Annotated in this window: 46 protein-coding genes, 2 tRNA genes and 1 pseudogene (1 of these 49 running past the window's edge); 33 read left to right on the forward strand and 16 right to left on the reverse strand. The window is 63.0% G+C overall.

Annotated features, from left to right (window positions below; all coding sequences use genetic code 11):
• Positions 1-276: pseudogene (locus tag AWB67_RS18345) on the forward strand (dihydroxy-acid dehydratase domain-containing protein); the annotation flags it as partial.
• Between the two features lie 79 nt (positions 277-355).
• On the opposite strand, the gene sap1 reads toward AWB67_RS18345, so the two are convergent.
• Entirely contained in the window at positions 356-697 is a 342-nt protein-coding gene (gene sap1 / locus AWB67_RS18350) for a surface attachment protein Sap1 (RefSeq protein WP_087657685.1), read from the reverse strand.
• Between the two features lie 394 nt (positions 698-1,091).
• Here sap1 and AWB67_RS18355 point away from each other — a divergent pair, with 394 nt between their 5' ends.
• Positions 1,092-1,721 (forward strand): LysE family translocator, encoded by a 630-nt coding sequence (locus AWB67_RS18355; protein ID WP_087657686.1) that lies wholly within the window; start codon positions 1,092-1,094, stop codon positions 1,719-1,721.
• Positions 1,718-2,188 (forward strand): SgcJ/EcaC family oxidoreductase, encoded by a 471-nt coding sequence (locus AWB67_RS18360; RefSeq protein WP_087657687.1) that lies wholly within the window; start codon positions 1,718-1,720, stop codon positions 2,186-2,188. The genes AWB67_RS18355 and AWB67_RS18360 overlap by 4 nt, the downstream gene beginning before the upstream one ends.
• Positions 2,189-2,209: 21 nt before the next feature.
• On the opposite strand, the gene mnmE is transcribed toward AWB67_RS18360, so the two are convergent.
• Complete coding sequence (gene mnmE / locus AWB67_RS18365; RefSeq protein ID WP_087657688.1) at positions 2,210-3,601, reverse strand: tRNA uridine-5-carboxymethylaminomethyl(34) synthesis GTPase MnmE; 1,392 nt, start codon at positions 3,599-3,601, stop codon at positions 2,210-2,212.
• 309 nt (positions 3,602-3,910) lie between these two features.
• On the opposite strand from mnmE, the gene AWB67_RS18370 reads away from it, so the two are divergent.
• Together AWB67_RS18370 and AWB67_RS39575 are read left to right on the forward strand one after the other, a co-directional pair.
• On the forward strand, positions 3,911-4,327 hold the full coding sequence (locus tag AWB67_RS18370) for a transcriptional regulator (protein WP_087657689.1): 417 nt from the start codon (positions 3,911-3,913) through the stop codon (positions 4,325-4,327).
• A gap of 195 nt (positions 4,328-4,522) precedes the next feature.
• Entirely contained in the window at positions 4,523-5,005 is a 483-nt protein-coding gene (locus tag AWB67_RS39575) for a hypothetical protein (RefSeq protein ID WP_125477618.1), read from the forward strand.
• Between the two features lie 36 nt (positions 5,006-5,041).
• Here AWB67_RS39575 and yidC read toward each other — a convergent pair whose 3' ends face one another.
• The 4 genes from yidC to rpmH form a co-directional block, all read right to left on the reverse strand.
• Entirely contained in the window at positions 5,042-6,715 is a 1,674-nt protein-coding gene (yidC, locus tag AWB67_RS18380; RefSeq protein WP_087657691.1) for a membrane protein insertase YidC, read from the reverse strand.
• Positions 6,716-6,744: 29 nt separating this feature from the next.
• Entirely contained in the window at positions 6,745-7,041 is a 297-nt protein-coding gene (gene yidD, locus AWB67_RS18385; RefSeq protein ID WP_235025218.1) for a membrane protein insertion efficiency factor YidD, read from the reverse strand.
• 62 nt (positions 7,042-7,103) lie between these two features.
• Entirely contained in the window at positions 7,104-7,619 is a 516-nt protein-coding gene (gene rnpA / locus AWB67_RS18390) for a ribonuclease P protein component (RefSeq protein ID WP_087657692.1), read from the reverse strand.
• A 56-nt stretch (positions 7,620-7,675) separates the two neighbouring features.
• Complete coding sequence (gene rpmH, locus AWB67_RS18395) at positions 7,676-7,810, reverse strand: 50S ribosomal protein L34 (RefSeq protein WP_006998755.1); 135 nt, start codon at positions 7,808-7,810, stop codon at positions 7,676-7,678.
• 395 nt (positions 7,811-8,205) lie between these two features.
• Between rpmH and dnaA the strand changes: the two genes are divergently transcribed.
• The 3 genes from dnaA to gyrB all read left to right on the forward strand — a co-directional run bounded on the left by dnaA (position 8,206) and on the right by gyrB (position 13,717).
• Positions 8,206-9,771 carry a chromosomal replication initiator protein DnaA gene (dnaA, locus tag AWB67_RS18400; protein ID WP_087657693.1) on the forward strand — a complete coding sequence of 522 codons (1,566 nt, stop codon included), beginning with the start codon at positions 8,206-8,208 and terminating at the stop codon, positions 9,769-9,771.
• 258 nt (positions 9,772-10,029) lie between these two features.
• Positions 10,030-11,133 carry a DNA polymerase III subunit beta gene (dnaN, locus tag AWB67_RS18405; protein WP_087657694.1) on the forward strand — a complete coding sequence of 368 codons (1,104 nt, stop codon included), beginning with the start codon at positions 10,030-10,032 and terminating at the stop codon, positions 11,131-11,133.
• A gap of 112 nt (positions 11,134-11,245) precedes the next feature.
• Positions 11,246-13,717, forward strand: a complete 2,472-nt coding sequence (gene gyrB, locus AWB67_RS18410; RefSeq protein WP_087657695.1) for a DNA topoisomerase (ATP-hydrolyzing) subunit B — start codon at positions 11,246-11,248, stop codon at positions 13,715-13,717.
• 89 nt (positions 13,718-13,806) lie between these two features.
• Here gyrB and AWB67_RS18415 read toward each other — a convergent pair whose 3' ends face one another.
• Positions 13,807-14,952 carry a porin gene (locus AWB67_RS18415; protein ID WP_087657696.1) on the reverse strand — a complete coding sequence of 382 codons (1,146 nt, stop codon included), beginning with the start codon at positions 14,950-14,952 and terminating at the stop codon, positions 13,807-13,809.
• Between the two features lie 255 nt (positions 14,953-15,207).
• Between AWB67_RS18415 and aldA the strand changes: the two genes are divergently transcribed.
• The 4 genes from aldA (at position 15,208) to AWB67_RS18435 (ending at position 20,953) form a co-directional block, all read left to right on the forward strand.
• On the forward strand, positions 15,208-16,632 hold the full coding sequence (gene aldA / locus AWB67_RS18420) for an aldehyde dehydrogenase (protein ID WP_087657772.1): 1,425 nt from the start codon (positions 15,208-15,210) through the stop codon (positions 16,630-16,632).
• A gap of 91 nt (positions 16,633-16,723) precedes the next feature.
• Complete coding sequence (locus tag AWB67_RS18425) at positions 16,724-18,034, forward strand: MFS transporter (protein WP_087657697.1); 1,311 nt, start codon at positions 16,724-16,726, stop codon at positions 18,032-18,034.
• 14 nt (positions 18,035-18,048) lie between these two features.
• Positions 18,049-19,266, forward strand: coding sequence for a mandelate racemase/muconate lactonizing enzyme family protein (locus AWB67_RS18430; RefSeq protein WP_087657698.1), 1,218 nt, complete (start codon positions 18,049-18,051; stop codon positions 19,264-19,266).
• A 31-nt stretch (positions 19,267-19,297) separates the two neighbouring features.
• Entirely contained in the window at positions 19,298-20,953 is a 1,656-nt protein-coding gene (locus tag AWB67_RS18435) for a GMC family oxidoreductase (protein WP_087657773.1), read from the forward strand.
• A gap of 14 nt (positions 20,954-20,967) precedes the next feature.
• Here the strand turns inward: AWB67_RS18435 and AWB67_RS18440 are convergent, their stop codons facing one another.
• The gene (locus tag AWB67_RS18440) at positions 20,968-21,909 is read right to left on the reverse strand and encodes a LysR substrate-binding domain-containing protein (protein ID WP_087657699.1); all 942 of its coding nucleotides are present in this window, start codon (positions 21,907-21,909) and stop codon (positions 20,968-20,970) included.
• A gap of 197 nt (positions 21,910-22,106) precedes the next feature.
• Between AWB67_RS18440 and AWB67_RS18445 the strand changes: the two genes are divergently transcribed.
• The gene (locus AWB67_RS18445) at positions 22,107-23,393 is read left to right on the forward strand and encodes a tetratricopeptide repeat protein (RefSeq protein ID WP_200822256.1); all 1,287 of its coding nucleotides are present in this window, start codon (positions 22,107-22,109) and stop codon (positions 23,391-23,393) included.
• A gap of 222 nt (positions 23,394-23,615) precedes the next feature.
• Here the strand turns inward: AWB67_RS18445 and AWB67_RS18450 are convergent, their stop codons facing one another.
• A complete protein-coding gene (locus AWB67_RS18450; protein ID WP_087657700.1) occupies positions 23,616-24,494 on the reverse strand; it encodes an AraC family transcriptional regulator in 879 nt (292 codons plus the stop codon).
• 183 nt (positions 24,495-24,677) lie between these two features.
• Here AWB67_RS18450 and AWB67_RS18455 point away from each other — a divergent pair, with 183 nt between their 5' ends.
• The 3 genes from AWB67_RS18455 to AWB67_RS18465 all read left to right on the forward strand — a co-directional run bounded on the left by AWB67_RS18455 (position 24,678) and on the right by AWB67_RS18465 (position 28,127).
• Complete coding sequence (locus AWB67_RS18455) at positions 24,678-24,869, forward strand: hypothetical protein (RefSeq protein WP_087657701.1); 192 nt, start codon at positions 24,678-24,680, stop codon at positions 24,867-24,869.
• A gap of 7 nt (positions 24,870-24,876) precedes the next feature.
• A complete protein-coding gene (gene dbpA, locus AWB67_RS18460) occupies positions 24,877-26,259 on the forward strand; it encodes an ATP-dependent RNA helicase DbpA (RefSeq protein WP_087657702.1) in 1,383 nt (460 codons plus the stop codon).
• Positions 26,260-26,363: 104 nt separating this feature from the next.
• Complete coding sequence (locus tag AWB67_RS18465) at positions 26,364-28,127, forward strand: tetratricopeptide repeat-containing glycosyltransferase family protein (RefSeq protein ID WP_087657703.1); 1,764 nt, start codon at positions 26,364-26,366, stop codon at positions 28,125-28,127.
• A gap of 283 nt (positions 28,128-28,410) precedes the next feature.
• Here AWB67_RS18465 and AWB67_RS18470 read toward each other — a convergent pair whose 3' ends face one another.
• On the reverse strand, positions 28,411-29,775 hold the full coding sequence (locus AWB67_RS18470; RefSeq protein WP_087657774.1) for an MFS transporter: 1,365 nt from the start codon (positions 29,773-29,775) through the stop codon (positions 28,411-28,413).
• Positions 29,776-30,153: 378 nt separating this feature from the next.
• Entirely contained in the window at positions 30,154-31,089 is a 936-nt protein-coding gene (locus AWB67_RS18475; RefSeq protein WP_087657704.1) for a 2-hydroxyacid dehydrogenase, read from the reverse strand.
• Positions 31,090-31,250: 161 nt separating this feature from the next.
• On the opposite strand from AWB67_RS18475, the gene AWB67_RS18480 reads away from it, so the two are divergent.
• Positions 31,251-33,326, forward strand: coding sequence for a putative bifunctional diguanylate cyclase/phosphodiesterase (locus AWB67_RS18480; RefSeq protein WP_087657775.1), 2,076 nt, complete (start codon positions 31,251-31,253; stop codon positions 33,324-33,326).
• A gap of 237 nt (positions 33,327-33,563) precedes the next feature.
• Positions 33,564-36,125, forward strand: a complete 2,562-nt coding sequence (locus AWB67_RS18485; RefSeq protein ID WP_087657705.1) for a P-loop NTPase fold protein — start codon at positions 33,564-33,566, stop codon at positions 36,123-36,125.
• Between the two features lie 87 nt (positions 36,126-36,212).
• Here AWB67_RS18485 and AWB67_RS18490 read toward each other — a convergent pair.
• Positions 36,213-36,288, reverse strand: a tRNA-Lys gene (locus tag AWB67_RS18490).
• A 201-nt stretch (positions 36,289-36,489) separates the two neighbouring features.
• Here AWB67_RS18490 and AWB67_RS18495 point away from each other — a divergent pair.
• Genes AWB67_RS18495 through AWB67_RS18505 form a run of 3 tightly spaced genes read left to right on the forward strand, consistent with a single transcriptional unit; the run spans position 36,490 to position 38,266 of the window.
• A complete protein-coding gene (locus AWB67_RS18495; RefSeq protein ID WP_087657706.1) occupies positions 36,490-36,894 on the forward strand; it encodes a PaaI family thioesterase in 405 nt (134 codons plus the stop codon).
• 15 nt (positions 36,895-36,909) lie between these two features.
• A complete protein-coding gene (locus AWB67_RS18500; RefSeq protein WP_087657707.1) occupies positions 36,910-37,776 on the forward strand; it encodes a patatin-like phospholipase family protein in 867 nt (288 codons plus the stop codon).
• Positions 37,777-37,789: 13 nt separating this feature from the next.
• On the forward strand, positions 37,790-38,266 hold the full coding sequence (locus tag AWB67_RS18505) for an OsmC family protein (RefSeq protein ID WP_087657708.1): 477 nt from the start codon (positions 37,790-37,792) through the stop codon (positions 38,264-38,266).
• Here AWB67_RS18505 and AWB67_RS18510 read toward each other — a convergent pair.
• Positions 38,263-39,279, reverse strand: a complete 1,017-nt coding sequence (locus tag AWB67_RS18510; protein WP_087657709.1) for a D-2-hydroxyacid dehydrogenase family protein — start codon at positions 39,277-39,279, stop codon at positions 38,263-38,265. The genes AWB67_RS18505 and AWB67_RS18510 overlap by 4 nt on opposite strands.
• Positions 39,280-39,775: 496 nt before the next feature.
• On the opposite strand from AWB67_RS18510, the gene AWB67_RS18515 reads away from it, so the two are divergent.
• Together AWB67_RS18515 and gvmR are read left to right on the forward strand one after the other, a co-directional pair.
• The gene (locus tag AWB67_RS18515) at positions 39,776-41,641 is read left to right on the forward strand and encodes a phosphoenolpyruvate carboxykinase (GTP) (protein WP_087657710.1); all 1,866 of its coding nucleotides are present in this window, start codon (positions 39,776-39,778) and stop codon (positions 41,639-41,641) included.
• A gap of 322 nt (positions 41,642-41,963) precedes the next feature.
• The gene (gene gvmR, locus AWB67_RS18520) at positions 41,964-43,058 is read left to right on the forward strand and encodes a transcriptional regulator GvmR (RefSeq protein ID WP_087657711.1); all 1,095 of its coding nucleotides are present in this window, start codon (positions 41,964-41,966) and stop codon (positions 43,056-43,058) included.
• A gap of 76 nt (positions 43,059-43,134) precedes the next feature.
• Here gvmR and AWB67_RS18525 read toward each other — a convergent pair whose 3' ends face one another.
• The 3 genes from AWB67_RS18525 to dprA form a co-directional block, all read right to left on the reverse strand.
• Positions 43,135-45,780, reverse strand: coding sequence for a DNA topoisomerase III (locus tag AWB67_RS18525; protein WP_087657712.1), 2,646 nt, complete (start codon positions 45,778-45,780; stop codon positions 43,135-43,137).
• 162 nt (positions 45,781-45,942) lie between these two features.
• Entirely contained in the window at positions 45,943-46,320 is a 378-nt protein-coding gene (locus AWB67_RS18530; RefSeq protein WP_087657713.1) for a thioredoxin family protein, read from the reverse strand.
• Between the two features lie 73 nt (positions 46,321-46,393).
• Positions 46,394-47,971 carry a DNA-processing protein DprA gene (gene dprA, locus AWB67_RS18535; RefSeq protein WP_235025215.1) on the reverse strand — a complete coding sequence of 526 codons (1,578 nt, stop codon included), beginning with the start codon at positions 47,969-47,971 and terminating at the stop codon, positions 46,394-46,396.
• 209 nt (positions 47,972-48,180) lie between these two features.
• Between dprA and def the strand changes: the two genes are divergently transcribed.
• The 10 genes from def to queC form a co-directional block, all read left to right on the forward strand.
• Complete coding sequence (gene def, locus AWB67_RS18540) at positions 48,181-48,684, forward strand: peptide deformylase (protein WP_087657776.1); 504 nt, start codon at positions 48,181-48,183, stop codon at positions 48,682-48,684.
• Positions 48,685-48,731: 47 nt separating this feature from the next.
• Positions 48,732-49,709, forward strand: a complete 978-nt coding sequence (gene fmt / locus AWB67_RS18545; RefSeq protein WP_087657714.1) for a methionyl-tRNA formyltransferase — start codon at positions 48,732-48,734, stop codon at positions 49,707-49,709.
• 71 nt (positions 49,710-49,780) lie between these two features.
• Positions 49,781-50,413 (forward strand): LysE family translocator, encoded by a 633-nt coding sequence (locus AWB67_RS18550; protein ID WP_087657715.1) that lies wholly within the window; start codon positions 49,781-49,783, stop codon positions 50,411-50,413.
• Positions 50,414-50,531: 118 nt separating this feature from the next.
• Positions 50,532-51,389 (forward strand): zinc metalloprotease HtpX, encoded by an 858-nt coding sequence (gene htpX, locus AWB67_RS18555; protein WP_087657716.1) that lies wholly within the window; start codon positions 50,532-50,534, stop codon positions 51,387-51,389.
• 133 nt (positions 51,390-51,522) lie between these two features.
• Positions 51,523-52,938: a 16S rRNA (cytosine(967)-C(5))-methyltransferase RsmB gene (gene rsmB, locus AWB67_RS18560; protein WP_087657717.1), complete on the forward strand. Its 1,416-nt coding sequence runs from the start codon at positions 51,523-51,525 to the stop codon at positions 52,936-52,938.
• Positions 52,935-53,531, forward strand: coding sequence for a DUF4390 domain-containing protein (locus tag AWB67_RS18565; RefSeq protein WP_087657718.1), 597 nt, complete (start codon positions 52,935-52,937; stop codon positions 53,529-53,531). Before rsmB ends, AWB67_RS18565 begins: the two co-directional genes overlap by 4 nt.
• Positions 53,532-53,553: 22 nt before the next feature.
• Positions 53,554-55,947 (forward strand): sensor histidine kinase, encoded by a 2,394-nt coding sequence (locus tag AWB67_RS18570; protein WP_087657719.1) that lies wholly within the window; start codon positions 53,554-53,556, stop codon positions 55,945-55,947.
• Positions 55,948-56,664, forward strand: a complete 717-nt coding sequence (gene esaR, locus AWB67_RS18575; protein ID WP_087657720.1) for a response regulator transcription factor EsaR — start codon at positions 55,948-55,950, stop codon at positions 56,662-56,664.
• 90 nt (positions 56,665-56,754) lie between these two features.
• A tRNA-Phe gene (locus AWB67_RS18580) sits at positions 56,755-56,830 on the forward strand.
• A 370-nt stretch (positions 56,831-57,200) separates the two neighbouring features.
• Positions 57,201-57,671, forward strand: partial view of a 7-cyano-7-deazaguanine synthase QueC gene (queC, locus tag AWB67_RS18585; RefSeq protein ID WP_087657721.1) — the 5' portion only. 264 nt of this gene lie beyond the right edge of the window; the window shows 471 of its 735 coding nt (coding positions 1-471); it begins with the start codon at positions 57,201-57,203; its stop codon lies beyond the right edge, outside the window.

Consider the following 57,671-nt stretch of genomic DNA (forward strand, 5'->3'; position numbering starts at 1 on the left):
GTGCTGCACGTCTCGCCGGAAGCGGCGGCGGGCGGACCGCTCGCGTTCGTGCAGACCGGCGACATGATCGAACTCGATGTGGAGGCGCGGCGGCTGCATCTCGAAGTATCTGACGACGAGCTTGAGCGGCGGCGCACGCTTTGGCAAAAGCCGGAAAGCCCGAAGCGAGGCTATTACAAGCTTTATGTCGAACATGTATTACAGGCCGATCAGGGCGCGGACCTGGATTTTCTGGTGGGATCGAGCGGCGCGCCAGTGCCGCGTGATTCGCATTGAAGCGGAGTTTCCGAGCGAAGGCGTTTAACCGATGCGATTAAAAACCGCATCGGTTTTTTTATCGTGGCTTTGAAATGCGTTATTGATCGATGAAGCGATCCGCGGTCCACATTCCCTTCGTGTCGCTATTCGACGCATTCACGAATTCGACATCGTGGCCAACCACGCGCAATACTCTGAAATGCGAATCGACCGGCGTCGAAATGCACTCGAAGCCTTCGAAGAATTGTTGCATCTTCTGCTGCTCGCCCGCTTGCGCGTGCTGATCGGCGGAATCGAAGGTGTTTTTGGAGAGGCAGCCGTAGGAATTGGGCCTAAACTTGAAAGTCTGCTGGGGCTGGACCACGCTATCCGCGTGAGCCGCCGAAATCGCGGCTAACAAACCGACCATCGCAATGACAGCACTGGCGCGCTTCTTCATTTATTTGCCTCCAAGCGGATTTTGTCTCGGGGAATTAGCTATATGTTTAATAGGGCTAATCCGCAGCGTTTATCCTAGACCAGATATTGCAAGTTACAAGCACATCTTGTGTGCGCTCGCAACACGACAGATTGTCGCAGGTGGGTTTTAAATAGTTTGCGAGGAAAAGCGCAGGCTTAATCCATAAGCTTTTGGACCTTATGAACGCTGTACAGAGAAAATGACGCGACGCAACTAAACTTGTTTGAAAACGACCGAATTGGCGGATTTTCTATTCAGAAGACGTGCCATCTAAACGTTTTGCATCGCGCAGACAACGGTCAGGAAACATGCCAAGGGCTTGCCAGCGTCGCGTCTTCGTGGATAAATCGGCTGATAAACCTCGGAGACAACGATGACCCTCGCTCAATGGCTGCCTTTCGCGATCGCTTCGGCGATCCTCGTCGCGATTCCCGGACCGACCGTATTGCTCGTCGTGTCCTATGCACTCGGCCACGGCCGTAAATATGCCCTCGCAACGACTGTCGGCGTGGCGCTCGGCGACCTCACCGCGATGACCGCGTCGATGCTGGGCCTGGGCGTGCTGCTCGCGGCATCGGCGGAGCTGTTCACGGTGCTCAAGTGGGCGGGCGCGGCGTATCTCGTGTATCTGGGCGTCAGGCTGTGGCGCGCGCCGGTCGTGGTCGATACCGGCGAGTTGAAGCCGCCTGCCGAGCTGCGCACGAGCCGGATCCTTGCGCACGCTTACGCCGTGACGACGCTCAATCCGAAGAGCATGATCTTCTTTGTCGCCTTCGTGCCGCAGTTCATCGATCCGCACGTGGCGAGCGTCTCGCAGATTGCAATTTTCGAGGCAACGTTCGTCGGCATCGCGGCGGCGAATTCGCTGGCTTATGCGCTATTGGCATCGGGGGCGAGGCGGGCGATCCGGAGGACGTCGGTGCAGCGGGCCGTCAACCGCACCGGCGGCGCGCTCTTGATGGGCGCGGGTATTTTTGCGGCGGCATGGAAGAAGGCGACATGAACGGACTCGACGATTGGACCTCGGCGGCGCGAAACGTGTATTTCGCGCTGCTGGACGACTGGAACCGGCAGGACGCGCGCGCGATGGCCTCGCGTTTCGCGGAGCGCGGCAGCATGGTGGGCTTCGACGGAAGCGCCATCGACGGAAGAACGGCGATCGAAGCGCATCTCGCGCCGATTTTCTCGCAACACCCGACGCCGCTGTTTGTAGCGAAGGTGCGCGAGGTGCGGCGAATGGCTAGCGGGCAAGTCCTGTTGCTACGCGGCGTCGCGGGGATGTGGCCGCGCGGGGCGGAGGATTTGAATCCGGAACTCAATGCCGTGCAGACGATGCTGGTCTCGCTGTGCGATGGGGTGTATCGGATCGAGATGTTTCAGAACACCCCGGCGGCGTTGCATGGGCGTGCGGAGGAGGGGGAGAGGCTGACGGTGGAGTTGAGAGGGGTGGGGAAGCCGGTGGGGGCGTGAGGGCGATCAACGGCGCGATTTTCACTTCCCGATACAAAACCGGCTGAAAATCACGCCAAGCAGATCATCCGACGTGAATTCACCCGTGATCGAATTCAGCGAATCCTGCGCGAGCCGCAGCTCTTCGGCGAAAAGATCGAGCGCCTGCGAGTTTTGCTCCGCGTGATCGGCGGCGGCGGCGAGATGTTCCGCCGCCGTTCGCAACGCGATCAAATGTCTTTCGCGTGCCAGGTACACGCTCTCCGCACCCGCCTGCCACCCCGCGATTTTCAGCAATTCATCGCGCAACAACGCGATCCCATCCCCCGTTTTCGCGGACAGCCGCACCTCGCGCGCGCCGCCTGCATCAGCCTGCGTCACCGACGCCTCCACCCCCGCCAAATCCGCTTTGTTCGACACGCGCACGACCGGCACGCCCGCCGGAAAGCGCGCGGCGATCGTCACGTCCTCGGGCGTCACGCCGACGCGCGCGTCGAGCAGATGCAGTACGACATCCGCGCGCGCGATCTCGCCCCACGTCCGCTCGATACCGATCCGCTCGACCTCGTCCTCCGTATCGCGCAAGCCCGCGGTATCGATCACGTGCAGCGGAATGCCCTCGATCTGAATCGTCTGCGTCACCTTGTCGCGGGTTGTGCCGGCGATCGGCGTGACGATCGCGAGCTCGGCCCCCGCGAGCGCGTTCAGCAAGGACGACTTCCCGACGTTCGGCTGTCCCGCGAGCACCACCGACAGCCCCTCGCGCAACAGCGCCCCCTGCCGCGCGTCGGCGAGCACCATCGCCAGACGCTCGCGGATGCGCGCGAGCTTGCCGCGCGCGTCGGCCGCTTCGAGGAAGTCAATCTCCTCCTCCGGGAAATCGAGCGTCGCCTCGACCAGCATCCGGAGCGTGATCACATCCTCGACGAGCGCGTGGATTTCGCGCGAAAACGCGCCGTCGAGCGAGCGGCCCGCCGAGCGCGCGGCCGCTTCCGTGCTCGCTTCGATCAAATCGGCGACGGCCTCGGCTTGCGCGAGATCGAGCTTGTCGTTGAGAAACGCGCGGCGCGTGAATTCGCCAGGCTCGGCGAGCCGCAAGCCGAATTCGCGGCCGATTTCGATCGCTCGCTGCAACACGAGTTGCAGGACGATCGGCCCGCCGTGGCCCTGCAGTTCGAGCACATGTTCGCCGGTGTAGGAGTGCGGCGCCGGGAAGTACAGCGCGATGCCCCGATCGAGCGCGTCGCCGTTGGCCGCGATGAAGGGCACGTAGCTCGCGTGGCGCGGCTTCAGGAGCTGGCCGCAGAGCGCATGCATCGCGTGGGCGGCCGCCGCCTCGCCCGCGCGCCCGAACGACAGCCGCACCACGCCGATCCCGCCGCGCCCCGGCGCGGTGGCAATGGCGAGGATCGGATCGGTATCGTGGTTCGACATGGAGCGGCTTTTCGGGATGGGTTCGAGGTGCCGGCATTGTAGCGCGGTGGCTTTTTCAGCTCGGACGAAAGGTGCTTTAGGACTGTTCTTGGTTTATCTTATTTGAGATAGGCTGTGGGTTGTCGATTCAGATTCATTAGTAGGCAACGAGACGGCTTGCGTAACAATCCGTGGGTATCCGAAGCGCACGGCTTGATATTCGAAATCTTCTGATCAATTTCTCATGTGCGATAAATTAAACACGGTCGTTGCCAAATCTATCGTAGATGGTTGACTAGCCGTCAGCGTTTGACTCGCACAATCGCGACCATGCCAACCGTTCAAGAAAAGGCCGATTTCTCGGATCGCCTGAAATTCTCCATGACCCGCGCTCCCGAGAAGATGCGGGGCGCGACTGATCTCGCGTTGCACTTCAACCTTCGCTATCACGGCGAGCCCGTGTCGCCCCAGACGACGCACAAGTGGCTCACCGCGCGCTCGATTCCAACCGTCGATAAATTGCAGACTTTGGCCGAGTGGTTCAAGGTCGATCAGCATTGGTTGCACTACGGGCCGCCACCGAGCGGCAATCCGCAGGCCGTGCCGAAACCGCTTGCCAGGGATGAGCAATATCCGGCTTCGGAAGAGATGATCGAACTCGCTTCGAAGATCGAAGCGTTGTCGCCACATCATCGGTATCTCGTTGAGCAGTTGATCGAACAGTTTTATGGGACGGGGAAGCGGTGATCTGTCGCGTTCGCGCGGCATTTGCCTGCGTAGCTCGATTCACGAGAATTTTCCCTTAAACGAGATAGTGTTTCTGATGCTTTGCCGCAAGTCATGCACTTGCGGCATTTTTTTGAGATTCGGCGGAAACGGCTGAAGTAGTTTGCCCAAGGCCATTTCGCCAGTCGCTCGGCCTTTCGTTCCAGAATGCGCAGCATGAACTCAAAAATCAAATATTCCGGCTTTAAAGACCGCTTGATCGACGCGATCAGGGCGCGCGCGCCAAGCATAAATGCCATACGTGCTCAGGCACGCAAAGCGAGGCTGAATATGGAGTCGCCCGCAGATTTTGCGACTGGTTTCAATGACGGCTATACGGGCGAGCCACTTTCGCCGAGGACTGCGGGAAATTGGCTCAAAGGAAGATCACTTCCGTCGAAGGCTTATCGCGAGCACTTGGAATGGTGGCTTCACGAGCGCTGGTATTTTCTGGAGCATGGGGTCAAGCCGGGCGAAATCGCAACGCGACATACAGAGGCGAGGCAGCCGCAACCTGCTTACATCGAGCTACCCGCATCGCTCAAAATCGATCCCGCTTTTGAAATGCTCCCGATAGAAGCGAAGGAGCCGATCAAAGGCTTCGTTCGCGAAATCAACAAGCTGATCGATGGCTTGGTAAATAAAAAACGCCCGGAATAAATCCGGGCGTTTGTCAGAGCATCAAAGAAGAGCCAATCAAGCCGCCTTCTTCTTGGCTCCCATCATCCTGGTGATGTAATACTGCTGCGCGATCGACAGCACGTTATTCACCACGTAATACAGCACGAGCCCAGACGGGAAGAAGAAGAACATGACCGAGAACGCGAGCGGCATGAACATCATCATCTTTGCCTGAACCGGATCCGGCGGCGTCGGATTCAGCTTCGTCTGCAGGAACATCGATACAGCCATCAGCACCGGCAAAATGAAATACGGGTCTTGCTGCGACAAGTCGTGAATCCAGCCGATCCACGGCGCGCCGCGCATTTCCACCGACGACAGCAGCACCCAATAAAGCGAAATAAACACTGGAATCTGAACCACGACCGGCAGACACCCGCCAAACGGATTCACTTTCTCGGTTTTATAAAGCTCCATCAGCGCCGCATTCATTTTTTGCGGATCGCTCTTGAAGCGTTCGCGCAATTGCTGCATGCGCGGCGTGATTGCCTTCATGCGCGCCATCGATTTATAGCTCGCCGCCGACAGCGGGAAAAATACCGCTTTGATCAACAGCGTCAGCAAAACAATCGACCAGCCCCAATTGCCGACATAGCTATGAATCTTCTCGAGCAGCCAGAAAAGCGGCTTGGCGATGATCGTCACCATGCCGTAGTCCTTCACGAGTTCGAGCCCCGGCGCGACGCCTTCGAGCATGCGCTCTTCCTCGGGACCGGCAAAAAGACGCGCCTTCACGTCGACGCTCTGTCCCGGCGCGATCGTCTGCACCGGCTGCTGCACGCCCACGCGATACAGCAGCGGATCGATCTTCTGCACGTAGATATCGCGCTTCACGCCCTGCTGCGGAATCCACGCCGACGCGAAGTAATGCTGCACCATCGCGATCCAGCCGTTGTCGGCGGACGGCTCGAAGGTCGCCTTGTTCTTGTCGATATCGCTGAAATCGATCTTCTGGAAGTGCTTCTGATCGGTGTAGACAGCCGGCCCGATGAACGTGTGCGAGAAGCGCGGCGTTTCCACCGGCGTGTTGTCGCGCACGAGTTCCATATAGAGCTTCGGCGTGACCGGCGCCGCGCCGACGTTCTCGATCTTCGTATCGACGTTGATCACGTAGCTGCCGCGCGTGAACGTGTAGGTCTTCACGACCTTCACGCCACCCTTCACCGGCGACTCGAACGCGATCGACAACGTCTTGGCATCGCCCGAGAGCGACGTCTGGCCGGGAACCGGCGTGAACAGGTCGTTGTGGTTCGGGAAATCGCCGCCGAGCAGGCCCGTGCGCGCGAGATACGTGTGCGCCGGGGTATGGTCGAAGAGCGTGATGTAAAGGTCGGGCTGTTTGCCGTCCCCTTCCTTCACGAGCGAGAGCTTCGACAGCGTGCCGCCGCGCGTATCGATTTCGCCGGCGTAGACGTCCGTCGAGAACTTGACCAGTTGCGCGGCCGCCGTGGCGGGCGGCGTCGCCGCGCCGGGCGCGACGGTCGCCGTGGCGCCGCTGGTGGCGGCGGGCAAATCAGCGGGTTGCGTGCCCGGCGTCGAACTTCCCGGGGCGGCAGTGCCGGCCGTCTTGGTCGGGACGGCGTTCGGGAAGAACATCGACGGGCGCCCGTGGTCTCGTTGCCAGTTGTCGAACAACATGACAGCCGACATGAAGAAGATGACCCATAGGACGGTACGTTTGATATCCATGCGTGTCTCAGTGTCGATCGAAAGGCGCTTTAGCGCCGTTTGGTAGTGAATTCTTCTGGAACGGATTCGTGAGCCGGCCGGGGGACTGGCTCGGAATCGTGTCGTGAAGCAGGCGACGGCGGGACCAGGTCGATGCCGCCAGCCGAAAACGGATGACAGCGGCACAGACGTTTCGCTGCGAGATACGTGCCGTGCGCGGCGCCATGATACTGGATTGCTTCGCGCGCGTAGTCGGAACAGGAAGGGAAAAAGCGGCAGCGGTTGCCGAGCAGAGGGCTCACAGCAAGCTTGTAAAAGCGCAACAAAGCGATCAGTGCCGTTTGCATAAGCTTTTTTGCGCCTCGGTCTCGATCCGGTCCACAGAGACGAACCGGATACCGCATGCGCATCATGGCCCGGAGGACCTGGGTGAATCGTCTGCGTTCGGCGGTGCAGCGCTTGCCGTGCTCGTTGCATCCGCCGGTGCCACCTCTGCCGCCACGCGGCGCGCCGCTTCGCGCACCGCCCGGTCGAGCATCATATCGATTTCGTCGCGACACAGGGTCCTGAGCGGCGGCGATTTCGCGCTCGGCATCGCCTTGCGGTCGATCTTCGCGTGCAGCCTGAGCAGGATATCCCACCCGCCGAGCTCCGCGCGACGCAACCGGAAAGCCTCGCGCGCGAGCCGCTTAATCAGATTGCGCGTGACCGCGCGCGGCGCCTGCTTCTTGCCGATGACGAGTCCGAGACGCGCGTCGTTGCCGGTCGGCTTGCCGTACAGGACGAAGTGCGGGGAGCGTCGCCAGGGGCGCAAACGAAAAACGGATGAGTATTCATCCGTTTTCAGTAGCCTTGCGGCCTTGGGGAACGCGGCCTGCGCTCGCAACTGAATGGTGTCCTGTGAGGAGCCTTCGATGCTGCGCATATCGGGTTCGCACGCATGCGGGCGTGTGCCTGAGCGTGCCGTCAACAAAAGCGACCTTAAACTGCCAGGCGCTTGCGGCCCTTCGCGCGACGTGCGTTGATTACTTTGCGGCCGCCAGCCGTCTTCATACGGACGCGGAAGCCATGGGTGCGCTTGCGGCGCGTCACGGAAGGTTGGTAAGTACGTTTCATGGTGCTCTCACTTGGGTGTTAATCGACCGCGCGGGCATCCGCAGAAAGCGCAATGGCCGGAGGTTCAGGAATTCGGTTTTCGCGGAACCCGCTATTTAAACCCTTTTCCTCTTGACCGTCAATAGCTTACGAGGCATGCCGAGGGTCCGCACGGCCGCTTCGCGAGACATCCGCGCGTTGATTTGACCCTGTGGATAACTCGCGCGGCGTCCGGGTTTGGCGTTAGAATCTCGCCTTAATCCCAAGAATCTGCCCGCTGCTTCGGCCCGCGTTCCGCCCGCAAACCCATGCGGCGTAAGCCTCCGGAGCATAAATGCTTGGCCGTGCCGAACCTTGTTGCGAAATTGTGACAGGGGCGGTGTCAGGCTGCGGCGCAACCATAACGACTGCACCCGATGAACGATTTCTGGCAACACTGTTCCGCATTGCTGGAGCGCGAACTCACGCCGCAGCAGTACGTCACGTGGATCAAGCCGTTGGCCCCGGTCGACTTCGACGCCGATGCGAGCACCTTGCGCATCGCCGCGCCCAACCGCTTCAAGCTGGACTGGGTGAAGAGCCAGTTTTCAGGCCGCATCTCCGATCTGGCGCGCGAATTCTGGCACGCGCCCGTCGACGTCCAGTTCGTCCTCGATCCTAAAGCGACCGCGCGCAATGCGTTGGGTGCATCGTCGGCGTCTTCCATGCCGCGCGCGGCCCAGCCGCAAGCGCAGTCGCCGCGCCCGAGCATGCCGAACGGCGCGCCGATGAACCACGCGAACGCGAGCGCACACATCAACGCGCTCGCCGCCGAGGCCGCGCAGCACGCGCAAGCCACGCACGACGATCACGCCGACCTCGATCTCCCGAGCCTCGACGCCAACGAAGCCGCCGTCGCGCGCCGGACGTGGCGTCCGGGCGGCAATGCGGCGGCCTCGGGTGAAAACGATTCCGCCTACGAGCGCTCGAAGCTCAACCCGGTCCTCACGTTCGACAACTTCGTGACCGGCAAGGCGAACCAGCTCGCGCGCGCGGCGGCGATCCAGGTCGCCGACAACCCCGGCATCTCGTACAACCCGCTCTTTCTGTACGGCGGCGTCGGGCTGGGCAAGACGCATTTGATCCACGCGATCGGCAATCAGTTGCTGATGGACAAGGCCGGCGCGCGCATCCGCTACATCCACGCGGAGCAGTACGTGTCGGACGTGGTGAAGGCTTACCAGAGAAAGGCGTTCGACGATTTCAAGCGCTACTACCACTCGCTCGACCTGCTGCTGATCGACGATATCCAGTTCTTCTCCGGCAAGTCTCGCACGCAGGAAGAGTTCTTCTACGCGTTCGAGGCGCTCGTCGCGAACAAGGCGCAGGTGATCATCACGAGCGACACGTATCCGAAGGAAATCTCGGGTATCGACGACCGTCTGATTTCGCGCTTCGATTCCGGCCTCACGGTCGCGATCGAGCCGCCCGAACTGGAAATGCGCGTCGCGATCCTGATGCGCAAGGCGCAGTCGGAAGGCGTGAGTCTCTCGGAAGACGTGGCGTTTTTCGTCGCGAAGCATTTGCGCTCGAACGTGCGCGAACTTGAAGGCGCGCTGCGCAAGATCCTCGCGTATTCGAAGTTCCACGGCCGCGAGATCTCGATCGAGCTGACGAAAGAAGCGTTGAAAGACCTGCTGACGGTGCAAAACCGCCAGATTTCGGTGGAAAACATCCAGAAAACGGTCGCCGACTTCTACAACATCAAGGTCGCCGACATGTATTCGAAGAAGCGTCCGGCGAATATTGCGCGGCCGCGGCAGATCGCGATGTACCTGGCGAAGGAACTCACGCAGAAAAGCCTGCCGGAAATCGGCGAACTATTCGGTGGACGCGACCACACGACCGTGCTGCACGCCGTGCGCAAGATTTCCGCCGAACGCGGCACGGATGCCCAGTTGAACCATGAGTTGCACGTCCTCGAACAGACGCTCAAAGGCTGATGGCGGGATAAAGAAAACGCGCCTCCAAAATGCGCCGTCAGGCCTCTGTTTATTGACGAAAATGCCCCCATTTCTAGGGAGCGGTTCCGTTTTCAGGCACAATACGGGTTTGACCGCCCGCAGGCCTTGGGCGGCATTCTGGCGCAATGCTTTCGCGCGAATCCGGCGGGGGGCCGGCAACGCGTGTTACGAGGCTGTCCGAAGGCAAAAACGGTGGCACGACCGTCGGGCAGGCCGTCACATCAACGAAGGAACTCTATGCAACTGGTCAAGACCGAACGAGATAATCTTCTAAGGCCGCTGCAAACCGTCAGCGGTATCGTCGAACGCCGTCATACGTTGCCGATCCTCGCCAATTTGCTGATCACCAAGAATGGCGCCGACGTGTCGTTCCTCTCGACCGACCTCGAGCTTCAGATCACCACGCATGCCGATTTCGGCGTAGGCAGCGATCAGGTCGCCACCACCGTTGCCGCGCGCAAGCTGCTCGACATCCTGCGCGCCATGCCGCCGGGCGAAGTCGCGCTCGATCTCTCCGACAAGCGTCTCACCGTGCGTTCCGGCAAGAGCCGCTTTGCGCTGCAAACGCTCGCCGCCGACGAATTCCCGACCGTCAACCAGTCTACCGACTTCGGCGCGAGCCTGTCCGTTCCGCAAAAGACCTTCCGGCAACTGCTCGGCATGGTCCATTTCGCGATGGCGCAGCAGGACATCCGCTATTACCTGAACGGCATGCTGCTCGTCGTCGACGGCGACCAGCTGATGGCGGTCGCAACGGACGGCCACCGTCTTGCGTTCTCGTCGATGAAGATCGAGGGCGCGTTCCCCCGCCAGGAAGTAATCATCCCGCGCAAGACGATCCTGGAATTGCAGCGCCTGCTGGAAGACATCGACGACAACCTCAAAATCGACATCGCCCCGACGCAGGTGAAGTTCACCTTCGGCCAGGTCGAACTGGTGTCGAAGCTCGTGGAAGGCAAGTTCCCCGACTTCCAGCGCGTGATTCCGAAGTCGCACAAGAATACGTTCCTGATCGGCCGCGAGGAATTGCAGCGCTCGCTGCAGCGCGCGGCGATTCTCACGTCCGACAAGTTCAAGGGCGTGCGCTGCCTCATCGAACCGGGTCAGCTGAAGATCATGTCGACGAACGCCGACCAGGAAGAAGCGCAAGAAGAACTGGAAATCGCCTATCAGGGCGACAGCGTCGATATCGGGTTCAACGTCACGTATCTGCTCGACGTGCTCGCGAACCTGAAGATCGACAACCTTCAAGTCAGCCTCGGCGACGCCAATTCCAGCGCGCTGATCACGATTCCCGAGAACGAGGAATTCAAGTACGTGGTGATGCCAATGCGCATCTGACGCGTTCCATACCGAAAACATTCCAAGGGGCGGCGCGCCCCTTTGGCGTTTTTAAGGTGATTCGAAAAGTCTCGAGCGGCAACTCAGCAGTGACGCAGAACCGGAAAAATTCATGACTGAAAACATCAATTCGCAACCCGACAACAGCTATGGCGCATCGTCCATCCAGATCCTCGAAGGTCTGGAGGCCGTGCGCAAGCGCCCGGGCATGTATATCGGCGATACGTCGGATGGCACCGGTTTGCATCACCTCGTTTTCGAAGTGCTGGACAACTCCATCGACGAAGCGCTCGCAGGCTATTGCGACGACATCCACGTCACGATCCACGCCGACAACTCCATCTCCGTCACCGATAACGGCCGCGGCGTGCCCACGGGCCTCAAGCGCGACGACAAGCACGACCCGAAGCGCAGCGCCGCCGAAATCGTTATGACGGAGCTGCACGCGGGCGGCAAGTTCGACCAGAACAGCTACAAGGTGTCGGGCGGGCTGCACGGCGTGGGCGTGTCGTGCGTGAACGGGCTTTCCGAATGGTTGCGCCTGACCGTGCGCCGCGATGGCAAGAAGCACTTCATGGAATTTCGTCGCGGTGTGGTGCAGAACCGCGAGATCATCGAGGAAAACGGCGTGCAGTATTCGCCGATGCCTGTCACCGGCGATACGGAAAATCGCGGCACCGAAGTGCATTTCATGGCCGACGTGACGATCTTTGGCAATGTCGAGTTCCACTACGACATTCTCGCGAAGCGCATGCGCGAACTGTCGTTCCTGAATAACGGCGTGAGGATTCGCCTGACCGACCAGCGCACCGGCAAGGAAGACGATTTCGCGTTCATCGGCGGCGTGAAGGGCTTCGTAGACTACATCAACAAGACCAAGCAGGTCCTGCACCCCACCGTGTTCCACGCGGTCGGCGAGAAGGACAACGTGACCGTCGAAGTGGCGATGCAGTGGAATGACAGCTACAACGAAAACGTGCTGTGCTTCACGAACAACATTCCGCAGCGCGACGGCGGCACGCACCTGACCGGCCTGCGCGCGGCCATGACGCGGGTGATGAACAAGTACATCACCGATCACGAGATCGCGAAGAAGGCGAAGGTCGAGACGACCGGCGACGACATGCGCGAAGGCTTGTCGTGCGTGCTTTCGGTGAAGGTGCCGGAGCCGAAGTTCAGCTCGCAGACGAAGGACAAGCTGGTGTCGTCGGAAGTGCGTGCACCGGTGGAAGAGGTGGTCGCGAAGGCGCTTGAGGACTTCCTGCTCGAAACGCCGAACGACGCGAAGATCATCACCGGCAAGATCATCGACGCCGCGCGCGCTCGCGACGCCGCGCGCAAGGCGCGCGAGATGACGCGCCGCAAGGGCATTCTCGATGGCGGCGGCTTGCCCGGCAAGCTCGCCGATTGCCAGGAGAAGGACCCGGCGAAGTCGGAGATCTATATCGTCGAGGGCGACTCGGCGGGCGGGTCGGCGAAGCAGGGGCGCGACCGGAAGTTTCAGGCCATCCTGCCGCTGCGCGGCAAGGTGCTGAACGTGGAACGCGCGCGCTTCGACAAGCTGATTTCGTCTGAGCAGATCGTGACGCTGATCACGGCGCTCGGCACCGGCTTCGGCAAGGACGATTACAACATCGAGAAGCTTCGCTATCACCGCATCATCATCATGACCGACGCGGACGTCGACGGCGCGCACATCCGCACGCTGCTGCTGACGTTCTTCTATCGGCAGATGCCGGAGATCGTCGAGCGCGGGTATATCTACATCGCGCAGCCGCCGCTCTACAAGCTCAAGGCGGGCAAGGACGAGCGCTATCTGAAGGACACGCACGAGCTGAATCAGCACATGCTGAAGCTCGCGTTGCAAGGCTCCGAGCTGACGCCGATCGAAGGCGCGGCGCCGATTTCGGGCGATGCGCTCGGTGAGCTGGCGCGGGCTTATTTGCTGGCGCAGGCGGTGGTCGATCGCGTCAGCCGCTTCTACGACGTGAGCGCGCTCGAAGCCGTGATGGATGGCATCGTGCTGGATCTGTCGTCGGAAGAGGCGACGGCGGCATCGGCGAAGGAACTGGAAACCAGGCTGCGCGCCGATCCTATCAAGCCTGAGGTGACCGTCGAGCCGGCGTACGATCCGGTGCGCGAAGTGCGGTCGCTGCATATCAAGCGGCGGCATCACGGGAACGTGAAGGTGTCCGTCATCGATGAGGATTTCCAGCTTACGGCTGACTACAAGCAGCTTGTTTCCACGGCGGATACGTTCAAGGGGCTGATCGGCGCGGGTGCGCTGATCAAGCGCGGCGAGCGGTCGATGGCGGTGAACGACTTCAAGAGCGCGATGAAGTGGCTGATCGCCGATGCCGAGCGGAACGTGACCAAGCAGCGGTATAAGGGCCTGGGCGAGATGAACCCTTCGCAGTTGTGGGAGACGACGATGGACCCGAGCGTGCGGCGCTTGCTGCGCGTGCAGATCGAGGACGCGATTGCCGCGGATGGGATCTTCACTACGCTCATGGGCGACGACGTGGAGCCGCGGCGTGCGTTTATTGAATCTAATGCGTTGCGGGCGGGGAATATTGATGTTTGAGAGAAGGTAGGGCTCGCGCCCGCCCCTTCACGCACGACCCCTCCACGAGGCCCCACCGGGGCCTCGTTTTCATTCCGACGAAATCTTTATCAAAACGCGTGTCGCAGCGCGACGCGCATTACAAGCTGATTCCCCGTCGATGACGGCGCCTGCGTGCCGGGAATGAACGCCTGGTCGAGGATCGAGTTCGTCGAATCGCCGGTGACTTTCTGGTATGCGCCCTGCATGTAGACGTCAGTACGTTTCGACAGGAAGTAGTCCGCCATCAGACCGACGGAATGAATCCTGGGCTTCACGTTCCCGGTAGACGCATCGTACGTTTCCATCGTGTAGACATACTGCGCGCCGACGAAGAAGCCCGGCGTGAACTGATACTTACCGTTGACCTCGAAGTTCTGATACTTCAGCGCATTCAAAGCCACGCCGGGCGCGGCGAGCGGCACGCCGCCGATATATCCGTTGCCACTGGGATTCCGATACGCCGTATTGGTGTAAGCGAAGCCCATCGTCGCCAGTCCCATCGTGTAGTTGACGCCGGCGCCGAACACGCGCATGCGTTCCGCGATGAAGCTGGCATCGTTTGCGGCGATCGCGCCGGTTGCATTCGTGCCCGGGCCGTCAGCTTGCAGGTACGCGGCCCCGATCAACAATCCGCCGTTGGAATACGAGCCGCCCACGCTGTACTGACGGTTATTGGCGAAATTCGCATCGTTGCTGAAGCCGTACGCGCCGCCGAATCGGAACCCCGCCATCTGCGGACTCGCATATTTCACTGCATTGCTGACGCGAAACGAGTTGTCGGTGTTGTCGTTGTCGTACGGGTGTGCGAACAGGTAGCCCGCCCAGTTGCCATTGGCCGTGGTCGGCGCGAGATAGTCGACCACGGAGTCGTACTGGCGCCCGAACGTCAAGGTGCCGAAGCGCTCGCGCTCGACTCCTACGTAAGCCTGCCGGCCGAACATGCGCCCGCCCTGGGCCGCGCGGCCCGAGTTCACATCGAAGCCGTTTTCCAGTTGCAGGATCGCCTTCGTCCCTCCGCCCAGGTCTTCGACCCCGCGCAGGCCCCAGCGGCTTCCCTGCGCGTAGCCGCTCGAGAGTTCGTAGACGTGGCCGCTGCCCACGTTGTTCGTGTAGTCGAGTCCTTCGTCGATCACGCCGTACAGCGTGACGCTGCTTTGGGCAAATGCAGGCGAAGCGAGGACGAGCGCCGTCAGCGCAATGGCTTGATGTTTCATCGAGTCTCCAGGGTTTTCTATTGAGTCGCGGGCCGGCGATGTCCGGCCTCAGCGCGACGCATTTTGCTGGCTCGAAGCGCAATCGCCAAAGGATTTGATTTCGGGATAAACATGCGTTTTATGAATGTTTGGTTAACGAAATCGTCGCTTGCCGGCCACCGGGAGGCGGAGAAGAATGCCCTTCATGCGCAGTCGGCAGTCATTCGAATGTGGTCGGCCATGCGTTTTTCGAACATTACCAACCGTCAGGGAACCATGCGACTCGACCGGAATTTTGCCAACGGCCGCTTTATCGAACCTGCGGCCGACGAACTCATCGCCGTCTACGACCCTGCGACGGAAGCACTCGTCGGGCATGTCTCGGGCGCATCGCCGGCCGAGGCCATCGCTGCCGTCGAAGCCGCCGCGCACGCGCAGAAGGGCTGGCGCGCGTTGCCGTCCGCCCAGCGCGGCGCTTTCTTGCATAAACTCGCCGACGCGTTGACCGAAGCCGCTCCCGCCATCGGCGCGGCGCTCGCGCTGGAGTCGGGCAAGAGCCTCGACGACGCCACCAACGAAGCGGTCTACGCCGGCCAGATCACGCGTTATCACGCCGAATGGGCGCGCCGTATCGAAGGCGAAGTGATTCCAAGCGATACGCCCGACGAAAACCTCCTGCTGTTCCGCGAGCCGATCGGTGTGGTCGCGTGCCTGATCCCCTTCAACTACCCGGTCTACACGCTGATGCGCAAGGTAGCGCCCGCGCTGATCACCGGCAACACGGTCATCGTGCGGCCGAGCAACAACACGCCGACGTCCGCGTTCGAGATCGCGAAGGCGGTCGAGCGCTCCGGCCTGCCAGCGGGCGTCGTGAACATCCTCGCGATGAGCCACGCGACCGCCGAAGCGGTCTGCACGCATCCGGCCGTCGGCATGATCACGCTGACGGGCAGCGTCGGCGCGGGCCGCAAGGTGCTCGACTACTGCAAGACGAATATCGCGAAACCCTCGCTGGAACTCGGCGGCAAGACGCCCGCCATCATCGAACCGGATGCCGATCTGGAGAAAGCCGCGCGCGATCTCGTCGCATCGAAGACGACACATTGCGGCCAGCTTTGCACGGCGATCGAGCGCGTCTACGTGCACGAGAGCGTGCGCGAGCGCTTCGTCGCGCTGCTCAAGCGCCACATGAGCGCGGTCGAGACCGGCGATCGCAGCGTGAATCCCGCGTGGATGGGGCCGCTCGTCAACGACGCCTCGCGCCTGTCGATTCACGCGATGGTGCAGCGCGCGCTCGCCGAGGGCGCGACGCTCGAAACCGGCGGCAAGCTGCCCGAAGGCCGCGGCTTCTTCTATCCGCCGACGCTCCTCACGAACTGTCGCCAGGACATGGAGATCATCCGCGAGGAGACGTTCGGGCCGATCATGCCCGTCGTCGAATATCGGACGCTCGATGAAGCGCTCGCGATGGCGAACGATCACCAGTTCGGCCTCTCGTCGGTTCTCTACACCGAGAACTATCGCACCGCGATGAAGGTCGCCAACCGCATCGAGGCGGGCGAGCTGTACGTGAACCGCACGCCCGCCGATCCGTATCAAGGCTTTCACGCCGGGTGGAAACGCTCCGGCCTCGGCGGCGACGACGGGAAGCACGGCATGCTCGAATTCACGCAGACGCGGCTCGTCGTCATGAAGTACTGAAGCGCCATCGGCGACGGCGCGGAGGCCGTCGCTTTTCCAACATAAAAGCAAATCGAAGACGCACGCACGGCGTGCCGTCAGGAGACTCACTGTGTCATCTCAACCCGCTCAATCGCCTGCCGGCCTCGCGCCGGAGACGGGCGCCGCCGTCGCGCAATCCGATAAAGCCGGCCGTTATCTGCAACTCGCGTTGCTCGTGCTGGCCGCCGGCGCCATCTATCCGATCCTGTATCTGCGGCAGGTCTATCAGCCGACGATGCTGGAAGTCTTCCGCATCACCGATAGCCAGCTCGGCTACCTCTATTCGTCGCTGGGCCTCATCTTCCTGCTGAGCTATCTGCCGAGCGGCTGGCTCGCCGATCGCATCGCGCCGCGTCTCCTGATCTGCTTTTCGCTGATCGCGACGGGCGCGCTCGGGCTCGTCTATGCGACCGCACCGTCGTTTCCGATCCTCGTCATGATCTTCGCGGGTTGGGGCCTGACGACCGGCCTCACGTTCTGGGCCGCCGTCATCAAGCGCGTGACGATGATCGCCGGCAGCGACGAACAGGGCCGCTTCTTCGGCTTCCTCGATGGCGGCCGCGGCCTGATCGAAGCGCTCCTCGCGACCGTCGCGATCACGCTCTTCGCCTGGATGACGCACACGCGCGGCGAGACGCCAGCAGCGGGCTTCCGGCTCGTGGTCTACATGTACGCGTGCCTGTGCATCGGCTTGGGCGTGCTGCTCGCGCTCGTGCGCGATCCGCAGTCAGTGGCGCGGGTTGAACGAGTCGTGAAAAAGCGCAACAGCGTCCTCGCCGATCTCAAGACGCTCGCCGCCATTCCCGAGCTGTGGCTTATCGCGGCGATCGTGTTCTGCGGATACCAGGTGTTCTGGGCGACCTACAGCTTCTCGGCGTACCTGCACGAAGGCGGGATCGGCTTGTCGGTCGTGATGGCCGGCACGATCACGACGCTCAAGCTCTGGATGCGGCCGATCGGCGGCATCGGCGGGGGTTATCTCGGCGACCGTTTTTCGAAGGTCTCGGTGCTCGTGATCGCGCTCTTTCTCGCGGCGCTGTCGCTCCTCGGACTGATCGCCGCGCCGCGCATCGCGAGTCACGCGCTGCTCGTCGCGCTCGTGCTGTTCATCGGCATCCTGACGTACGCGATTCGCGGCCTCTACTGGTCGCTGCTCGATCGATGCAACGTGCCCGTCGAAACGACCGGCTTGGCGATCGGGCTGATCTCCGTGCTCGGCTATTCGCCCGACGTGTTCCTGCCGCTCATCAACGGTTACCTCACCGAGACGTTCCCGGGCGTCTTCGGCTATCAGCTCTACTTCGGCTACGTGGCCGCGGTGGCCGCGATCGGCGGCTGCGCGGGCCTCGTGCTGCGAAACCGGCTCAACAGAATCAACTAAGAGGAAGTGCGCAAATGAAAATCGTCTCGATGGAATCGCATATCGTCGCCGTGCCGCCGCCGCATATCGGCGGGATGTACTGGATCTTCGTCACGCTGCGGACCGATTGCGGGATCGAAGGCGTCGGCGAAATCTACTCGGCGACGTTCCACCCGAGCGCGATGACGCACATCATCGACGACGTCTTCAGCCGCTATCTGCTGAACCACGATCCGCATCACGTCGAACGCTTCTGGCGCGAGGCGTATTCAAGCGGCTTCACGCAACGCCCCGATCTCACGATGATGGGCGTCGTCAGCGGTCTCGAAATGGCGTGCTGGGACATCATCGGCAAGGCGGCGGGCAAGCCGGTCTACGAGCTACTGGGCGGCCGTGTGCATGAGCGGCTGCGCTCGTATACGTACCTCTATCCGAAGAATCGCGACGGTGAATACGACTACGACGACCCCGATCTCGCCGCCGAATGCGCGGCGCAGAACGTGGCGCGCGGGTTCACGGCGGTGAAGTTCGATCCGGCGGGGCCTTACACGGCGTACTCGGGGCATCAACTTTCGATGGAAGTGCTCGACCGCTGCGAAACATTCTGCCGCAAGGTGCGTGAGGCGGTGGGCAGCAAGGCCGATCTGCTGTTCGGCACGCACGGGCAGATGGTGCCTTCGTCCGCGATCCGGCTTGCCAAGCGTCTCGAAAAATACGATCCGTTGTGGTTCGAGGAGCCGGTGCCACCGGGTCAGGAAGGCGCGATGGCGCAGGTTGCCGCGCACACGAGCATTCCGATCGCAGCCGGCGAGCGGCTCACGACAAAGTACGAGTTCTTCAAGCTGCTCGAAGCGCGCGGGGCGTCGATTTTGCAACTGAATGTGGCGCGCGTGGGCGGGCTGCTCGAAGCGAAGAAGGTCGCGAGTCTCGCCGAGGTGTATTACGCGCAAATCGCGCCGCATCTCTATAACGGACCGGTCGGCGCGGCGGCGAGCATCCAGCTTGCAACGTGCACACCGAACTTCCTGATCCAGGAGAGCATCGGCACGTGGGACGGCTTTCATGCGCAGGTGCTGAAAAGCCCGATCCGCTGGGAGGACGGCTACATCATTCCGTCGCGCGAGCCGGGTCTCGGCGTCGAGCTGAACATGGACGTCGTGCGTGCGCATACGCCGTACACCGGCGAGCGGCTGCATCTGCAGATGGCCGCGAAGCCCGTCGACGTCAAGGACCTCGCTCCGGCGAAGGGCTGACATGGACACGCGCGCAAAGGTGGCGGACAGCATGAACTACGACTACATCATCGTCGGGGCGGGCTCGGCGGGTTGCATCCTGGCGAATCGTCTTTCGGCGACGGGCGAGCATTCGGTCTTGCTGCTAGAAGCCGGTGGCCGCGACGACTCGTTCTGGTTCCGGATACCGGTCGGTTTCACGAAGACGTACTACAACGAAACCTACAACTGGATGTACTACAGCGAACCGGAACCCGAACTCGGCAACCGGTCGCTGTATTGTCCGCGCGGCAAGGTGCAGGGCGGTTCGGGATCGATCAACGCGATGATCTACGTGCGCGGTCAGCCGCGCGATTTCGACGACTGGGCGCAAGCCGGCAACCGCGGCTGGGCGTTTCGCGACGTGCTGCCGTACTTCCGGCGGCTGGAATCGCACCCGCTCGGCGATACGCAGTACCACGGCGCCAGCGGCCCGATCAGCATCTCGCCGATGAAGGACGCCGCGCATCCGATCTGCCACGTCTTCCTGAAGGGCTGCGCGCAGGCGGGCTACAAGCGCACCGACGATTTCAACGGCGCGCAGTTCGAAGGCGCCGGCATCTACGACGTGAACACGCGCAACGGTCAGCGGTCGTCGAGCAGTTTCGAGTTCCTGCGCCCGGCAATGTCGCGCGCGAACCTGCATGTCGAACACAACGTCCTCGCGAGCCGCGTGCTGTTCGACGCGAACACGCGCGCGATCGGCGTGGCGGTGACGCAGGACGGGCGCACGCGGGAATTCATCGCGTCGCGCGAGGTGATCCTGTCGGCGGGCGCCGTCGATACCCCGAAGCTCCTGCAACTCTCCGGCGTCGGCCAGAAGGCGCTGCTCGCGAAGCACGGGATCGCGCTGGTCCATGAGTCGCCGGCGGTCGGGCAGAACCTGCAGGATCACCTGTGCGTGAGCTTCTACTACCGGTCGAGCGTGAAGACGCTCAACGACCAAATGCGCCCGCTCCTCGGCAAGCTCAAGCTCGGCTTGCAGTATCTCTTCACGCGCCGTGGACCGCTCGCGATGAGCGTCAATCAGTCGGGCGGATTCTTCAAGGGCAACGCGGAACAGACGCTGCCGAACCTGCAGCTCTATTTCAATCCGCTGTCATACCGGATTCCGAAGAGCAGCAAGGCGAGCCTCGAACCCGAGCCGTATTCGGGCTTCCTTCTGGCGTTCAATCCGTGCCGCCCGACGAGCCGCGGGTCGATCGAGATCGCGTCGAATCGCGTGGAGGATGCCGCGAAAATCCGCATCAACGCGCTCACGACCGAGAAGGATATCGACGAGGTGATACAGGGTTGCGAACTCGTGCGCAGGGTGATGGCTTCGCCGGCGCTTGCCGACATCACGGTCGAGGAGGTGTCACCCGGGCCGAGCGTGCGCACGCGTGAAGCCTTCCTGCAGTATTTCCGCGAGCAGTCGGGGTCGATCTACCACCTCTGCGGATCGTGCGTGATGGGGCCCGACCCGCGCACATCGGTCGTCGACGAGCGCCTGCGCGTGCACGGTATCGACGGCCTGCGGATCGTGGATGCGTCGATCTTTCCGAACATCACGTCCGGCAACATCAACGCGCCGACGATGATGGTCGCGGAGAAGGGCGCGGAGATGATCATCGAGGATGCGCGCGCGGTGAGCGTCGAACCGGTGATGCGGATGCCCGCCGCGGCCTGAGGCTGAGGCGGTTGCTACAAGCCGTCGGTCAGCGGCGTCGCAGTCGACGTCGACGGATCCAGCGCGCGCTCCGACAACCAGATCTCCTGCTTCAGCCAGTCGCGAAAAGCCGCGACCTGCGGCAGATCGTCCTGCTCGGCGCGCGTGACGAGCCAGTACGACTGATGGCCGTCCACGTGCACGTTGAGCACCTGCACGAGCTTTCCTTCGGCGAGTTCACGCGTGATCATGTGCCTATCGGCGATGGTCACGCCGAGCCCGTCGATCGCGGCGCGGATCGCGTGATCCAGCAGGTCGAATTCGTAGCCGCCGCCGGTATCCACGTTTTCGATGCCGGCTGCCCTCAGCCAGTGCTGCCAGGTGAGATAGCGCTGATCGTCGCCCGCGAGCACGTGCAGCAGCGTGAACTGGTTCAGGTCGATCGTCGCGCGGCCCGCCTGCCTTGCGAGCAGGGCGGGCGCGCAGACGGCGATGTGCTGCTCCTGCATCAGGAGCAGATTGTCGAAGCCGTCCCACTCGCCGTTGCCGAAGCGGATCGCGCAGTCGAGCGCGCCGGATTTGGCGAGGTTGTCGTCGAGGCGCGTCCAGAGGCTCAGTTCGAGCTGCGGCTGCGCGGCGCGAAGACCGCCGAGACGCGGCATCAGCCAGCGGCTCGTAAAGGTGGGGGGTGCGTTCAGGCGCAAGCGGTTCAGGTGCGTCTTTTCCTGGATGCTGCGGACGGTGAGCTCGATCCGGTCGAACGATTGCTGGAGCGCGCGCAGCAGCAAACGCCCCGAGGCGGAGAGTTCGAGGTGGTGATGCTGGCGTTGCAGAAGTGGCTCGCCGAGCTGGATTTCGAGCTGCCGGACCTGCCGGCTGACCGCGCTTTGCGTGACGTTCAGCAACTCGGCGGCGCGCGTGAAACTGCCGGTGCGTCCGGCCACTTCGAAGGCTTTCAGCGCGTTCAGCGCGGGCATTTTGCGTTTCAAGGGGCGTCTCGGAGGGGCGCGTCGGGAGAGGATGATTTTACGTCTGCATGAGTCGGGCTTTGCAATGACCTTGCCCGCCATCCGAATCGCGCGGCGAAACGTCAAATAACGTAACGATTGCATCGGACGACGCCGTGCAAGCCCTTAGAGTTTCGACCGATTCCAACCTCAGCCGAAACTCCATCATGAAAAAGCCCGCCCCCGCGAAAGCCCGCAGCGCGCGCGTCCCGGACGCCGCCGGCGCCGCGCGTTTCGCCTCCGCAGCCACTCATTTCAACGCCGCACTCGCGCGCAACGACTTCCGCGCGGGCGCGCAATTCGCCGAGGAGGCGTTGCGCATCGTACCGGGGCATTTGAAGGTGCTGTCGGACTACGCGCTCTGCCTGATGCGCATCGGCGCGCATGAAGACGCCTACCGGATCTACACGAACATCTTCGCGTTGCCGCCCGCAAAGCAGCGGGAGGCTTCGCCGACGTGGTTTCACGGCCTGGTCGAGCTATGCGGCCTGATGGGCAAGCACGACGAAGCACGCCGCCACGGCTTGCGCGCGCTCAACGAAGCCGACGCCATTCATCGCTCGTCCGCGAACAAGCTCGATCCGCCGATGACGCCGCCCACGTTCGACGCCACGAAGCCCGAGGAAAACGTCATCGCGTTTTCTCTGTTCGGCGCGAATCCGCGCTATTGCGAGCCGGCGATCATGAATGCGCAGGTCGCGCGCGAGCTGTTCAAGGGCTGGACGTGCCGCGTCTATCTCGACGATACGGTTCCCGAGCACGTCCATCGGCGGCTGCGTGAGGTGGGCGCGCAGCTCGTCGAAATGGAGGCGAGCGGCCCGCGCGCGATCCACCCGCTGATGTGGCGCTTCCTCGTCATCGACGATCCTTCCGTCAAGCGCTTCCTCCTGCGCGACGCCGACTCGCTGCTCTCCGAACGCGAAGCCGCCGCGGTTCAGGCTTGGATCGACAGCCTGTTCCTGTTCCATCACATGCGCGACTACCACTCGCACACAGAACTGATCCTCGCGGGTCTCTGGGGCGGCTGCACCGGCGTGCTGCCGAACATGGAGCGCGCGATGCAGACCTACAGCCGCGAAAAGGCGAAAGCGAGCGGCCGCTTCATCGATCAGCATTTCCTGCGCGAGAACGTCTGGCCGACGCTGCGCCTGAGCGTGCTGAGTCACGATGAACGCTTCGGCTTCCACGGCGCCCGGCCGTTTCCGGCGCATCCGCCGATTCGCTGGAAGACGGATGCGTTTCACGTCGGCAGCAACGCGAGTCATCGGGCGATCGGCGGCCCGAGCGAAGCGCCCGACGGCACGACGCTGCGCATTCTCTTCTCCGACGCGCAAGGCAACGTGCTGTTCGATTACGCGGCCACCGTGCATGGCAAACAGTGGATTCTCGACATGCCATTCTTCCTGATCGACGCGATGCAGGAAGGAAGGGTGCAGGTTCGCGTCGCGCAGTGAGTCAGGATGCCGCGCATCTGATTGGATGACACAGCAGAAAGACCAATGGCCACCGAAAGGTGGCCGTTGTATGTGGGGTTCTCTATCTGTCTTTCCGTGAACCTCGACAGCACTCTCACTCCAGGTGGGACCCGGTTTCCCAGGCGGCGCTACGTTTTCTGCACGCACCCGTACGTAGTTTTGAGCCGGTAAAATATTCTCGAAGTGCAGACGCGGTCAACCTTAGTCGTTCGGTCTAAGCGGCAACCATATCTCCGTAACAAGCTCGGCCGGCGGCGTCTCGCGCGGATCGTTGAGATAAACCTCGTGGACTGGCGTATCGCCCGTCTCGCGTCCGGACTGCGGCAGCCATTCCCCATAAAGCCACCGATAGGCGAAGCAAAGCTGCGCATACGGTCCAACATGCGTCAGCACCGCAAACTCGCCGCGCGCGATATCGACGCGCGCAACCGGCGCCGCGAACTCGACCCCGTCCGTCCGCGCGATCTCGATGCACGCCTGCGATTGCAGATCACTCTCGGGCGTGGCGTCGGGGTCGTCGAAATAGATGCCGAGCCAGCGCGCTTCCTTATCGAGCAGATCACGCGACCCGAGCCAGCGGGCGACCGTCTCGAACGCCTGCCCGATATTCATGTACGGACCTCTGTGATCGACGGCTGCAACGGTGAACGCTTTGTGCGTGCGAATGTCGACGGGATGCATGGGATCACCTCTCTCAAGTGTCGAGTCGGACGGCAGCGGACGCCATTGCGCCGCCCCGCCGACGTTTCGAAATTGCGCCGGCGGCATGCGATAGCTCGCCTGAAACGCGCGCGAAAACGCCTGCACGCTGCTATAACCCGCATGTTGAGCGATGGAATCGATCGGCATCGAACCGCGCACGAGTTCATTCGCCGCGCGATGCAACCGCAATCGCCGCACGGTTGCGGCCGCCGTCTCGCCATAAAACGCGTGATAGATCCGATGCCAGTGATACGGCGACACACACGCGATATCCGCGAGCCGGTTGAGATCGAGATCGTCGTCGAGATGATCGTGGATGTAGTCGATCACACGGCTCAGGCGCGTTTCGTACAATCGTTGTTTCGAAGTGTCGGACATCGTCGGCCCCGGTTCGAATGCGTTGAAACAACGTTAGCACGCACGCGTTTAGCAAATCTTGCGGACTTGACATGGACGCGCAAAACCAGTGTCTGCGCCTCACACGCGTACACTTCGGCATCACATCCGCAAACACAGCGCGCCGGCCCTGCCGCCCGCGCGCATCGAATACCCGAAAACATCATGTTTACCTGTCGAAACCAGCCGTGCGGCGCGCAGTGGGAACTCTCGGACGTCGTCATCAAGAACGAGGGCCAGGGCCTGCTCTTCCGTTGCCCAATGTGCGGCGCGCGCAACAAGGTGATCCGCCACGACGCCCCGGACGGCACCGTCACCTACGAGCAGGACAACTCGATCCCGCCGAAGAGCGCCTAACCACGCCATGACCACCGACACCTCCTTCAGCAGCCTGCCGCTCACGCCTGCGATGCAGGCAAACCTGCAGCAACTCGGCTATCTCACGATGACGCCGATCCAGGCCGCGAGCCTGCCGGTCGCGCTCGACGGGCACGACCTCATCGCGCAGGCAAAAACCGGCAGCGGCAAGACCGCCGCCTTCGCGCTGCCGCTGCTTGCGAAGCTCGATCCGCGCCTCTTCTCCGTGCAGGCGCTCGTGCTCTGCCCGACGCGCGAACTCGCCGATCAGGTCACGCAGGAAATCCGCCGCCTCGCGCGCGCGGAGGACAACATCAAGATCCTGACGCTCTGCGGCGGCACGCCGATGCGTCCGCAGATCGCGAGTCTGGAGCACGGCGCACACATCGCGGTCGGCACGCCGGGCCGCATCATGGATCACCTCGAACGCGGCACGCTGACGCTCGACGCGCTCTCTACGCTCGTCCTCGATGAAGCCGATCGCATGCTCGACATGGGCTTTTTCGACGACATCGCATCGGTGGCGCGCCAATGTCCGAAGGAACGCCAGACGCTGCTTTTTTCGGCGACGTATCCGGAAGGCATCGCGAAACTGAGCCAGCAGTTCTTGCGCAAGCCGAAGGAGATCAAGCTCACCGAACAGCACACGAATTCGAAGATCAAGCAGCGCTTCTACGAAGTCGATGACAACGAGCGCCTGCATGCCGTCGGTCTGTTGCTCGATCACTATCGGCCGGTCAGCACGCTCGCGTTCTGCAACACGAAGCAACAGTGCCGCGACCTGCTCGACGTGCTCCGCGCGCAGGGCTTCGAGGCGCTCGCGCTGCACGGCGAACTGGAGCAGCGCGAACGCGACCAGGTGCTCGTGCAGTTCGCGAACCGCAGCTGCTCGGTGCTCGTCGCGACCGACGTCGCCGCGCGCGGCCTCGACATCACGCAACTGGAGGCGGTGATCAACGTCGACGTAACGCCCGATCCAGAGATTCATGTGCACCGCATTGGCCGCACGGGTCGCGCCGACGAGGAAGGCTGGGCGCTCACGCTCGCGAGCATGGACGAGATGGGGCGCGTCGGCAGCATCGAGCAGGCGCAGGGCAAGGAAGTGGAATGGCATCCGCTCGGCGAACTGACGTCGGCGACGCCCGGACACCTGAAGCCGCCGATGGCGACGCTGCAGATCCTCGGCGGCCGCAAGGAGAAGATCCGTCCCGGCGACGTGCTCGGCGCGCTGACGGGCGAAGCGGGCTTCACGGGCGCGCAGATCGGCAAGATCAACGTGACTGACATGTTTACCTACGTAGCCGTAGAACGCGGTATCGCCGATGACGCCGTGCGCAAGCTCGGCGCCGGCAAGGTGAAAGGCAAGAAGGTGAAAGTGCGGCGCATCTGAAACGCCTAGTGCAAGAACATCGCCCCGTTGATCGGACGATTCCGATAGTTTGCCGAGGGCGTCTCCACTAGCATCGACCGGTTCCAATCCGCCGATCGATTCCCATGCCCGACACGCTCACGCCGCTCTACCTCGCGCTCGACCACCACCAGGCCGGGCGCCTGACCGCCGCCGAGGCGGGCTACCGCAGCATCATCGAAGACAATCCCGCTCACGTCGAGGCGCTGCATTACCTCGGCGTGCTGCTGCATCAGCGTGGGGAATCGAGCGGGGCGGCGCCGTTTCTCGATCGCGCGCTCGTGCTGTCGCCGGAATACGCGGCGTGCTGGAGCAATCGCGGGCTCGCCGCCGCCGCGCTCGGCGATGCGGAATTCGCCGTCACGTGCCAGCGGCGGGCGCTCGCCATCGATCCGTCGTTTGCGAACGCGTACAACAATCTCGGCGTCGCGCTGCAAAAGATCGGCCGCGATCATGAGGCCGTCGACGCCTATCAAAAAGCGATCGCGCAGCAGTCCGATTTCGTCGATGCGTACATGAACCTCGGCTCGGTTTTCTCTACAGTGAAGCGTCACGAAGACGCGCTTGGCGCCTATCGCGACGCGCTCCGCTACGATCGCCAAAATTCCACCGCGCATTTCGGCGAAGGCAACGCGCTGCGCGAACTCGGTCGCCTCGATGACGCGATCCGCAGCCTGCAACGCGCCGTCGAACTGGCGCCCGCGCACTTCGAATCTCGCGTGAATCTCGGCACGACGCTCGGCTTGCGCGGACGTTTCGTCGAAGCCGAGGCGCAGTATCGCCACGCGCTGAAACTGCGCGACGATCCGCAGATTCACGTGTGCGTCGGCGCGTCGATCGGCGCGCAAGGGCGCTTCAGCGAGGAGGAGCCGCACTATCGGCACGCGCTCACGCTCGACGTCAATCACGCCGACGCGCAGCACAACCTCGCGCTGCTGAATCTGCGGCGCGGCGAATTCGAGCAGGGCTGGACGCTCTACGAAACGCGCTGGCGCGCGAGCAAGTACACGCCGATCGAGGTTCCCGGCGTCGCCGAATGGGCCGGCGAGCCGCTCGCGGGGCGCACGCTGCTGCTCGTCGGCGAACAGGGACACGGCGATCAGTTGCAGTTCGTGCGTTACGCGGCCGTGCTTGAACGGATGGGCGCGGCCGTCGACGTGCTGGTGCCGTCGAATATTGCGGAACTGGCCGGCGGCGTGCGCGGCGTGCGGCGCGTGCTGCTCGAAAAGCCGCGGGAGGGCTACGACTTCTGGACGCCGATGATGAGCGTGCCGCATCACGTCGCGGGCGTCGAGCGGGGCGTGCCGGCCGACGTGCCGTATCTGCGCGTGGGCGGCGTGCGGATCGGCGACTGGCCGCAGCGCGTCGCCGATCTGGCTGGCGGGCAGCGGCGCGTGGGGATCGTGTGGGCGGGCAGTCCGACGTTCGCCAACGATCGTTTCCGCTCGATGCCGCTCGCCGCGCTGGCCCCGCTCGCGGATGCGCCTGGCATCGCATGGTTTTCGCTGCAGAAGGGGCCGGCGCGCGCGCAACTGGAAGGCGCGGCGCTGGACCTGCGCGACCTGACCGAGCAGATTCAAGATTTCGCCGATACCGCTGCGCTCATCGATCAGCTCGATCTGGTGATTACGGTGGATACGTCGGTTGCGCATCTGGCGGGCGCGCTCGGCAAGCCGGTGTGGGTGATGCTGCCGGCGAATTACGACTGGCGCTGGATGCTCGATCGCGACGACAGCCCGTGGTATCCGACCATGCGCCTTTTCAAGCAGACGACGCTCGGGGATTGGACAAACGTGACGGAGGCGGTGCGGACGGCGTTGATGTTCGGGTCGGCTTCCAGCGGTGCTTGAACCGCACTGACACCCGGTTTGGCGTGCAACGGAGTTTGAAGCGCGTTGGTTTTTGGGTTGGTTTCAATGGCGCCCGATCCGCACTGACATTCGGCTTGGTGTCAGCGGCGCCTCAACGGCGCTGACACCGGTTTGGCGTGCGACGGCGTTTGAAGCGCGCTGTTGTCGGGCTTGACGTCAATGGCCTCGAACCGCAGACGTTTGCGCCCGGCATCCAGCGGCGCCGCAATGGCGCTGGCGTTCCGCCGGGCGTCAACGAACGCCACACCGCCGCCCGCCTCCCTCACTCCTTCGCCGTCTGCCCAGCCGGCGCCCCCACATCCCGCGTAATCAACCGCAACCCGCTCGCGATACTCGCCGCGCCCGCGAACGCCGCCCCGAGCGACAACGCGAGCGCCGGCCCGTGTTTCCCCGCGATCCCGAAGCACAACGCGACGAGCGCCGCGCCCGTCGCCTGGCCGAGCAGGCGCGCCGTCGCCACGACGCCGCTCGCGCCGCTGCTGCGTTCGCGCGGCGCGCTCGCCATGAACGCCTTCAGATTCGGCGACTGGAAAAACCCGAACCCCGCGCCGCAGATCGCCATCCGGATGCAGATTTCGAACGCATGCGGATCAGCGGGAAGCATCGCAAGGGAAATCATGCCGCCGCACATGATCGCGAGCCCGACGCCGCCCAACAACCCCGGCGGATAACGGTCGGAGAGACGCCCGGCGATCGGCGCCATCAACGCAACGAGCACCGACCACGGCGTCATCAGAAAGCCCGTCTCCACCTGCGTGCGCCCGAGCACGCCCTCGAAATAGAACGGCAGCGACACGAATGCCAGCCCCTGCGCGGCGAACGAGCAGACGGCGGTCATCGTCGAGAGGGCGAACATCGGGCGCTTGAAGAGATCGACAGGGAGCATCGGCGCCGGATGACCGCGCTCGCGCCGCAACAGCAAGACGCCCGCGACGAACGCAATCGCCAGCGCCGTCAGCACGACGTGCGACGGCGAGCGCTGCGCCGCCTCGCCGAGCGCGAAAATCAGCGTCGCGAACGTGACGACGTTCAGCGCCGCCGCGACGCGATCGAAGCCGTGCGTGCTCTTCGGCGTCTGCGGGAGCGCGGGCCACGCGATGAAAAGCGCAAGCGCCCCGACCGGAAGATTCACCGCGAACAGCCACGGCCACGTCCCGAGCGACAGCACGATCGATGCGACCGTCGGCCCGACCGCGAACGCCACGCCGACGACAAGCGCATTCAACCCCACGCCGCGCCCCAGCCGATGCGGCGGAAAGATCGCGCTGATCAGCGCCGTGTTGACGCTCATGATCGCGCTCGCGCCGAGCCCCTGCAGCAGGCGCGCGGCGACGAGCGTCGGCAGCGACCACGACAGCGCGCACACCGCCGACGCCACAGTGAACACCACCAGCCCGCCGATGTAGATGCGCCGCTGCCCGACGATCCCGCCGAGCGCAGCGAAAGGCAGGAGCGTCGCGACCATCGCGAGCTGATAGGCGTTGATGATCCAGACCGACGCGGCGGGCGTCGCGTGCAGATCGGCGCCGATCGCGGGGAGCGCCGTGTTGGCGATGGCGGTGTCGAGCGTCGCGAGCGCGACGGCGAGCAGGATCGCCGCCATGCCGCGGCGCTCAAGGGGCGTCATCGGCGCGTCGGGATCGCGCGGCGGGGTCTTGAAGGCGTTGTTTTTCTCGGTGGACACGGTCGTGAGGGCTGGGCTGACGTTAAGCGGCTATTGAGTCCGTCACGATACGGGAACACGCGAAATCGCGCAGGGGCAGGCTGCGCAGGCTTTCAAATGGTTGTCGGATCGGGGGCAATCGTGACCAAATGGCGTCGATTCTGCGCCAAACGGCCAAACGGCCACGAATCGAAGCCGCCAAGCCGCCGACTGGTCTACCAGCGAGCACTAGCTCGTGCAACCGACGTCGACCTGCGGCCCGACACCAAACGGCATCAAACCCTCTTTCTTTTGGCCACCATCCGTTGGCGAACTCGTATCGAATTGACTTTCGACTCGATATCAAACCGGCGTCAACACCGCCTGCCCTGCAAAAAGCCGCGTCGCGTTCTCGACAAAAAGCGCCGCCGATGCCGCCAGCGCCTCCGGCGACCGCCCACCGACGTGCGGCGTCAGCACGACGCGCTCCGAGCCGATCAACAGCGCGGGCGGCGCGGGCTCGCCCTCGTACACATCGAGCCCCGCGCCCGCGATTGCCCCGTGCGCGAGGGCATCGGCGAGCGCGGCCGTATCGACGACACTCCCCCGCGACACGTTCACCAGATACCCACGCGGCCCGAGCGCTTCGAGCACGTCCGCGCCGATCAGATGATTCGTCGCCGCGCCGCCCGGCGTCGTGACGACGAGATAGTCGGCCCAGCCCGCGAGCGCCATCAGCGAATCGAAGTACGCGTAGGGCGTTTCCGGCTGCGCGCGCCGGTTGTGATAGCCGATTTCGAGATCGAAGCCGAGCGCGCGCCGCGCCACCTTGCGCCCGATGGTCCCCAGCCCCACGACACCCAGCCGCTTGCCCGAAAAGTTCGGCTGCATCGGCAAATCGTCGCGCCAGCGGCCCGAGCGGCACGCTTCATCGAGACTGGGAATCGCGCGCACGGCCGCGAGCAGCAGCGCGAAGGCGTGATCGGCGACGCAATCGTCGTTCGTGCCCGCGCCGTTCACCACGACGATGCCGCGCGCCTTCGCCGCGTCGCGCGCGATGTTCTCGTAGCCCGCGCCGAGCGCGCCGATCAGTTCGAGGTTCGGCAGGCGGCCGATATCGGTGGCGGAAATGCCGATCGTGCCGTTCGTCAGCACCGCGCGAACGCGTTCGCCGTGCGTGGCGATTGCTTCATCACGAGATGCGGAATCGGAGGCATCGACGATGTCGAAAAAAGCGCCGATCAATGCACGGTTTTCGCTGGTGAGGGGAATCAGAACGAGAAGAGTGGGCGTGGGCATGGCTTAAAAGTGTTGGACGTTAACCAGACAGTGAAGAAAATCCAGCAAATCATGCAAATAAAGCGGTCCAGCCCTTCAGAAGCGTAAGCATCGCGACGATAAACGAATACGCGAGCGCCTTTTTGCTCGGCGAAAAGCGCGCGGTTCTGGAGGGCCTACAAATGCTGGTCGGGAGTTACAACAGTCTACTGGTGCTGTTTTCTTTTTTGGTCGCGGTGCTCGCGTCCTATACCGCGCTCGACCTCGTCGGCCGCATCAGCGCCGCGCGGCGGGTTCCTGCGCGCTGGTGGCTCGGCGGCGGCGCGCTGGCGCTCGGGCTCGGCGTCTGGTCGATGCATTTCATCGGCATGCTCGCGTTCGACCTGCCGATCGCCCTCGGTTACGACGTCGCGCTGACGGCCGCGTCGCTCCTGATCGCGATCGCCTGCTCGACATTCGCGCTCTGGCTCGGCAGCCGGCCCGAACTGCCCTTGAGGCGGCTCGCGGCGGGCGCGTTGTTGCTCGGCGGCGGCATCGCGGCGATGCACTACACCGGCATGGCCGCGATGAAGATGACGCCGGGCATCGTCTACGACTTGAGGATCGTGGGCGCGTCGGTGGTGATCGCGGTGGTCGCGGGCGGCGCGGCGCTCTGGATCGCGTTCCAGTTGCGGCGACACAGTGCGCGCGTGCGCAGCTATCGGATGGGCGCGGCGCTGGTGATGGGCGTCGCGATCGTCGCGATGCATTACACCGGCATGGCGGCCGCCGAGTTTCCGCTCGGCTCGGTCTGCAGCGCGGCGGGCCGCGGGCTCGGCAGCGATTCGCTGGCGTTGCCGATCATCGTCGTGACGATCGCGGTGCTGGCCGTCGCGCTGATCACCTCGGTGCTCGACATGCGGCTCGAAATTCGGACCGCCGCGCTTTCGACCTCGCTCGCCGAGGCGAATCAGGAATTGTCTTATCTCGTCCTGCACGACAACCTCACGAAGCTGCCAAATCGGCTGCTGCTCGAAGATCGTCTGAAGCAGGCCATCGATCACGCCGACGCTGAGAAGGCGCGTTTCGCGGTCATGTTCCTCGATCTCGACGGCTTCAAGACGATCAACGACACGTTCGGCCATCAGGTAGGCGACATGCTGCTGACGCAGGCGGCCGATCGCATCCGCGCGAGCGTGCGCGCGCAGGACACGAGCGCGCGCGTGGGTGGCGACGAGTTCGTGCTGGTCGCGAACGTGCGCGAACCGGGCGACGCCGCGACGATTGCCGACAAGCTCGTCGTCGCGATCCGCGAGCCATTCCTGATTTCGGGGCACGATTTAAGGGTATCGGTGAGCGTCGGGATCGCGGTTTATCCCGGCAATGGCGTCGATGAGCACGAGCTGCTGAAGAACGCCGACGTCGCGATGTATCACGCGAAGTCGCTCGGACGCGATCAGGCGTGCTTCTTCGAGGGATCGATGAATGCGAACAGCGAGGATCATCTGGCGCTGTTGCAGGACTTGCGGCTGGCGCAGAAGCGCGGACAACTGATGCTGTATTACCAGCCGAAATTTCAGGCGCCGAGCGGGCCGGTGACCGGCGTCGAGGCGTTGCTGAGGTGGAATCACCCGACGCGCGGGATGCTGGGGGCGGATCGCTTCATTCCGCTCGCTGAGCGCACGGGACTGATCGTACAGATCGGCGAATGGGTCATCGACGAGGCATGCCGGCAGGTCGCAATCTGGCGCGCGGCGGGGCATGCGGCGTTGAGCGTGGCGGTGAATATTTCGGCGCTGCAGTTCAACAGCAGCAGGCTGGTGCCGGCGGTGGAAGCGGCGCTGGCGCGGCATCGGATAGAGGGGGCGGCGCTGACACTGGAGATCACGGAGTCGACGGCCATGCGCGATGTCGATGCGAGTCTCGATATTCTTCATCGCGTGAGGGCGCTGGGGGTGCGCATCTCGATCGATGATTTTGGGACGGGGTATTCAAGTCTGCTTTACCTGAAGCGACTGCCGGCGAGTGAGCTGAAGATCGATCGGGGGTTTATCAATGATCTGGCGCAAGGGACGGAGGATGCGGCGATCGTGGCGGCGATTATTGCGCTTGGGCAGACGATGAATCTGGATATTGTTGCAGAGGGCGTGGAGACGGGGGCGCAGAGGGATTTGCTCACCACGCTGGGTTGTGATTCGTTGCAGGGGTTTTTGTTGGGGAGGCCTATGCCGGCGGGGGAGGTGGAATGGGGGGTGACGAGTGCTTGCGCTCCTTGCTAGGCCGTGCAAAACCCGCGCGCATGTCGTGGACGGCGAATACGGTGTCGAGAACGCCGTTGAACGCGCGGCTGCACTCCGATCGGAGGCTTGTATGTCTCCTGAAAACATGCAATGGTCCTTCGATACGACGTAGAACCGCGTTCACCTTTTACGGGCCGTCGCGCTCGGGCCGCGAAAAAGGCTATCGATTCGAGAACGCATCGGGCGCTTTGATGGCCAACCGGTCTAACGCGAATCATGCCACTTTCACTCGAAGCATTCGATCTGGATCAATTGATCTCGAAGGCATTCGCAAGCAAAGAGATCAGCGAAGAGATCAAGGGCGCCTCGCCTAGAGACGTATCGAAGCTTAAAGCTGAGGTCAAACAGCAATCCGATCACATCTGGAAATCCGCGGGAGCAGAGGTTTCTAGATTTAATAGTCTCGAACTCCGGCTGGATAGTGAATATCAAAGCATAGAGATGAGCGCTCCCGTGGAGTCGCCGGGAATGAAACTGGCCGGGGTGATGATCGGAATCGGAATTCCGGTTGTGATCGTGGCACTGATCGCTGGTTCTATTTACCTGGGATATTTCAAGGGACTGGGTGTTACCAAGACAGGCGTAGTCTCTGTTATCTCGATACTGGTCCTTTGCATTGCAGCATTCGGCGTCTACACGATACAAAACGACAAATTCGAAACTGGCAGAACACGCTTCATAAAGGATCAGCGTGAAAATGGGCCACCTTCCAACACGAGGATGTTGTTGACCCAGTTGAAGGACGAAATAGCATCGACGTTATTCGAACACGGCGTGCTTCCAGTGACGAGAACGGTCATCGATCATTGGATCACGCCGTCATATGGAACGTCCATCAGTTTTTCGGTGCCCCCATCATTATCGGCGTCCTTGATACCAGGCGACGAAGTCCAAACGGCTGCACTAATAAAATTGCAGTTCCTGCTACGCGCGATGAGCGGCGGAAGCATCGGAATAGCGGGTCCGCGCGGCGCGGGAAAATCGACTTTGATTGCGTCGGTATGCAGCGATTCGATGCGGGAACTCGACGGAAAAAAAGTCCTCACGGTATCGACTTCCGCGCCAGTCGAATATCAGGCACGCGACTTTATCCTTCATCTTTTCGCGACGCTCTGCCACCGCATCATGGAGCGTTCGGACGAAAAATACGACCGGACAACGTGGAAAGATTTGCAGGACATTGATTCCGCGCCGGCTTCGACGGTCTATCGCTATTTTCCGATCGTCGCGATGTCGCTCTATATCATCGGAATAGTTTTAATAGGGCTCTCGCTTGGTGTGGCTTCGTTGAATGTGATTGTCCATGAGGCTACGTTCAAGCAAAGTGCTTCGTCTCTCAATGTGGCGCAGGCTCCCGCGTCTGCTGCGAGCACGGCAATCGCGTCAGCAACTTCGAGCAACGATTCAATTGTCCCGGCTGCACGTGCATTGAGCAGCCTGTTTTCCGAGTTCGGCATGACTGCGGGAAAACTTCTGGTTTCAGCATTGGCATGCATCCTTATCAACCTTTTTCTGTCTCTAATCCTCACCTCGCGCGTTCAGCGTCTGGAACAACTCAGGGGAATCATTCGGGAACCGAGCGCGGAAGGACAGGCGCAACCGGGACGTAGTGAAGGCGCCGCTACCAAGCGCGAATCGAGCGCCAGATTCGCAGCTTTATTTCCGATTCGCTTCTTGAAGGAAGTTCAACGGTTGTCGGATACGGCGCAAGAACTCGAGCGCCCTCGAAAGCTTGCACCGCTCCTCAGACGAGCCGTCGCATGGCTCACTGAGATCAAGTTTCAGCAGAGTTTTTCGTCGGGGTGGGCCGGGGCGTTGAAAATCCCGGGCGGCGTTGAGGGCTCTGTCAACAAGGCACGATCATTGGCGCAATTACAGCTTACGCTTCCCGAAATCGTGAGCGGGCTGCTGGACTTGCTTCAAGTCGCGACGCTCGAATACACGGTAATCATCGGCATCGACGAACTGGATAAACTTCAGTCCGATGAAAAAGCACACAACTTTCTGAACGAGATCAAGGCGATTTTCGGCGTGAAAGGCGTCTATTACCTGATCTCAGTATCGCAAAACGCGATGAGTAATTTCGAACGCCGCGGACTCCCGTTTAGGGACGCCTTCGACAGTTCTTTTGACGACATCATTTCAGTCGATTTCATGGATTTCGATACCGCGCGCCGGCTCATTGTCCAGCGCATGGTCGGAATGCCGATGCAGTTTCAAGCACTCTGTTATTGCATCTCCGGCGGACTTGCGCGGGAAATCGTCCGGTCATGTCGCGATCTCGCGGAACTCGTTTCGACGCAACCCGCCAACGACCTTGAATCGATTACGCATCGACTTGTCAAATCGGATATCGAGGCGAAGATTCAGGCTGTAACTGCAGCAGTGGAGCGAATGAGCGTCGAACCGATGCGAAGCGAGTTTTTAGGGGTTTTATATCCGCTTGCGTCTTCCACGGTGACCGCCGACGAACTTCACGCAGTCTCCGGCAAACTCACCGATCTGATGATTCAGCCCAGGCCAAGGCGCGGTCAATCCGGACCACCCGAGCCGGATGTTAAAGCGCTGGTTTCGTTGGTCGAAGAGGTGTCGACGTATTTTTCCTACCTCGCTGCGATACGCACATTCTTCACGAACGGGTTGGAAGAAGCCCGGTTTCGCGATGCTTCAGGAAGAGGTCTGATCGAAATGCTGGCTAGTGCGCGAAGGGCCATGAGCGTCAATCACAGCGCGTCGAGAGCGAGGCTAAATGTCTTTCACGACTCATGGCCGCCCTGATTCTGCGAAAAGCTGCACCACGGGGCCTATTGGCGAATAGAAAGCAAAAAGCCCGGTCAAATGACCGGGCTTTTTGCTTGGTATCTTTGGTGGGGCGTGAGTGACTCGAACACTCGACCTACGGATTAAGAGTCCGCTGCTCTACCAACTGAGCTAACGCCCCCAAAAACTGAATCCGAATTATAGCGACGTTTTTCTGGCGAGCGCAAGTCCTTTCCGACAAAAAATCTCACAGAAGCTGCCAACGTCGGCGCCGCCAGCCTGACAGCACGGCGGCCCAATCTCAAAAACGTCCAACTCGCTATCATTACGGCAGTTATCGAGCCCTCGTTCGCGCCACCGCGAGCAGACCCAAAGGCAAAAAATGGACGAACCCGCAATCCGCGCGCTCCTGGACAGCATCCTCGCGCCGTGGGTGCGCGAACTGGCGCTCGCGCCCGAGCGCACCGACGAAGACACCGTCACCCTCCGCCTCCCATACTCGGAAGCTCTGCGCCACGCTGGCGGCGTCGTCTGCGGCCAGGTCTTCATGGCCGCCGCCGATACCGCGATGGTCGTCGCAATCTCGCACGTCCTCGGCGGCTTCAAGCCGATGACCACCGTCTCCCTGAACACGAGCTTCATGCGCCCGGTGAAAACCGGCGACGTCCTCGTGACGGCAAAAGTCCTGCGCCGCGGCCGCAACCTCGTCTTCGGCGAGATCGAATTGCGCGACGCCGAAGGGGAGCTCGCCGCCCACGCGACCACCACCTACACGCTCCTCGGCTAACGCAGAACCAAACCCATGTTCGATCAAGTCGTATTCGCGGGCGGCGGCAACCGCTGCTGGTGGCAAGCCGGATTCTGGGACATCGTGCAGCCCGAGCTGAACCTGCGTCCGCGCGTGATCACGGGCATCTCGGCGGGCGCCGCCACCGCCTGCATGCTCTACACGAACAACGCGCAGTGGGTCATGGACTACTACTCGCACGCGCTGCGCGACAACAAGAAGAACGCCTACTGGGGCAATCTGCTACGCGGACAATCGGTGTTTCCGCACTACCGCATCTATCGACAGGCGCTGCTAGACATCTTCAGCGACCAATTCCCGACGCTCCAATCAGCCCCGGAAATCCGCATCGGAGTCTCGCATTTGCCGCGCTGGCTCGGTGCGCGTAGTGCCGTCGCGGCCGGGCTGATCGCGTACAACATCGAAAAGTACGTGCGCAAGACGCTGCATCCGACGCTCGGCCAGGCGCTCGGCTTCCATCCCGAATTCGTGACGGCGCAGGAATGCGCGACAGTCGCCGACCTCGCCGACCTGATCCTGCAATCGTCGAGCACGCCGCCGTTCACGCCGGTCCTGCGCCGCAACGGCCGGCCCGTGCTCGATGGCGGCATGGTCGACAACGTGCCCGTCGGCGCGCTCGATGCCGCGCCGGGCGTCGTGCTCGTGATGGTGACGCGCCTCTATCCGCGGCCGCAGACGTTCGTCGTGCCGCACGGCGGCCAGCAGCGCATCTACGTGCAGCCGTCGCGCAAGGTGCCGATTTCGAGCTGGGACTACACCAGCCCGTCGCAGATGCAGCATGCTTATGACCTGGGACGCATCGACGGCGAGCAGTTCCTCATGCGCGTGCCGCACCTGACGAGCGCGGCGGCGCATTTCTGAAACTGGAGGAATCGTGTCGAAAAATCACCGCTACGAAGTGGAAATCGCCTGGACGGGCGATCAGGGCTCGGGCACGTTGCGCTACGACGCCTACTCGCGCGATCACCTCGTGCGCGTGCCGAACAAGGTCGCGATCGAGGCATCGAGTGACCCGGCTTTTCGCGGCGATCCCACGCGCCACAATCCGGAGGAACTGTTCGTGGCGTCGCTGTCGTCGTGCCACATGCTCTGGTATCTGCACTTGTGCGCAACGAACGGCATCGTCGTGACGAATTACGTCGATGCCGCGCTCGGCACGATGGAAGAAAGCGTGAAAGGCGACGGCCGTTTCACCGATGTGCTGCTGCGCCCGCGCGTGATGATCGGCGCGGGCGGCGATATTGAAAAGGCAAAGCGGCTGCACGAGGACGCGCACCGCTTCTGTTTCATCGCGAACTCGGTGAATTTCCCGGTCCGCTGCGAGCCTTCTATCGACGTATCGACTCTCTAGCGCCGCCGCCCGCCGACGAGCGCATCCGGATTCGACACGCTCGACGTATCGCCGGCATCGAAGGCGAGGATATTTTTGAACGCCGCGCTGAAATACAGCTCGTAGCTCTCGTGCTCGACATAGCCGATGTGCGGCGTGCAGATCACGTTTTCCATGCGCAACAGCCCATAGCCTTGCAGGATCGGCTCGCTTTCATACACGTCGATCGCAACCATCCCCGGCCGGTTGTGATGCAGCGCGTTCAGCAGCGCGTTTTCCTCGAGCAACTCGGCGCGGCTCGTGTTGACGAAGAGCGCTGTCGGCTTCATGCGCAGCAGGTCTTGCTGCGTGACGATGCCGCGCGTGTCGTCGTGCAGGCGCAGATGCAGCGTCAGCACGTCGCTTTGTTCGAACAGTGCCTCGCGGCTCTCCGCCACGTCGTACCCATGCTCGCGCGCGAGTTCCAGCGAATGCTCGCGTCCGTGGACCAGCACGTTCATCCCGAACGCCTTGCCGTATCCCGCGACCAGCCGACCGATCTTCCCGTAACCCCAGATGCCGAGCGTCTGTCCGCGCAGCACCTGGCCGAGCCCGAAGTTCGGCGGCAGCGCGGACGTCTTAAGCCCCGACTGCTGCCACGCACCCTGTTTCAGGTTCGCGACGTACTGCGGAATGCGCCGCTGCGCCGCCATGATGAGCGCCCAGGTCAGCTCGGCGGGCGCGATCGGCGAGCCGGTGCCTTCCAGCACGGCGATGCCGCGCTCGGTACACGCGTCGATATCGATATGCCCGCCGCCCGCCTTGCCCGTCTGGCTGATCATGCGCAGACGCGGCAGTTTGTCGAGCAGCTGCGAACTGATCCGCGTGCGTTCGCGGATGAGAACGAGCGCATCGACTTCCGACAGTCTGCTAGCCAACTGTCCGAGACCGCGTACCGTGTTATTGAAGACTTTGACCTCGTGGTCGTCGAGCAGATGGAAGCAATCCAGCTTCCGGACCGCGTCCTGGTAGTCGTCGAGGATGGCGATTTTCATGGATATCGATTGGCTTTTGTTGGGCATCAAACGTGCTGCTTTTTCGCTATGGAAGAAAATGGGCTTGCTAACTTCGGGTAATTACCGATAAATTCGGCGATTTTCCGCTTATTGCACCGCGTCAAGGAAATTCATGCACTCGGATGGTATGCTTGGACTCCACTTGTTGGGAACGAAGCACGACGTACCGAAAGAGATCCGAATGCGATAAATGCCGGTAAACCCGGTTATTGGCGAGGAGACAAGGCAAATTAGTATCTCTTTTTAACAGTTTGTTCCGTGCCGACGCAAGCCGCGATTCCAGACGGCCGCGGCCGGCAGACTGATCGGCTCATCACGTCATGCCCGTTTCGCGTAATACCGATGACCGCCGTTTCGCGTGCAGCCCGCCGCCAAACGTTGCCCACGTGTCTTCGGGATTACGCCGAATGCGCCTCTCGCAAGGCAGCGTCGATGAGCGAACACCGTTTTCATCCTTAGGAACGGAGACAGCTCGATGAATCAGCCCGCAGTAGTCGAACAGAACAACGCCGTCGAAATCGATGCCCCGGCGTACGTCAGGCACCGAAAACTCATCGACTGGGTGCAGCGCGTCGCCGCACTCACCAAACCGGCCCGCATCGTCTGGTGCGACGGCAGTCAGGCGGAATATGACCGCCTCTGCGAACAGATGGTTTCCGCCGGCACCCTCAAAAAGCTCAATCCAGCGAAACGTCCTAACTCCTTCCTGGCCTGTTCTGATGCATCCGACGTCGCCCGCGTCGAAGATCGCACGTTCATCTGCTCGAAGCGTCCCGAAGACGCCGGACCGACCAACAACTGGATCGACCCGCAGGAAATGCGCACGACGCTCGACGGCCTCTTCGACGGCGCGATGCGCGGCCGCACGATGTACGTCGTGCCGTTCTCGATGGGCCCGCTCGGCTCGCCGATCGCGCATATCGGCGTGGAGCTGTCGGACAGCCCGTACGTCGTGACGAACATGCGGATCATGACGCGCATGGGCCGCGCCGTGTACGACGTGCTCGGCACCGACGGCGCATTCGTCCCGTGCGTGCATTCGGTTGGCGCGCCCCTCGCCGATGGCAGGAAGGACGTGCCGTGGCCGTGCAACGACACGAAGTACATCGTCCATTTCCCGGAATCGCGCGAAATCTGGAGCTTCGGCTCGGGTTACGGCGGCAACGCGCTGCTCGGCAAGAAGTGCTTCGCGCTGCGCATCGCCTCGACGATGGGCCGCGACGAAGGCTGGCTCGCCGAACACATGCTGATTCTCGGCGTGACCTCGCCCGAGGGGCGCAAGTATCACGTCGCGGCGGCGTTCCCCTCGGCGTGCGGCAAGACCAATTTCGCGATGCTGATCCCGCCCGAGGACATGAGCGGCTGGAAAGTGACGACGATCGGCGACGACATCGCCTGGATCAAGCCCGGCCGCGACGGGCGTCTCTACGCGATCAACCCGGAGGCGGGCTACTTCGGCGTGGCGCCGGGCACGAGCGAAAAAACCAACTTCAACGCGATGGCGACGCTCAAGGAAAACGTGATTTTCACGAACGTCGCGCTGACCGACGACGGCGACGTCTGGTGGGAAGGCATGACGGACACACCGCCCGCGCATCTGATCGACTGGCAGGGCCGCGACTGGACGCCGGAAATCGCGAAGGAGACGGGCGCGAAGGCGGCGCATCCGAACGCGCGCTTCACGGCGCCGGCGTCGCAATGTCCGTCGATCGATGCCGACTGGGAGAACCCGGCGGGCGTGCCGATCGACGCGTTCATCTTCGGCGGACGGCGCTCCAACACGGTGCCGCTCGTGACCGAGGCTCGCGACTGGAACGAGGGCGTCTACATGGCCGCGACGATGGGCTCGGAGACCACGGCCGCCGCGGCGGGCCAGCAGGGCGTCGTGCGCCGCGATCCGTTCGCGATGCTGCCTTTCTGCGGCTACAACATGAGCGACTATTTCGGCCACTGGCTGAAGATGGGCGAACGGCTCGACGCGCTGCAAGCTAAGCCGCCGAAGTTCTTCTGCGTCAACTGGTTCCGCAAAGGCGACGACGGCAAGTTCGTCTGGCCGGGCTTCGGCGAGAACATGCGCGTGCTGCACTGGATGGTCGGGCGGATCGAAGGCTCGGCCAAAGGCGAGGAACACGCGTTCGGCATCTCGCCGCGTTACGAGGACATCGACTGGGGCGGGCTCGGCTTCACGCGCGAGCAGTTCGAGCAGGTGATCTCCGTGAATGATGCCGCGTGGCGCGCGGAACTGGCGCTGCATGACGAACTGTTCACCAAACTCGAACAAGGGCTGCCGGAGCAGTTGCCGGAGGCGAAAGCCGGCATCGAGAAGCGCCTCGCCGTCTGATCAGCGATTAGGAAGGTTTCATTGATCAATCCCCATTACTGGGTCTGCATCTGCAGATTCCGGTTTTGGGGCTTCTATCCCGCCAAATTAGGCGCGGCCAGCTTTCTCGTTACCCACCTGCTTACATAATCCCCACGCTGATGTTGTGTATTGCGCAACAATCGGTGAGTTTTCACGTTTATAGGGCGCAAAGACGCAAGCTTTCATCGAAAAAACACCAAGAATCGGCAACTTCTGCACGTTTTCGGAAGTCCTAGGATAATTCGCAATTGCGCAGCAGAAAATCTTTAGGTAAGCCGCTTTGGCGGCAGGAGTTGTCCCCATGGATCATTTGCAGTCGATGAAGGTGTTCGTCCGTGTAGCAGATCTCGGCAGTTTTGCCCGCGCGGCGAGCGCGCTGGATATTTCGAACGCCGTGGCAACCCGGCACGTTGCGGATTTGGAAGGGCGGCTCGGCACGCGTCTGCTCAACCGGACGACGCGCAGCCTCTCGCTGACCGAGTCGGGCCAGGTATATCTGGAGCGCGCGCGGCAGATTCTCGATGAACTGGAAGACGTCGAGCAGATGGTGGTCGCGCGCAATCACGAGCCGGTCGGGTCGCTGCGGATCGTGGCGCCGGTCGTGTTCGGGCTGCACAATCTCGCGCCGGTGCTGCAGACCTACGCGCAACGCTATCCGAAGGTCATCCCCGATGTGACCCTCGTCGACCGGCAGGTGGATCTCGTCGAGGAGGGCTTCGACGTGGGCATCGTGATCGCGCGGCAGGTGCGGAGCGCGAGCGTCGTGACGCGGCGCCTGACGACCGGCTGCATGACCGTGTGCGCGACGCCTGAGTATCTCGCCACGCACGGCACGCCGACGCGTCCCGAGGAACTGCTCGCGCATCCGTGTCTGAGTCTGCCGTCGGAATACTGGGGCGACGAGCGCGTGTTCACCGGGCCGGACGGCGAGGTGCGCGTGCGGCCGTCGAACGTGATCGTCGCGAACAATACCGAGATGTTGCGGCAGTTCGCGCTGCTCGGCATGGGCATCGCTATTTTGCCGAGCTACCTGATCGGCAACGACACGACGCGCGGCACGCTCGTGCGGCTGCTCTCCGACTACCGGCTGCCGCAGGTCGAGATCAACGTCGCGTATCCGAGCCGGCGGCATCTGCCGGCGAAGGTGCGCACTTTCATCGATCACCTCGTCGAGCATTTCAGCCAGACGCCGAATCACCAGCTCGGCGAGCAGTGGCTGAAGGACGGCGCAGGCAAGCCGGCAATCAGCGAGGAATCGACGGAGCCGCTCGTTGCGCATGCCGCGTACGCGCATGCGAGGGAAGCGGAGCCGCGTCCGGTCGATGGCGACCTCGGGTCGAAGCTCGCGAAGCCGTCGCGGACACGGTTCCGGATTCCGGCGCATTCGCCTTATTGAGTTTCAAATGCTTCGTGTAAAAAAACGGCCCGTGAAGTGATTCACGGGCCGTTTTGCATGAGTCGAGCAGAAAGCCTCAGCCGGTCTTTTTAGCGGGTGCCTTCTTCGCAGCCGCCTTCTTGGCCGGCGCTTTCTTCGCAGGCACCTTGGCCGTCTTCTTGGCCGCTGCTACCGCGACGTCGCCATCGCCTTCATCGTCACCGCTCTCGGCGGGTGCCGCAGCGGCCGCGCCGCGCTTGACTGCGGTTTTCGCGCCCGGCTTCGGCTCCTTCTTCTCGAATTCGAAGCCGATCTTGCCGTCCGGCTGCTTCACGAGAAACGCCTTGAAATTACGTCCGGTTCGCGACGACTTGAAGTTCGTCAGCAGATCAGTGCGGCCTTCTTCGAGCAACTTCGACATCTGATCGCGCGCGATTTCCTGCTGCAATATCACCTTTCCAGAGCGGAAATCGCAGGTTTTCGGGTTTGAAACCGAGTTTTCGCAGACATAGCTCATGCCGTGCTCGTACACGCGCGAGCGACACTTCGGGCACGATCCGACCGGCGTCTGTTCGGAGAAATCAGGCGGTTCGCCGTCTTCGCCGCCGCTGTCCTGGCCGAAATCGAATTCGAGCTTGAAGTTCTTGATTTCGTCGTCGAACGAGAGCTTCAGGATCGCCGAGAACGGACGGCCCATCTTGCTGCGGAATCCCGACAGCGGCCCGATCGTCTTCTCGCGCAGCAATTCCTCGACTTCCGGAATCTCGAACTGGCGCCCGCCGGGGATTTTCGAGATCGAAAACTCGCACTTCGTACATGCAAAGCGGCGATAGTTTTCCTTCACCTGACCGCTGCAATTCGGACACGGCGTTTCGAGCGTCGCGTAATCACCGGGGATCGTGTCGGAGTCGTACTCTTTCGCGCGCTTGACGATGGTCTGCGTCATGCGGGCGATCTCCTGCATGAACGCATCGCGGTGCAGATTGCCGCGCTCCATCTGCGACAGCTTGTGCTCCCACTCGCCGGTCAGCTCGGGCGCGGTCAGTTCCTCGACGCCCAGGCCGCGCAACAGCGTCATGAGCTGGAACGCCTTCGCCGTCGGGATCAGCTCACGGCCCTCACGGACCATGTACTTTTCGCCGAGCAGCCCTTCGATGATCGCCGCGCGCGTCGCCGGCGTGCCAAGGCCCTTGGCGGCCATCGCCTCGCGCAGTTCCTCGTCCTCGACGAGCTTGCCCGCGCCTTCCATCGCCGAGAGCAACGACGCTTCGTTGTAGCGCGCGGGCGGCTTCGTCACGAGACCGTGGGCCGCGACCTTCTCGACATCGACCTTTTCGTCCTTCTGCACCGGCACGAGGTTGGCGTCTTCCCCGGAGACTTCCTTGCCGTAGACCTGTAGCCAGCCCGGCTCGACGAGCACCTTGCCTTCCGTCTTGAATTGATGCCCGGCGACTTCAGTGATGCGCGTCGTCACCAGATATTCGGCCGGCGGGAAGAACACCGCGAGAAAGCGCTTCACGACGAGGTCGTACAGTTTCTGCTCTGGCTCGGACAGCGCTTTCGGCGCCTGTAGCGTCGGGATGATGGCGAAGTGATCGCTGATCTTCGAGTTGTCGAAGATGCGCTTGTTCGGTTTCACCCAGCCCTTGTCGAGCACCTGCTTGGCGTGCGGGAGATAGTTGTTGCTCTCCTTGAGCATCGCGAGAGTGTCCTTCACCGTGGCGATGTAGTCCTCGGGCAGCGCGCGCGCGTCGGTACGCGGGTAGGTCAGCACCTTGTGCTTTTCATACAGCGCCTGCGCGAGACCGAGCGTGTTTTTCGCCGAAAAGCCGAAGCGGCCGTTGGCTTCGCGCTGGAGGCTCGTCAGGTCGAAGAGCAACGGCGACATTTGCGTCGACGGCTTCGATTCTTCCGTGACGGTGCCGGTCTTGCCGCGACAGGCCGCGACAACCGATTCCGCCGCCGCGAGGCTCCAGAGGCGCGAATCGCGCTGCTCGGGGTCGCCTTCGACGCGCTTGAATTTCGGGTCGAACCAGCGACCTTCGTAGAGGCCCTTTGCGGCGATGAACTCGGCGCGCACTTCCCAGTAGTCGCGCGGCACGAAGCGGCGGATTTTCTCTTCGCGTTCGACCACGATCGACAGCGTAGGCGTCTGCACCCGGCCGACGGTCGTCAGGAAGAAGCCGCCGCCCTTGCTGTTGAACGCGGTCATCGCACGCGTACCGTTGATGCCGACGAGCCAGTCCGCTTCCGAACGACAGCGGGCGGCATCGGCGAGCGGCTGCATGTCGGCGTCGCTGCGCAGATGCGCGAAGCCGTCGCGGATCGAACCGGCCGTCATCGACTGGAGCCAGAGGCGCTGCACCGGCTGCTTCGCCTTCGCGTGCTGCGCGATCAGGCGGAAGATCAGCTCGCCTTCGCGCCCGGCGTCGCAGGCGTTGATCAGGCGGTCGATGTCCTTGCGCTTGAGCAGCTTCGTCAGCACTTTCAGGCGCGACTCGCTTTTTGCGATCGGATTCAGGTCGAAATGCGGCGGAATGACGGGCAGATTGGCGAAACTCCACTTGCCGCGCTTGACGTCGTATTCCTCGGGCGCCGCGATCTCCAGCAAGTGGCCGACGGCGGACGAAAGCACGTATTCGTCGCTTTCGTAGTATTCGTCATGCTTGGTGAAGCCGCCCAGCGCGCGCGCGATGTCGTTCGCGACAGATGGCTTCTCGGCGATGATCAGGGCTTTGGACATGACTCGATTTGGTTGGAACTGGCTGGGCTCCGGTTTGGGACCCTTTAACGCCGCTTTATAGCACACGGTGCGCGGAGCGCGCCTCCCATGTCATATAAAAGCAGCCTGTCGAATGGTGCGCGCGGACGTTTCATGATCCGCGATGAAGGCTCGTCGGGCTGGCTACGCTTCGGCGAGCGCGGGGCGCAATTTCGGCGCGCCGACGATGCCCGGCAGCGCCGTCAGGTCGACGAGCATGCGCCCGACGATCGACGCCTGCGGCAGCACGGTGCCGAAGAAACGCGTCGTAATGGCGTCCTCGATCAGGATCGTCGGGAAGTTTTCGACGTCGAGATCCTCGAAGCGGTCCGCCTGGTTTTCGATGTCGATCCACGCGAAGCAGATGTCCGGATGCGCGTCGGCGAGCCGGTCGAATCCCTCGCGGTAATCACGGCACGTCCCGCACCAGTCGGCGCACAGGCAGGCGACGAAAAGCGTGCCGGGGTCTCCGATACGTTCGGCGATCTGCTCGGCGTCGGTGTCGAGATTCAGCGCGGGCATGGATTTCCTTGACGGTCCTTTTAGTGCGAGGCGTTTTTGCCGGTAATTTCCGCGAATGTAGCATGAGGCCGCGTCAAGAGCGCTCGATGCGCACGAAGCGGCCTCCGGGGAGTGTTTCGATTCGGCCTGCCAGTTCGAGTTGGAGCAGTAGCGCTTGAAGCGTTGCGCCTTCCAGGTCGGTGCGCGCCGCGAGGATTTCAAGGGTCGCGGGGGAATGGCCGAGCGCGGTTAGCAGGCGGGTGGTTTCGTCGGTGGCAGGTGCGGCGCGGGCGGAGGCCCAGGAGACGGTGGCTGCGGGCGGCGGCGCGCGAGTTAGTGTTCGCTCGGGGCTGGCCTCGCTCGCGCGATTCGACGGCGTCGCTGCGTTGTCCCGATCGACCGCGTGGCCTAGCGCTTCCGTGTGGTCTGCGTCGTCTGCTTTTGGTGCCACCGCGCTGTCTGTTTCGCCTACTAGGCATAGTGCTTCAGTGCTGCCGACTCGGCTTGCGCAGTTTCCCGGAATCACCCCGCGAGCCCTGCTCGAGTGATAAGTCTTTAATTTGCCGCTGGCTGCGCGCACGCAATTCCCGACCTCTGAACCGCCGGCTTGGTCCGCGCGAATTGCCGTCGCCGCAACACCGGTCTCGGCTGCGCGCCTCTCCGTTGTCGTGACGTCCTTGCGGCTGCGCGCTGGCTTGTCGCCAAATCTGTGACGCGGCGCGTCACTGTCCACCAACACCCCGAACTCCTCCAACACGTCTTCCGGCGTCTCCACCAGCTTCGCTCCCTGCTTGATCATCCGATGACAGCCGCGTGCGAGCGGCGCGTGGATCGATCCCGGTATCGCGAAAACATCGCGCCCCATTTCGTTCGCGAGCCGCGCCGTAATTAACGAGCCGGAGCGCATCGCCGCCTCGACGATCAGCACGCCTTCGACGAGCCCCGCGATCAATCGATTCCGCTGCGGAAAGTTCTCCGAGCGCGCGGGTGTGCCGAGCGGCCATTCGGACACGATGGCGCCGTCTTCCGCGATCCGGTGCGCGAGCGCGTGGTTCTTCTGCGGATACACGAGGTCCGCGCCCGTGCCGATCACGGCGGTGGTGCCCGCGAAGCCATCGAGCGCGCCGCCGTGCGCGGCGGCATCGATGCCGAGCGCGAGTCCCGACACGACCGTCAGCCCCGCATCCGACAGCGCCCGAGCGAAGCGCCGCGCGTCCTCGATACCCTGCGGCGTCGCCCCACGGCTCCCGACGATTGCGACCGCGCGCGCCTGCAGTAGATCCAGCCGCCCCTTTATATATAGAAGCGGTGGCGGATCGGGCATGGTGAGGAGCGCGCGCGGATAGGCGATATCGGCGAGCGTGATGACGTGATTGCCCGGCATCGACGCCCAATCGGCGGCGCGCTGCACGTATTCTTCGAAGCCGTGACCGAAGCACGGCGGCGGCGCGAGCACGGCCTTGGCGGCACTCTCGCCGGCGACCGCCGCAAGCGCCCCGAACGATTGATCCAGCACCGCCTCCGGCCCGCCGAATTCACCGAGCAACGCACGCAACTCGATAGGGCGCAATCCACGCGCGTGAGCAAGCCGAAGCCACGCGCGCAGGTTGTGGACAAGCGCGGGAGCCAGTTCTGGCGCGGCGGGGACGGTCAGCAGGTCGGGAGTCGTCATGCTAAAATTTTCATATTCCGAAACACAAAAAGGGTCGTCGTCCGGTCGCGCTCGCGCGCTCGCGACGCACTTAAACGCGGCGCTTCCAAAAGCCGGCGGCGTTGAATCGACGAGGTTCAGCCGCATATCTTCCGTACCCCGGCCCCCACCCGCAACCTGGCCGAATGGCCAACTTTCGCGCGCTGCCGTGCGCGCCGATAATCCAGAACATGGCTCTGCTCAAAATACTCAACTACCCCGACAAGCGGCTGAACAAGGTGGCGAAACCCGTCGCCGAAGTGGACGGCCGCATTCGCCAACTCGTCGCCGACATGGCCGAGACGATGTACGCCGCGCCCGGCGTCGGCCTCGCGGCCACGCAGGTGGACGTGCACGAACGCGTGATCGTGATCGACATTTCCGACGCGCACGACGAACTCCTCGTTTTCATCAATCCGGAGATCGTCTGGTCGAGCGAGACGAAGAAGGAGTGGGAAGAAGGCTGCCTTTCGGTGCCCGGCATCTACGATTTCGTCGAGCGGCCGGAGAAAGTGCGCGTGAAGGCGCTGAACGAGAAGGGCGAAACGTTCGAGATCGACTGCGACGGGCTGCTCGCCGTGTGCATCCAGCATGAGATGGATCATTTGGCGGGCCATGTGTTCGTCGAATACCTGTCGACGCTCAAGCAGACACGGATTCGCGGCAAGATGAAGAAGCTCGAGAAGGCGCTGTGACGCGCTTTTCGTTCCACATGGACTTGGATTTGCAGGCTGCCTGATCGATGACTCAATCGCTGCGTGTCGTTTTTGCCGGAACACCGGAGTTTGCCGCGGCCGCGCTCGCGGCCATCCACGCAGCCGGATTCAGCGTGCCGCTCGTGCTGACGCAGCCGGACCGGCCCGCCGGGCGCGGCATGAAACTCACCGCAAGCCCGGTTAAGCGTTTTGCGCTGGAAAACGGCCTGGAGGTCGCGCAGCCCACTTCGCTACGTCGAAACGGCAAGTATCCGGAGGAAGCATCGGCGGCGATCGATCTACTGCGCGCGACGCCGCACGACGTCATGGTCGTCGCGGCCTACGGACTGATCCTGCCCCAGGAAGTGCTCGACATCGCGCCGCACGGCTCGATCAACATTCACGCGTCGCTGCTGCCGCGTTGGCGTGGCGCTGCGCCGATCCACCGCGCGATCGAAGCCGGCGACGCCGAAACCGGCATCACGCTGATGCAGATGGACGCCGGCCTCGACACGGGCGCGATGATCCGCGAGGCGCGCATCCCGATCCTCCCGGCCGACACCACGGCAACGTTGCACGACCGCCTCGCGCAACTCGGCGCGGACCTGATCGTGCAGGCGCTGCGCGATCTCGAACGCGACGGCAAGCTCCCGTCCACGCCGCAGCCCGAAAACGGCACAACATACGCGGAAAAGATCGCGAAGCATGAAGCCGCGCTCGACTGGCGCCGTCCCGCCGATGTTCTGGCGCGCCAGATCCGCGCTTTCGATCCGTTTCCAGGCGCGTTCGGCACGCTCGAAGGCGTCGCGGTGAAAATCTGGGCCGCCGAGGTTTTTACTGGCGAAGCGCCCACGAAGGAACCCGGCACGATCGTCGATGTCTCGATGGACGGCGTCGTTGTCTCATGCGGCGAGAGCGCGTTGCGGCTCACGCAATTGCAAAAACCCGGCGGCAAGCGCTTGCCGGTGCGTGAATTCCTCGCTGGCGCGCAGTTCGCGAAAGGCCAGCGATTCGCGCTTGCCTAAAGCGTAGGCGCACCGCTCCAGGCGCTAGAATTGAAGACTCAAAATAGCGAACGAGTCGCCTGGAGTTCCCCATGCTCGGCATCACCGGTTTCACGCTCTTTCTCGTCGCGGTCTTCCTGCTGAATGTCACGCCCGGCCCCGACACCGCTTACATCGTCGGGCGCAGCGTCGCGCAAGGGCGGGGCGCCGGCATCGTCTCGGCGCTTGGCATATCGGCGGGCTGCATCGTGCACACGCTCGCGTGCGCTTTCGGACTGACGGCGCTGCTCGCTGCATCGGCGACGGCTTTCACCGTCGTCAAATTCGCTGGCGCGATCTATCTGATCTATCTCGGCGTGCGGCTGATTTTCGCGAAACCCGACGCCGATGCGCCCGCCGCCACTGAACAAAAGCCCAAATCGCTGCGACAACTTTTCACGCAGGGCTTCATCACCAACGTGCTGAACCCGAAAGTCGTGTTGTTCTTCGTGTCTTTTTTCCCGCAGTTCGTCGCCGCCGACAGCCCGCACAAGGTGCTCGCGTTTCTCGCGCTCGGGCTCGTCTTCATTTTGATGAGCACGATCTGGAACTGTTTCGTGGCGTGGATCGCCGGCAGCGTGACGCAGCGCTTCTCGGGCAAGCCGGGTGTGAAACGCTGGCTGGACCGTGGCGTCGGCGGCGCGTTCGTCGGACTTGGAATAAGGCTCGCGACTTCGCACAGGTAATTGAATTATCGGACGGCGCCCATATCTAACGTTTTGCTTACAGTCGGGTCCGTGAGCAATCGTGCTTCGGACCGTTCGCGCGTGACGCGCATCTGATCAAGGGTGAGGAGTTCCACACATGTTCAATTGGGTCAAAACCGCGATGCTGATGGCAGCGATCACGGCCCTTTTTGTCGTCATCGGCGGGATGATCGGCGGGTCGAAGGGCATGATGCTCGCGCTCGTCGTTGCGCTCGGCATGAATTTCTTCTCGTACTGGTTCTCGGACAAGCTGGTTCTGCGCATGTACAACGCGCAGGAAGTCGACGAATCCAGCGCGCCGCAGTTCTACCGGATGGTGCGCGACCTTGCGCAGCGCGCACAGTTGCCGATGCCGAAGGTCTATCTGATCAACGAAGACGCGCCGAACGCGTTCGCGACCGGCCGCAATCCGGAACACGCGGCCGTCGCGGCGACGACCGGCATTTTGCGCGTGCTCTCCGAGCGGGAATTGCGCGGCGTGATGGCGCACGAGCTGGCGCACGTCAAGCATCGCGACATCCTGATCTCGACGGTTTCCGCCACGATGGCCGGCGCGATCTCCGCGCTCGCAAACTTCGCGATGTTCTTCGGCGGGCGCGATTCGGAAGGCCGTCCATCGAATCCGATTGCGAGCATCGCGGTGGCGATCCTCGCGCCTATCGCGGGCGCGCTGATTCAGATGGCGATCTCCCGTGCGCGCGAATTCGAAGCCGATCGCGGCGGCGCGCAGATTTCCGGCGATCCGCAGGCGCTCGCGAGCGCGCTCGAGAAGATCCACGCGTACGCGTCGGGCGTGCCGTTCCCGACGGCCGAGGCCCATCCGGCCACCGCGCAGATGATGATCATGAACCCGCTGTCGGGCGGGGGCATCGCGGGATGGTTTTCCACGCACCCGGCAACCGAGGAGCGTGTCGCCAGGTTGATGGAAATGGCGCGCACGGGGCGGATGGAGTAAGCGCGCCTTGTCTTAGCGCGGCGGCGGTCCAGCCGCCGCGCTCCTACCCCGCTGTAATCCCCCTCTCCCCCGCAAGTTACAATGCCTCGTTTGTGCGAGCCGGCATTTTGCCGCTCGACGTCCTGGCTCCCACATGACCGACAAGCCTTCCCGCCGGCGCGCCGCTCCCTCGGCCGATCAGCCGATAGCGTCGTCCGACGCCCATCTCAGCACGTTGCACCTCGCTTCCGATTCGCTCGCGTTCGCGCTCGATGGCGCCGCGCAAGCCGTCGGCGCCGTGCGCGCCGGCGCGGCGTTGCCCGCGGCGCTGCAAACCGTGATGGCGTCGGGGAATCACGCGGCCGCGCGCGGGGCGACGCAAGACATCGCGTATCGCACGATGCGCCGTCTCGCCCTCGCCGACGCGCTCCTCCAAAAGCTCATGCGCAAGGCCCCGCCGCCGCACGTCGCTAACGTGCTCGCGTGCGCGTTCGCCTTGCTCGTCGACGACGAAGCGCACGCCGCATACACGCCGTTCACGGTCGTCGATCAGGCGGTCAACGCGATCGCCGCGCGCCGCGAGTTCGCGTTCGCAAAGGGCCTCGTCAACGCCGTGCTGCGCAACTTCCTGCGCGATCGCGAAAAACTGCTCGGCGAGGTTACGCAAGACCCGGTGGCGCGCTGGAATTACCCGTCGTGGTGGATCGACGCCGTCAAGCGCGGCCAGCCCGACGCGTGGGAAAGCATCCTCGAGGCGGGCAACCGCCAGGGTCCGCTGGCGCTGCGTGTGAACGCGCGCCGCACGAGCGTCGCCGGTTATCTCGAAACGCTGAAGGCCGCGAACATCGAGGCGCACGCCGCCGGTGAACACGCGGTTCGCCTGCAAACGCCGATGCCGGTCGACAAGATCCCCGGTTTCGACGATGGCATCGTCTCCGTGCAGGACGCCGGCGCGCAACTCGCCGCGCAACTGCTCGGCGCGAAGGACGGCATGCGCGTGCTCGACGCGTGCGCCGCGCCCGGTGGCAAGACGGGCCACGTGCTGGAACTGGCAAAGGTCGAGCTGATCGCGCTCGAAAGCGATGCGCAGCGCGCGAGCCGCATCAAGCAGAACCTGGAGCGGCTGAATCTCGAAGCGGAAATCCGCGTCGGCGATGCGGGCGAGCCGTCCGAATGGTCCGACGGCGATCCCTTCGACCGCATTCTCGCCGACGTGCCGTGCTCGGCATCGGGCATCGTGCGGCGTCATCCGGACATTCGCTGGCTGCGTCGTCCGTCGGACATCGCGGCGCTCGTCGCGGAGCAGCGGCGCATTCTCACGGCGCTCTGGCCGCTCGTTGCAACGGGCGGCGAGCTGCTCTACGTGACGTGTTCGATCTTTCCCGAAGAGGGCGAACTGCAGGCGCAGTGGTTTGGAGACACGCACGAAGATGCGGTACGATTGGACGCGCCGGGGCAATTATTGCCGACCAACGCCCGCGCGAGCGCCGCTTCTTCCACCTCGAACCGGGACGCGGAACCCTTCGCGGACCACGACGGATTCTTCTACGCGCGCTTCCAGAAACGGTGACGATCAAACGCTTTTTCCCGCTTCGGCTCGTGGCCGTGGTCTGGACTGCGCTGGCGCTCTTTCTGAGCTTCGTCGCAGCCGAACCCGCCCTCGCCGACCCGATCGCCGTTCAGCGCGCGTCGCTGCAGGCGGACGGCAGCGGCTGGAGCATCGACGCCCGCTTCGAATTCGACCTCAACAGCAGTCTCGAAGACGCCGTCAACAAAGGCGTCCCGCTCTATTTCACGACCGATTTCAACCTCTCGCGGCCACGCTGGTACTGGTTCGACGAAGAACCGGTGAACGTGTCGCAGAGCATTCGCCTTTCCTTCCAGCCGCTCACGCGCGAGTACCGCGTGTCGACGGGCGGCCTGCAACTCGGCTTCAGCTCCCTCAATGAAGCGCTCGACGTGATCAAGCACGTGACCTCGTGGCACGTCATCGACCGCAATCAGGTGAAGGCGGGCGAAACCTATATCGCATCCGTGCGGATGCAGCTCGACATCGCGCTGATGCCCAAGCCGTTCCAGATCGATGCGGTGAACAACCGCGACTGGAGCCTGTCTTCCGACTGGAAACGATTCAACTTTACGGCGGCCGAGCGTGCTAAATAAACTCCGCCGCCGTCGCACGGACATGAAGAGCTTCGTCGTTCGACTGCTCGTGTCGACCGTCGCCATCACGGCAGTGCTTCTGCTCGTGATGCTCGCGCTCGCGAGTGCGAACACCGAATTCTTCGATCGCTACTACTCGTGGCTCTATGCCGCGAACGTCGCCGTCGCCGTGACGTTCCTGGCGATCGTCGCGGGGCTCGTGCTGATCATCGTGTCGCGTGTGCGGCAGGGCAAGTTCGGCACGCGGCTGCTCGCGAAACTCGCGTTCATCTTCGCGCTCGTGGGCGTCGTGCCGGGCGCGATCATTTACGTCGTGTCGTATCAGTTCGTGTCGCGCAGCATCGAATCGTGGTTCGACGTGAACGTCGAAACCGCACTCACGTCCGGGCTCAATCTCGGGCGCGGCATGCTCGACGCGTCGCTCTCGGACTTGCAGAACAAGGGCCGGTTGATGAGCGACCAGCTCTCGAGCGCCGATCCAACGAGCCTCACGCTCGCTCTTCTGCGCCTGCGCGACCAGTTCAACGTGCAGGACGCGACCATCGTCGAGCCGATGCGCAGCGGCGGCGGCACCGCGCCCGACGTGCGCGTGGTCGCGCAGGCGTCGAGCAATTTCTCGGCGCTCGTGCCGGACAACCTGCCGACGCCGCTGATGATCAACCAGGCACGCGACCGTCCGTATGGCGCGATCGAAGGCGAGGTCGACGGCGAGCCCGGCGTGACTGGTCCGAAGGGCGCGCTGCGTCTGCGCGTGATCGTGAAGATCCCCGATCCGACGACGACCGAACTGCAGCCCGTCGAGCGCTTCCTGCAGATCGAGCAGCCGGTGAGCCAGGCGCTCGCGCACAACGCGGATGCCGTGCAGCGCGCGTATCGCGAATATCAAGAGAAGCGTCTCGGGCGCACCGGCTTGCGCAAGATGTACATCGGCACGCTGACGCTCGCGCTCTTCCTCGCGACCTTCATCGCGATGATGCTCGCGCTCGCGCTCGGGAATCAGCTCGCGCGGCCGCTTTTCCTGCTCGCGCAAGGGACGAAGGAGGTCGCGGAGGGCGACTACACGCCCAAACGCGAGGTGAAATCGCGCGATGAACTCGGCTTTCTCACGCAGTCGTTCAACGCGATGACGCGGCAGTTATCGGAAGCTCGCGCGGCGGTTGAGAACAATCGCATCGCGCTGGAGCATTCGAAGGCGTATCTCGAGAGCATTCTGGCGAATCTGACGGCGGGCGTATTCGTCTTCGACCGGCAGTTCCGCCTCACCACCGCGAATCGCGGCGCCGAGCGCATTTTCCGGCAGCCGTTCAGCGCGTCGCTGAATCTGCCGCTCGAACAGATCGACGTGCTCGCCGACTTCGGCGCGATGGTCAGGAAGGCGTTCGCCGAGCGCGACGCGGCATCGATCGGCAGCGGTCAGCCGGTCGGCGATCGCGGCCACTGGCAGCAGCAACTGGCCGTCGCGGTGCCGGGCGAAAACGAGCCGCTCACGCTTCTCGTACGCGGCACGCAGTTGCTGAGCGCCACCGAAAGCGACACCGAAGACGCCGAGACGACCGGCTACGTCGTCGTGTTCGACGATATTTCCGACGTCATCTCGGCGCAGCGGTCGGTCGCGTGGGGCGAGGTGGCGCGGCGTCTCGCGCACGAGATCAAGAATCCGCTCACGCCGATCCAGCTTTCCGCCGAGCGCCTGCAGATGAAGCTCGCCGACAAGCTCTCGCCGCACGACGCCGACGTGCTCAAGCGCGGCGCGACGACCATCGTGAACCAGGTGCAGGCGATGAAGCAGATGGTCGACGATTTCCGCGAATACGCGCGCACGCCGCCGGCGGTGCTCGGCAACCTGCAACTGAACGATCTCGTCGGCGAAGTGCTGACGCTGTACGGCATCGAGGAAGGCAAGAGCGCGATCGCCATCGATCTCACGAAGCTGCCGGTGATCCGCGGCGATGCGACGCAGCTTCGGCAGGTGATCCACAACCTCCTGCAAAATGCGCAGGATGCAGTTGCCGACGTCGCCGAGCCGCGCGTGCTGCTCGAAACGAGGACAGTAGAATATGGCGACCCCGATTCGTCCGGCCACGCGCGTGTCGCGGTGCGGCTGACGGTATCGGATAACGGTCCGGGCTTTTCAGCGCGCATACTGTCGCGCGCGTTCGAGCCTTACGTCACGACGAAGGCGAAGGGCACGGGACTGGGTCTTGCAACGGTGAAGAAGATCGTCGACGAGCATGGCGCGCGCATCGACATTCGTAATCGGTCGAAGGCGGCAGAGGTGATCGAAGGCGCGCAGATTTCGATTTTGTTCCTGCAACTCGCGGACGACGCCGCCCAGCCGGGCGCGAGCCCGCCGGCAGCGAGCGCGGCGCTGGGCCACGGAACGACAAAAGCAACAGTGCAGACAAGGGCAGCGTAAATGGCAACCATCCTGGTGGTAGACGACGAAATGGGTATCCGGGAATTGCTCTCGGAGATCCTGAGCGACGAGGGGCATGCGGTGGAGGCGGCGGAGAACGCGCAGCAGGCGCGCGACTACCGTTTGCGGCAAGCGCCCGATCTCGTCCTGCTCGACATCTGGATGCCCGACACCGACGGCGTCACCTTGCTGAAGGAGTGGGCGGCGCAAGGCAAGCTGACGATGCCGGTCATCATGATGTCGGGGCACGCGACCATCGACACGGCCGTCGAGGCGACGAAGATCGGCGCGCTCAACTTCCTCGAAAAGCCGATCGCGCTGCAAAAGCTGCTGAAGGCGGTCGAGCAGGGGCTCGCGCACGGAACAGCGGCGGCGCCGATCCTCTCGGCGGCGGCGAAGCCTCCGTTGCCGGCGGGCGCATCGAGCGTGCCGGCCGCAGCGGCGCTGCCGAGCGCGTCGACGTTGAATGCGTCGGGTGATTCCAGTGTGGCTGGGGCGGCGCACGCGCAGCCGGGGCAGACGGCATCGATTTCCTTCGACATCCCGTTGCGCGACGCCCGCGATGCCTTCGAACGCGCGTACTTCGAGTATCACCTCGCGCGCGAGAACGGCAGCATGACGCGCGTCGCGGAGAAGACGGGGCTCGAGCGCACGCACTTGTATCGCAAGCTGAAGCAGCTCGGCGTCGATCTCGGGAAGAACAAAAGCGAGGCTTAAGGCCCGCTGGAGGCCGCTCCGCGATTTTAGGAAAATTGCCCAAAAGCGCTTGAGCGACACAAACCGCTTTGATATACTCTCGTTCTCGTTGGCCCGGTAGCTCAGTTGGTAGAGCAGCGGATTGAAAATCCGCGTGTCGATGGTTCGATTCCGTCCCAGGCCACCAAAGTTGCAAGGAAGCCCAAGAGCCAATCGGTTCTTGGGCTTTTTCCTTTGTGGCGCGTTTGGCGTGATGCACGAGGCCGGGAAAATAGTGCCGTGCTAAAATCTCAACTGATTTAAGGACTTGCGCTACCTCCATCGGCTCGCAGGTCCTTTTCGTTTTGGCGGCCGAAAGTCCGCGTGACGCGTCTCTGGGAGTGTCCGACGCCAAAGGCGCGCCGAAATCAGCGGCATAACGAGCGCTCGCGCCTGCCTCGATCCGCGCCGCCTATACTGGACGAGCCGGCCCGGCCGGCCGCGTCGCCCGATGTGGACCGCGATCTTGCGTGACATCCCGCGCCGCGCCACATCAGACACTTTCACGGAGTTTCACGGTGACTCGGATAGACGCGAAGGACAGCGCGCTCGTGCTGTTTTCCGGCGGCCAGGACTCGGCCACGTGCCTCGCCTGGGCACTCGAACGCTACACGACCGTCGAGACGCTCGGCTTCGATTACGGCCAGCGGCATCGTGTCGAACTGGAGTGCCGCGGCGGCTTTCGCGCGGCGGTCGCGCAGGCGTTTCCGCACTGGGCCGGGCGGCTCGGCGAAGACCACATGATCGACCTGTCGGTGCTCGGCGCGATCAGCGACACCGCGATGACCCGCGAAATCGAAATCAAGGCGACCGCCAGCGGCCTGCCGAACACGTTCGTGCCGGGCCGCAACCTGATGTTCATGACGATCGCGGCGGCGGTTGCGTATCGCCGGGGACTGAAGGTGCTGGTCGGCGGCATGTGTGAAACGGACTTCTCGGGCTATCCCGACTGTCGCGACGACACCATGAAAGCGCTGCAAGTTGCGCTG

The organism is Caballeronia terrestris, from assembly GCF_001544515.1.
Lineage (GTDB): Bacteria > Pseudomonadota > Gammaproteobacteria > Burkholderiales > Burkholderiaceae > Caballeronia > Caballeronia terrestris.

Excerpts from the sequence above, each read along its gene's own strand:
- AWB67_RS18465 (WP_087657703.1), top strand. The coding sequence starts at position 26,364 with ATGCCCGACACGCTCACGCCGCTCTACCTCGCGCTCGACCACCACCAG.
- AWB67_RS18450 (WP_087657700.1), bottom strand. The coding sequence starts at position 24,494 with ATGTCCGACACTTCGAAACAACGATTGTACGAAACGCGCCTGAGCCGT.
- rpmH (WP_006998755.1), bottom strand. The coding sequence starts at position 7,810 with ATGAAACGTACTTACCAACCTTCCGTGACGCGCCGCAAGCGCACCCAT.
- gvmR (WP_087657711.1), top strand. The coding sequence starts at position 41,964 with ATGGATCATTTGCAGTCGATGAAGGTGTTCGTCCGTGTAGCAGATCTC.
- AWB67_RS18495 (WP_087657706.1), top strand. The coding sequence starts at position 36,490 with ATGGACGAACCCGCAATCCGCGCGCTCCTGGACAGCATCCTCGCGCCG.
- AWB67_RS18485 (WP_087657705.1), top strand. The coding sequence starts at position 33,564 with ATGCCACTTTCACTCGAAGCATTCGATCTGGATCAATTGATCTCGAAG.
- AWB67_RS18415 (WP_087657696.1), bottom strand. The coding sequence starts at position 14,952 with ATGAAACATCAAGCCATTGCGCTGACGGCGCTCGTCCTCGCTTCGCCT.
- AWB67_RS18530 (WP_087657713.1), bottom strand. The coding sequence starts at position 46,320 with ATGCCCGCGCTGAATCTCGACACCGACGCCGAGCAGATCGCCGAACGT.
- AWB67_RS18470 (WP_087657774.1), bottom strand. The coding sequence starts at position 29,775 with ATGACGCCCCTTGAGCGCCGCGGCATGGCGGCGATCCTGCTCGCCGTC.
- dnaN (WP_087657694.1), top strand. The coding sequence starts at position 10,030 with ATGCAACTGGTCAAGACCGAACGAGATAATCTTCTAAGGCCGCTGCAA.
- AWB67_RS18355 (WP_087657686.1), top strand. The coding sequence starts at position 1,092 with ATGACCCTCGCTCAATGGCTGCCTTTCGCGATCGCTTCGGCGATCCTC.
- fmt (WP_087657714.1), top strand. The coding sequence starts at position 48,732 with ATGACTCAATCGCTGCGTGTCGTTTTTGCCGGAACACCGGAGTTTGCC.
- dprA (WP_235025215.1), bottom strand. The coding sequence starts at position 47,971 with ATGACGACTCCCGACCTGCTGACCGTCCCCGCCGCGCCAGAACTGGCT.
- AWB67_RS18570 (WP_087657719.1), top strand. The coding sequence starts at position 53,554 with ATGAAGAGCTTCGTCGTTCGACTGCTCGTGTCGACCGTCGCCATCACG.
- yidC (WP_087657691.1), bottom strand. The coding sequence starts at position 6,715 with ATGGATATCAAACGTACCGTCCTATGGGTCATCTTCTTCATGTCGGCT.
- AWB67_RS18500 (WP_087657707.1), top strand. The coding sequence starts at position 36,910 with ATGTTCGATCAAGTCGTATTCGCGGGCGGCGGCAACCGCTGCTGGTGG.
- AWB67_RS18440 (WP_087657699.1), bottom strand. The coding sequence starts at position 21,909 with ATGCCCGCGCTGAACGCGCTGAAAGCCTTCGAAGTGGCCGGACGCACC.
- rnpA (WP_087657692.1), bottom strand. The coding sequence starts at position 7,619 with ATGCGCAGCATCGAAGGCTCCTCACAGGACACCATTCAGTTGCGAGCG.
- AWB67_RS18435 (WP_087657773.1), top strand. The coding sequence starts at position 19,298 with ATGAACTACGACTACATCATCGTCGGGGCGGGCTCGGCGGGTTGCATC.
- AWB67_RS18445 (WP_200822256.1), top strand. The coding sequence starts at position 22,107 with ATGAAAAAGCCCGCCCCCGCGAAAGCCCGCAGCGCGCGCGTCCCGGAC.
- rsmB (WP_087657717.1), top strand. The coding sequence starts at position 51,523 with ATGACCGACAAGCCTTCCCGCCGGCGCGCCGCTCCCTCGGCCGATCAG.
- mnmE (WP_087657688.1), bottom strand. The coding sequence starts at position 3,601 with ATGTCGAACCACGATACCGATCCGATCCTCGCCATTGCCACCGCGCCG.
- aldA (WP_087657772.1), top strand. The coding sequence starts at position 15,208 with ATGCGACTCGACCGGAATTTTGCCAACGGCCGCTTTATCGAACCTGCG.
- AWB67_RS18510 (WP_087657709.1), bottom strand. The coding sequence starts at position 39,279 with ATGAAAATCGCCATCCTCGACGACTACCAGGACGCGGTCCGGAAGCTG.
- htpX (WP_087657716.1), top strand. The coding sequence starts at position 50,532 with ATGTTCAATTGGGTCAAAACCGCGATGCTGATGGCAGCGATCACGGCC.
- AWB67_RS18370 (WP_087657689.1), top strand. The coding sequence starts at position 3,911 with ATGCCAACCGTTCAAGAAAAGGCCGATTTCTCGGATCGCCTGAAATTC.
- AWB67_RS18480 (WP_087657775.1), top strand. The coding sequence starts at position 31,251 with ATGCTGGTCGGGAGTTACAACAGTCTACTGGTGCTGTTTTCTTTTTTG.
- esaR (WP_087657720.1), top strand. The coding sequence starts at position 55,948 with ATGGCAACCATCCTGGTGGTAGACGACGAAATGGGTATCCGGGAATTG.
- AWB67_RS18475 (WP_087657704.1), bottom strand. The coding sequence starts at position 31,089 with ATGCCCACGCCCACTCTTCTCGTTCTGATTCCCCTCACCAGCGAAAAC.
- sap1 (WP_087657685.1), bottom strand. The coding sequence starts at position 697 with ATGAAGAAGCGCGCCAGTGCTGTCATTGCGATGGTCGGTTTGTTAGCC.
- AWB67_RS39575 (WP_125477618.1), top strand. The coding sequence starts at position 4,523 with ATGAACTCAAAAATCAAATATTCCGGCTTTAAAGACCGCTTGATCGAC.
- AWB67_RS18360 (WP_087657687.1), top strand. The coding sequence starts at position 1,718 with ATGAACGGACTCGACGATTGGACCTCGGCGGCGCGAAACGTGTATTTC.
- AWB67_RS18525 (WP_087657712.1), bottom strand. The coding sequence starts at position 45,780 with ATGTCCAAAGCCCTGATCATCGCCGAGAAGCCATCTGTCGCGAACGAC.
- yidD (WP_235025218.1), bottom strand. The coding sequence starts at position 7,041 with ATGCAAACGGCACTGATCGCTTTGTTGCGCTTTTACAAGCTTGCTGTG.
- def (WP_087657776.1), top strand. The coding sequence starts at position 48,181 with ATGGCTCTGCTCAAAATACTCAACTACCCCGACAAGCGGCTGAACAAG.
- dbpA (WP_087657702.1), top strand. The coding sequence starts at position 24,877 with ATGACCACCGACACCTCCTTCAGCAGCCTGCCGCTCACGCCTGCGATG.
- AWB67_RS18430 (WP_087657698.1), top strand. The coding sequence starts at position 18,049 with ATGAAAATCGTCTCGATGGAATCGCATATCGTCGCCGTGCCGCCGCCG.
- dnaA (WP_087657693.1), top strand. The coding sequence starts at position 8,206 with ATGAACGATTTCTGGCAACACTGTTCCGCATTGCTGGAGCGCGAACTC.
- AWB67_RS18550 (WP_087657715.1), top strand. The coding sequence starts at position 49,781 with ATGCTCGGCATCACCGGTTTCACGCTCTTTCTCGTCGCGGTCTTCCTG.
- gyrB (WP_087657695.1), top strand. The coding sequence starts at position 11,246 with ATGACTGAAAACATCAATTCGCAACCCGACAACAGCTATGGCGCATCG.
- AWB67_RS18455 (WP_087657701.1), top strand. The coding sequence starts at position 24,678 with ATGTTTACCTGTCGAAACCAGCCGTGCGGCGCGCAGTGGGAACTCTCG.
- AWB67_RS18515 (WP_087657710.1), top strand. The coding sequence starts at position 39,776 with ATGAATCAGCCCGCAGTAGTCGAACAGAACAACGCCGTCGAAATCGAT.